This window comes from Thermotoga sp. SG1 (assembly GCF_002865985.1).
GTDB lineage: Bacteria > Thermotogota > Thermotogae > Thermotogales > Thermotogaceae > Thermotoga.
Genome location: NZ_LNDD01000003.1, coordinates 173,015 through 230,685, shown reverse-complemented (window position 1 = coordinate 230,685; position 57,671 = coordinate 173,015). Strand labels below are relative to the sequence as shown.

57 protein-coding genes and 1 pseudogene (2 of these 58 running past the window's edge) are annotated in these 57,671 nt (G+C 43.6%); 29 read left to right on the top strand and 29 right to left on the bottom strand.

Annotation, left to right across the window (positions count from 1 at the left end):
- The 5 genes in view from AS006_RS04000 to AS006_RS03975 are tightly spaced (at most 14 nt apart) and all read right to left on the bottom strand, a layout consistent with a single transcriptional unit that may run on beyond the window.
- Positions 1-1,355, bottom strand: the 5' portion of a protein-coding gene (locus tag AS006_RS04000) for a clostripain-related cysteine peptidase (RefSeq protein ID WP_101513331.1). 43 nt of this gene lie to the left of the window's left edge; 1,355 of the gene's 1,398 nt are visible here — the first part of the coding sequence; it begins with the start codon at positions 1,353-1,355; its stop codon lies beyond the left edge, outside the window.
- A 14-nt stretch (positions 1,356-1,369) separates the two neighbouring features.
- A complete protein-coding gene (locus AS006_RS09505; RefSeq protein WP_233185631.1) occupies positions 1,370-2,791 on the bottom strand; it encodes a hypothetical protein in 1,422 nt (473 codons plus the stop codon).
- Positions 2,792-2,802: 11 nt separating this feature from the next.
- Complete coding sequence (locus AS006_RS03985) at positions 2,803-3,420, bottom strand: HAD family phosphatase (protein WP_199167359.1); 618 nt, start codon at positions 3,418-3,420, stop codon at positions 2,803-2,805.
- Positions 3,410-4,612: a hypothetical protein gene (locus AS006_RS03980; protein ID WP_101513063.1), complete on the bottom strand. Its 1,203-nt coding sequence runs from the start codon at positions 4,610-4,612 to the stop codon at positions 3,410-3,412. Before AS006_RS03980 ends, AS006_RS03985 begins: the two co-directional genes overlap by 11 nt.
- A gap of 1 nt (position 4,613) precedes the next feature.
- Positions 4,614-7,598, bottom strand: a complete 2,985-nt coding sequence (locus tag AS006_RS03975) for an SLBB domain-containing protein (RefSeq protein ID WP_101513062.1) — start codon at positions 7,596-7,598, stop codon at positions 4,614-4,616.
- A gap of 222 nt (positions 7,599-7,820) precedes the next feature.
- Between AS006_RS03975 and AS006_RS03970 the strand changes: the two genes are divergently transcribed.
- The 16 genes from AS006_RS03970 (at position 7,821) to AS006_RS03895 (ending at position 25,399) form a co-directional block, all read left to right on the top strand.
- Complete coding sequence (locus AS006_RS03970) at positions 7,821-8,015, top strand: DUF1659 domain-containing protein (protein ID WP_101513061.1); 195 nt, start codon at positions 7,821-7,823, stop codon at positions 8,013-8,015.
- A gap of 14 nt (positions 8,016-8,029) precedes the next feature.
- Positions 8,030-8,239: a DUF2922 domain-containing protein gene (locus tag AS006_RS03965; protein WP_101513060.1), complete on the top strand. Its 210-nt coding sequence runs from the start codon at positions 8,030-8,032 to the stop codon at positions 8,237-8,239.
- An 18-nt stretch (positions 8,240-8,257) separates the two neighbouring features.
- A complete protein-coding gene (locus AS006_RS03960) occupies positions 8,258-8,491 on the top strand; it encodes a hypothetical protein (protein ID WP_101513059.1) in 234 nt (77 codons plus the stop codon).
- Positions 8,484-8,858, top strand: coding sequence for a sigma factor (locus tag AS006_RS03955; protein ID WP_101513058.1), 375 nt, complete (start codon positions 8,484-8,486; stop codon positions 8,856-8,858). Before AS006_RS03960 ends, AS006_RS03955 begins: the two co-directional genes overlap by 8 nt.
- Before the next feature lie 38 nt (positions 8,859-8,896).
- Positions 8,897-9,307, top strand: a complete 411-nt coding sequence (locus tag AS006_RS03950; protein WP_101513057.1) for a glycoside hydrolase family 73 protein — start codon at positions 8,897-8,899, stop codon at positions 9,305-9,307.
- A gap of 26 nt (positions 9,308-9,333) precedes the next feature.
- On the top strand, positions 9,334-10,560 hold the full coding sequence (locus tag AS006_RS03945) for a sugar transferase (RefSeq protein ID WP_101513056.1): 1,227 nt from the start codon (positions 9,334-9,336) through the stop codon (positions 10,558-10,560).
- Positions 10,539-11,666 carry a glycosyltransferase gene (locus AS006_RS03940; RefSeq protein WP_101513055.1) on the top strand — a complete coding sequence of 376 codons (1,128 nt, stop codon included), beginning with the start codon at positions 10,539-10,541 and terminating at the stop codon, positions 11,664-11,666. Before AS006_RS03945 ends, AS006_RS03940 begins: the two co-directional genes overlap by 22 nt.
- On the top strand, positions 11,666-12,841 hold the full coding sequence (locus AS006_RS03935) for an O-antigen ligase family protein (RefSeq protein WP_145997379.1): 1,176 nt from the start codon (positions 11,666-11,668) through the stop codon (positions 12,839-12,841). Before AS006_RS03940 ends, AS006_RS03935 begins: the two co-directional genes overlap by 1 nt.
- Before the next feature lie 679 nt (positions 12,842-13,520).
- The gene (locus AS006_RS09595) at positions 13,521-13,835 is read left to right on the top strand and encodes a glycosyltransferase (protein WP_233185630.1); all 315 of its coding nucleotides are present in this window, start codon (positions 13,521-13,523) and stop codon (positions 13,833-13,835) included.
- A 253-nt stretch (positions 13,836-14,088) separates the two neighbouring features.
- Entirely contained in the window at positions 14,089-15,384 is a 1,296-nt protein-coding gene (locus tag AS006_RS03925) for a hypothetical protein (protein ID WP_101513053.1), read from the top strand.
- 81 nt (positions 15,385-15,465) lie between these two features.
- Positions 15,466-16,521, top strand: coding sequence for a non-hydrolyzing UDP-N-acetylglucosamine 2-epimerase (wecB, locus tag AS006_RS03920; RefSeq protein ID WP_101513052.1), 1,056 nt, complete (start codon positions 15,466-15,468; stop codon positions 16,519-16,521).
- Positions 16,522-16,551: 30 nt separating this feature from the next.
- Complete coding sequence (locus tag AS006_RS03915; RefSeq protein ID WP_101513051.1) at positions 16,552-17,745, top strand: glycosyltransferase family 4 protein; 1,194 nt, start codon at positions 16,552-16,554, stop codon at positions 17,743-17,745.
- Between the two features lie 85 nt (positions 17,746-17,830).
- The gene (locus AS006_RS03910; protein WP_101513050.1) at positions 17,831-19,567 is read left to right on the top strand and encodes an asparagine synthase; all 1,737 of its coding nucleotides are present in this window, start codon (positions 17,831-17,833) and stop codon (positions 19,565-19,567) included.
- Positions 19,551-20,804 (top strand): oligosaccharide flippase family protein, encoded by a 1,254-nt coding sequence (locus AS006_RS03905; RefSeq protein WP_233185651.1) that lies wholly within the window; start codon positions 19,551-19,553, stop codon positions 20,802-20,804. Before AS006_RS03910 ends, AS006_RS03905 begins: the two co-directional genes overlap by 17 nt.
- Positions 20,805-20,925: 121 nt before the next feature.
- The gene (locus AS006_RS03900; RefSeq protein WP_233185629.1) at positions 20,926-21,321 is read left to right on the top strand and encodes a polysaccharide biosynthesis C-terminal domain-containing protein; all 396 of its coding nucleotides are present in this window, start codon (positions 20,926-20,928) and stop codon (positions 21,319-21,321) included.
- Between the two features lie 136 nt (positions 21,322-21,457).
- Entirely contained in the window at positions 21,458-25,399 is a 3,942-nt protein-coding gene (locus AS006_RS03895; RefSeq protein WP_233185628.1) for a DUF4011 domain-containing protein, read from the top strand.
- Between the two features lie 264 nt (positions 25,400-25,663).
- Here the strand turns inward: AS006_RS03895 and AS006_RS09710 are convergent.
- From AS006_RS09710 to AS006_RS03875, 3 genes and pseudogenes are all read right to left on the bottom strand, one after another.
- Positions 25,664-26,897, bottom strand: a pseudogene (locus AS006_RS09710) (ATP-binding protein).
- A gap of 544 nt (positions 26,898-27,441) precedes the next feature.
- On the bottom strand, positions 27,442-27,846 hold the full coding sequence (locus tag AS006_RS03880) for a putative toxin-antitoxin system toxin component, PIN family (RefSeq protein WP_101513046.1): 405 nt from the start codon (positions 27,844-27,846) through the stop codon (positions 27,442-27,444).
- Positions 27,830-28,108, bottom strand: coding sequence for a hypothetical protein (locus tag AS006_RS03875; RefSeq protein ID WP_101513045.1), 279 nt, complete (start codon positions 28,106-28,108; stop codon positions 27,830-27,832). Before AS006_RS03875 ends, AS006_RS03880 begins: the two co-directional genes overlap by 17 nt.
- 372 nt (positions 28,109-28,480) lie before the next feature.
- On the opposite strand from AS006_RS03875, the gene AS006_RS03870 reads away from it, so the two are divergent.
- Positions 28,481-29,638, top strand: a complete 1,158-nt coding sequence (locus tag AS006_RS03870; protein ID WP_199167357.1) for a P-loop NTPase fold protein — start codon at positions 28,481-28,483, stop codon at positions 29,636-29,638.
- Positions 29,639-29,745: 107 nt separating this feature from the next.
- On the opposite strand, the gene AS006_RS03865 is transcribed toward AS006_RS03870, so the two are convergent.
- The 3 genes from AS006_RS03865 to AS006_RS03855 form a co-directional block, all read right to left on the bottom strand.
- Positions 29,746-30,186 (bottom strand): OsmC family protein, encoded by a 441-nt coding sequence (locus tag AS006_RS03865; protein ID WP_101513044.1) that lies wholly within the window; start codon positions 30,184-30,186, stop codon positions 29,746-29,748.
- An 89-nt stretch (positions 30,187-30,275) separates the two neighbouring features.
- Positions 30,276-30,632 (bottom strand): nucleotidyltransferase family protein, encoded by a 357-nt coding sequence (locus AS006_RS03860; protein ID WP_101513043.1) that lies wholly within the window; start codon positions 30,630-30,632, stop codon positions 30,276-30,278.
- Positions 30,583-30,831, bottom strand: coding sequence for a HEPN domain-containing protein (locus AS006_RS03855; RefSeq protein ID WP_233185625.1), 249 nt, complete (start codon positions 30,829-30,831; stop codon positions 30,583-30,585). Before AS006_RS03855 ends, AS006_RS03860 begins: the two co-directional genes overlap by 50 nt.
- A gap of 187 nt (positions 30,832-31,018) precedes the next feature.
- On the opposite strand from AS006_RS03855, the gene AS006_RS03850 reads away from it, so the two are divergent.
- Positions 31,019-32,338, top strand: coding sequence for an ATP-binding protein (locus AS006_RS03850; protein WP_199167355.1), 1,320 nt, complete (start codon positions 31,019-31,021; stop codon positions 32,336-32,338).
- Positions 32,339-32,345: 7 nt separating this feature from the next.
- On the opposite strand, the gene AS006_RS09580 is transcribed toward AS006_RS03850, so the two are convergent.
- The 3 genes from AS006_RS09580 to AS006_RS03840 form a co-directional block, all read right to left on the bottom strand.
- Positions 32,346-32,525 (bottom strand): hypothetical protein, encoded by a 180-nt coding sequence (locus AS006_RS09580; protein ID WP_233185656.1) that lies wholly within the window; start codon positions 32,523-32,525, stop codon positions 32,346-32,348.
- 109 nt (positions 32,526-32,634) lie between these two features.
- Positions 32,635-32,868: a DUF234 domain-containing protein gene (locus AS006_RS09570; protein ID WP_233185624.1), complete on the bottom strand. Its 234-nt coding sequence runs from the start codon at positions 32,866-32,868 to the stop codon at positions 32,635-32,637.
- A gap of 494 nt (positions 32,869-33,362) precedes the next feature.
- Positions 33,363-34,373, bottom strand: coding sequence for a chromosome partitioning protein ParA (locus tag AS006_RS03840; RefSeq protein WP_101513040.1), 1,011 nt, complete (start codon positions 34,371-34,373; stop codon positions 33,363-33,365).
- Between the two features lie 82 nt (positions 34,374-34,455).
- On the opposite strand from AS006_RS03840, the gene AS006_RS03835 reads away from it, so the two are divergent.
- Positions 34,456-34,839: an HD domain-containing protein gene (locus AS006_RS03835; protein WP_158241070.1), complete on the top strand. Its 384-nt coding sequence runs from the start codon at positions 34,456-34,458 to the stop codon at positions 34,837-34,839.
- On the top strand, positions 34,821-35,693 hold the full coding sequence (locus AS006_RS03830) for an HD-GYP domain-containing protein (RefSeq protein ID WP_101513038.1): 873 nt from the start codon (positions 34,821-34,823) through the stop codon (positions 35,691-35,693). Before AS006_RS03835 ends, AS006_RS03830 begins: the two co-directional genes overlap by 19 nt.
- A gap of 108 nt (positions 35,694-35,801) precedes the next feature.
- Here the strand turns inward: AS006_RS03830 and AS006_RS03825 are convergent, their stop codons facing one another.
- Genes AS006_RS03825 through AS006_RS03815 form a run of 3 tightly spaced genes read right to left on the bottom strand, consistent with a single transcriptional unit; the run spans position 35,802 to position 38,521 of the window.
- The gene (locus AS006_RS03825) at positions 35,802-36,902 is read right to left on the bottom strand and encodes a glycosyltransferase (protein ID WP_199167353.1); all 1,101 of its coding nucleotides are present in this window, start codon (positions 36,900-36,902) and stop codon (positions 35,802-35,804) included.
- 30 nt (positions 36,903-36,932) lie between these two features.
- Positions 36,933-37,646 carry a queuosine precursor transporter gene (locus tag AS006_RS03820; RefSeq protein WP_101513037.1) on the bottom strand — a complete coding sequence of 238 codons (714 nt, stop codon included), beginning with the start codon at positions 37,644-37,646 and terminating at the stop codon, positions 36,933-36,935.
- Complete coding sequence (locus tag AS006_RS03815; RefSeq protein WP_101513036.1) at positions 37,646-38,521, bottom strand: MBL fold metallo-hydrolase; 876 nt, start codon at positions 38,519-38,521, stop codon at positions 37,646-37,648. Before AS006_RS03815 ends, AS006_RS03820 begins: the two co-directional genes overlap by 1 nt.
- 113 nt (positions 38,522-38,634) lie before the next feature.
- Between AS006_RS03815 and AS006_RS03810 the strand changes: the two genes are divergently transcribed.
- Positions 38,635-38,973 carry a DUF1292 domain-containing protein gene (locus AS006_RS03810; RefSeq protein WP_101513035.1) on the top strand — a complete coding sequence of 113 codons (339 nt, stop codon included), beginning with the start codon at positions 38,635-38,637 and terminating at the stop codon, positions 38,971-38,973.
- Between the two features lie 28 nt (positions 38,974-39,001).
- On the opposite strand, the gene rpsR is transcribed toward AS006_RS03810, so the two are convergent.
- The 4 genes from rpsR to AS006_RS03790 form a co-directional block, all read right to left on the bottom strand.
- Positions 39,002-39,229: a 30S ribosomal protein S18 gene (rpsR, locus tag AS006_RS03805; RefSeq protein WP_101513034.1), complete on the bottom strand. Its 228-nt coding sequence runs from the start codon at positions 39,227-39,229 to the stop codon at positions 39,002-39,004.
- A 14-nt stretch (positions 39,230-39,243) separates the two neighbouring features.
- A complete protein-coding gene (locus tag AS006_RS03800; protein ID WP_101513033.1) occupies positions 39,244-39,672 on the bottom strand; it encodes a single-stranded DNA-binding protein in 429 nt (142 codons plus the stop codon).
- Positions 39,672-40,055 carry a 30S ribosomal protein S6 gene (gene rpsF, locus AS006_RS03795; RefSeq protein ID WP_101513032.1) on the bottom strand — a complete coding sequence of 128 codons (384 nt, stop codon included), beginning with the start codon at positions 40,053-40,055 and terminating at the stop codon, positions 39,672-39,674. Before rpsF ends, AS006_RS03800 begins: the two co-directional genes overlap by 1 nt.
- Before the next feature lie 76 nt (positions 40,056-40,131).
- On the bottom strand, positions 40,132-40,587 hold the full coding sequence (locus AS006_RS03790) for a metal-dependent transcriptional regulator (protein WP_101513031.1): 456 nt from the start codon (positions 40,585-40,587) through the stop codon (positions 40,132-40,134).
- Positions 40,588-40,664: 77 nt separating this feature from the next.
- Between AS006_RS03790 and AS006_RS03785 the strand changes: the two genes are divergently transcribed.
- Positions 40,665-40,979, top strand: a complete 315-nt coding sequence (locus tag AS006_RS03785) for a hypothetical protein (RefSeq protein ID WP_233185650.1) — start codon at positions 40,665-40,667, stop codon at positions 40,977-40,979.
- Here AS006_RS03785 and AS006_RS03780 read toward each other — a convergent pair.
- Genes AS006_RS03780 through AS006_RS03765 form a run of 4 tightly spaced genes read right to left on the bottom strand, consistent with a single transcriptional unit; the run spans position 40,967 to position 47,341 of the window.
- Positions 40,967-42,307: an NAD(P)/FAD-dependent oxidoreductase gene (locus AS006_RS03780; RefSeq protein WP_101513030.1), complete on the bottom strand. Its 1,341-nt coding sequence runs from the start codon at positions 42,305-42,307 to the stop codon at positions 40,967-40,969. The two genes, AS006_RS03785 and AS006_RS03780, sit on opposite strands and share 13 nt — an antisense overlap.
- 5 nt (positions 42,308-42,312) lie before the next feature.
- The gene (locus tag AS006_RS03775) at positions 42,313-43,950 is read right to left on the bottom strand and encodes a CehA/McbA family metallohydrolase (RefSeq protein WP_101513029.1); all 1,638 of its coding nucleotides are present in this window, start codon (positions 43,948-43,950) and stop codon (positions 42,313-42,315) included.
- A 13-nt stretch (positions 43,951-43,963) separates the two neighbouring features.
- Positions 43,964-46,069 (bottom strand): ABC transporter permease subunit, encoded by a 2,106-nt coding sequence (locus AS006_RS09500; protein WP_199167351.1) that lies wholly within the window; start codon positions 46,067-46,069, stop codon positions 43,964-43,966.
- A 9-nt stretch (positions 46,070-46,078) separates the two neighbouring features.
- Positions 46,079-47,341 carry a carbohydrate ABC transporter permease gene (locus tag AS006_RS03765; protein ID WP_101513028.1) on the bottom strand — a complete coding sequence of 421 codons (1,263 nt, stop codon included), beginning with the start codon at positions 47,339-47,341 and terminating at the stop codon, positions 46,079-46,081.
- A gap of 96 nt (positions 47,342-47,437) precedes the next feature.
- Here AS006_RS03765 and AS006_RS03760 point away from each other — a divergent pair, with 96 nt between their 5' ends.
- The 5 genes from AS006_RS03760 to AS006_RS03740 all read left to right on the top strand — a co-directional run bounded on the left by AS006_RS03760 (position 47,438) and on the right by AS006_RS03740 (position 52,313).
- On the top strand, positions 47,438-48,697 hold the full coding sequence (locus AS006_RS03760; protein ID WP_101513027.1) for an ABC transporter substrate-binding protein: 1,260 nt from the start codon (positions 47,438-47,440) through the stop codon (positions 48,695-48,697).
- A gap of 124 nt (positions 48,698-48,821) precedes the next feature.
- Complete coding sequence (locus AS006_RS03755; RefSeq protein ID WP_101513026.1) at positions 48,822-50,138, top strand: NCS2 family permease; 1,317 nt, start codon at positions 48,822-48,824, stop codon at positions 50,136-50,138.
- 38 nt (positions 50,139-50,176) lie between these two features.
- A complete protein-coding gene (locus AS006_RS03750; RefSeq protein ID WP_101513025.1) occupies positions 50,177-50,917 on the top strand; it encodes a basic amino acid ABC transporter substrate-binding protein in 741 nt (246 codons plus the stop codon).
- Positions 50,918-50,931: 14 nt separating this feature from the next.
- The gene (locus tag AS006_RS03745) at positions 50,932-51,582 is read left to right on the top strand and encodes an amino acid ABC transporter permease (RefSeq protein ID WP_101513024.1); all 651 of its coding nucleotides are present in this window, start codon (positions 50,932-50,934) and stop codon (positions 51,580-51,582) included.
- Complete coding sequence (locus tag AS006_RS03740; RefSeq protein ID WP_101513023.1) at positions 51,579-52,313, top strand: amino acid ABC transporter ATP-binding protein; 735 nt, start codon at positions 51,579-51,581, stop codon at positions 52,311-52,313. The genes AS006_RS03745 and AS006_RS03740 overlap by 4 nt, the downstream gene beginning before the upstream one ends.
- On the opposite strand, the gene AS006_RS03735 is transcribed toward AS006_RS03740, so the two are convergent.
- From AS006_RS03735 to AS006_RS03720, 4 genes are read right to left on the bottom strand one after another with little or no spacing between them, the layout of a single operon-like run.
- Positions 52,258-53,931, bottom strand: a complete 1,674-nt coding sequence (locus tag AS006_RS03735; protein WP_101513022.1) for a penicillin-binding transpeptidase domain-containing protein — start codon at positions 53,929-53,931, stop codon at positions 52,258-52,260. The two genes, AS006_RS03740 and AS006_RS03735, sit on opposite strands and share 56 nt — an antisense overlap.
- Entirely contained in the window at positions 53,928-54,266 is a 339-nt protein-coding gene (locus tag AS006_RS03730; RefSeq protein WP_101513021.1) for a hypothetical protein, read from the bottom strand. The genes AS006_RS03735 and AS006_RS03730 overlap by 4 nt, the downstream gene beginning before the upstream one ends.
- Positions 54,263-54,886 (bottom strand): hypothetical protein, encoded by a 624-nt coding sequence (locus AS006_RS03725; RefSeq protein WP_101513325.1) that lies wholly within the window; start codon positions 54,884-54,886, stop codon positions 54,263-54,265. Before AS006_RS03725 ends, AS006_RS03730 begins: the two co-directional genes overlap by 4 nt.
- Positions 54,886-55,896 (bottom strand): rod shape-determining protein, encoded by a 1,011-nt coding sequence (locus AS006_RS03720; RefSeq protein ID WP_101513020.1) that lies wholly within the window; start codon positions 55,894-55,896, stop codon positions 54,886-54,888. Before AS006_RS03720 ends, AS006_RS03725 begins: the two co-directional genes overlap by 1 nt.
- A 78-nt stretch (positions 55,897-55,974) precedes the next feature.
- Here AS006_RS03720 and AS006_RS03715 point away from each other — a divergent pair, with 78 nt between their 5' ends.
- Together AS006_RS03715 and AS006_RS03710 are read left to right on the top strand one after the other, a co-directional pair.
- On the top strand, positions 55,975-57,615 hold the full coding sequence (locus AS006_RS03715) for a putative manganese-dependent inorganic diphosphatase (protein ID WP_199167349.1): 1,641 nt from the start codon (positions 55,975-55,977) through the stop codon (positions 57,613-57,615).
- Positions 57,616-57,619: 4 nt separating this feature from the next.
- Positions 57,620-57,671 carry the 5' portion of a DMT family transporter gene (locus AS006_RS03710; RefSeq protein WP_101513018.1) on the top strand. The gene runs 845 nt beyond the window's last position, so only the first 52 of its 897 coding nucleotides appear in the window; the start codon lies at positions 57,620-57,622; its stop codon lies off the right edge, out of view.

Below are 57,671 nucleotides of genomic sequence, written 5' to 3'. Positions count from 1 at the left end.
TCGGTTGAAAAGGAAAGTGTCTGATAATCCGGCTGGTAGTCCAAATAACAATCCATGCTTTCTGGCATGAAGATACTGATGGGAAAAGAAAGTGTTTGACCGGCTATTTCACCGTAAGAATAAACGACAACAGAGCTCAGATCTGGAGTAAGAGTGATTTTTGATGAGACCCATTTATCTATGAAATCTCCAAGATCGATGAGTACAGGACCATTGATATCTTCGTAAACTTTCACAGTATTGGCATAAACCTCATCAACTTTCGTCAGATTATTTTCCAAATCGTAGGTGAATGTATCCAGTTCCTGTACGAATCTTTCCAACTGCGAGGTGTCATACACCGAAAGACTCAATCCAATCTGGCGGTAAGAGTCATACGGAGAATAATACTCCCTGTAACTATCAACTATCATCCTTGCCACGTCCAGTGGTGTGTTACCTGGCGCTATCTCACCAAGAAAGGAGTAGTCCCAACCTTTACCTGGCTCGTTGAAACTCGATGCCACGATGTAATCTGCTGTGTTTCTGAGTTCGTATATCACCTCGAGAGATCCCATGAGGCACGCGTCAAACCCGAGGATGTCGAGTTTTCTTCCAGAAAGGGCGTTTTCAAGGGCTTTTCTCAGGTCTGCTACAGCAATTGCCGTTCCCTGAGATTCATCGACTCCGATCGACTTCGTTGAGATGTAATATGAATCACCGATCCACGCACTCCCGTGATCCCAGATCACAAGAGCGTAATGATCAGCATCAAACTGGTTGAGAATCGTCTCGAGCCAGGCTTCCAGATTTATATATGATCCACTGTTGAAATCTATTCCCACCGTTCCGGCAACAGCCTGCCAGTTTCCACTCTCATCGAGCACCAGTATCCCATCTCCGATTTCTGCCCCATCGTAGACAACGACTACAGAAACGCTTTCACTTGCATTTTGCATTTCAGAGAGATCGTCCGTAGAATAGTAATAAAGATTGTTGTCTGCTGCCATCCACACGATGAAAAGCCATTCTGGTCTCGTGAAATTTACATAGAAAGACCTGCTCACACCACCCACCATCGCTGTGAATGTGTAAGTTTTCTCCATTGGGGAGAAAAAACCTATTTTTGCAACACCGTTTGTGTCGGTGGTTGCTTCTCCAAGGAAAGCACCATTCACATAGAAGGAAACATCTGTGCCTGAGACGGGAAGACTGTACTCGTCAAGCACCTGAACGTCCACAAAAGCGTACCTTCCAGCAATGTGCGTTTCACCACCCGCCACTATTGTGGAAGGTGTGGACGTTTGCGTGTAGATCTCCGGCACACATCCAGAAAGAAAAAGAGCAGACATCACAATCAAAAGAAGATATCTCAATTTTCTCCTTCCCTTCAAAAACCAAATTCAACCCCAAGACCTGCAAGAAATTCATCACCTGAGAAAAAAAGAGAAAAATTTATGTGCCTGACTTTTCCCCTCAAACTTGCCCCGAAAACTGTTTTCGTTTCTCCCTCCTCCATCGTCGGATACTCCGTGTACAGCGTGTTTGGTCCTTTCACAAGGTAGAAAAGATCCGTTTCAAGACAGAAGTTTTCCTTGAAAAGATCAAAAGACACGTTCAAAAGCCTTGAGTCTGGCCCGAAAGCAAAACCGATCGGATAGTCAACGATCGTTCTTGAAGATGGTAGATTTGTAAGATAAACGATCCTGTTGTTGAACTTCAGGTACGGAAGAAACGTGTTGTAGACAAACCTTGTGGCAAGGGCGTACTCCACACCAAAGACACCATTCAAAGGTCCGATGGAAAACGCCTTCCTCAATCCAACGTTGAACGCATAGGCCGTTGGTTTTGACTCATTTTCCGTTGTTCCCACAAGATCGTCGAGTGCGAACTCCCCGTGAAGCTCAAAACCCTTCTCTGGAACCCAGGAGAAATCCAAAGAGGCCATCGAGTTCGTGTAACCTTCGTTGTAGTTGTTGTGCCAGATTGAAAAGGGACTCACAACAAAAAGATCAGGGTATTTTCCACCGATCATCGTGAGCTCTCCCACGCCGAGCCTTAGACTTTCTGCAAGATGAAAGTCCAATCGGTGTGCTGCCAGGGTCTTCACCTTTTCTGTGTAAGGAGAAAGAGGATCCGCGTTGACCGGAACAAAAGTGCTCTGTTTTTCCCACTCGCTCTTTGTCAAAACCGGATTGATCGAGACAAGATGGAATGTGTACTGCATTTTCCCTTTCGTAGAAAACGTAAAATGATTAAAATAAGGACTCACATCCGATATGGCAACGGGAAATTCAGAGCTTCCCCATCTGATCTTCGACCTTCCAGCGATCAGATAAAAAGAGTCACCATCGTACACCCCGTAAGCGGTATAGGGAAAGTTCGAGTCGGGGCTTGCTAATTCCTTCCACAAGGGAGGGATGTTATTCAGAGATTCTGTGTAAAAATAGTTGTAGTTGTTGTTGAAAGGAATCTCGGTGTAGAATGAAAGATCTTCCACGTTTCCTTCCACAAGAACATTCAAAAGTGGTGGGGTGTTCTCGTACAGGTAGAAATTCTCCCAGGGAGGATCGGAGAGAACAAACCAGCCCGTTTTCGTTTTCCCTTCGAAGTCCCCAAAATAAAAAACAGGCGAAATCTCAAGAGAAATTTTGTTTTCTTTCTCACCAGATGGCACAGGAAGAACCCCAGGTAGTGCCTTCCCCTTTTCAAGATACTCGTGGACAAACTGCGGTGACAGCTTTGTGGTGAGGGACTCTGAGAAAAAAAGACAGGAAAGAAAAAGAAGGAAAAAAACGAGACTTTTTTTCATGAGCATCCCCCTCACAGTTCGATGCCGAGCGTTTCAGCTAGAACCTCTTTCAACCTGGATGGCTCTTCAAGATGAACCACTTTGAACCCCAGTCTTCTTGCTGCCTCCACGTTCTCTTTCAAGTCATCTATGAAAAGACTCTCTTTCGGCACGATCCCGTATCTTCTGATCAGTTCAAGATAGATCTCCTTTTCTGGCTTTATAAAACCAACGTGTGAAGAGATCACCATCCCATCGAAAAAGTCGAAGAAATCGTACTTTTTCCTCACCATCTCAAAGTAAATCCGCCCGTAGTTCGAAAGAATGTAAAGCTTGAAGTCTTTTTTCTTCAAAACGGGAACGACTTTCACGTTCTCTTCGATGGGCTTTAGAAGCTGTGGAACCTCTCTTTCTAGTCTTTCAATGTACTCTCTGTACTCAGAAAGTTCTTTCTTTTTCTTCTCCCAGAGCTTGTTCTCTAAAAGAACCCCCCTGTCCATCTTCTTCCAGTCCTCGTGTCTGAAGATCTCCCTTTCGAGGACCTGCGCCACTTCCTCTGGGAAGGACTCCACAAGGTACTCACACGGTCTCCAATCGATCAAAACCCCTCCGAGGTCGAAGACGATGTTTTCTATCTTTTCAGAATGCAACTTCGGCCTTCACCTCCGCTCCGATTCCATTCAAACTGCTCCACCAGATGCTCAAACTCCCACCGAACTCTCCATAGAAAGTACCAAGAGAAGCCTTCAGCGTGTGTTCTTCTGTGAGATCTCCGATGAGCCATTTCGTATCTGGTGGCATCTCTTCTCCATGCCATGGTGTCTCTGGTGTTCTGTCTCCATAGACAAGATAGTGGTACATCACATCGAGCGTGCACCATCCAAGGAACCTTCTCACACCAAGTTTCAGGGAGAATGAGTTCTCACCGTACTTGTATCCGATCATCCTCTCTTCGATCTCTCCCGTGTCAAAATAGGTGTACTCGTAGGGAAGATCCTCTGCCGTCCTTTCGAACGTGTACGCGCTCGCTCCTGAGACTTCCCCATAGAATTTCCATGTACCAGTTCTGTACTCTCCTCCAAGAAGAAGGGCGATCTTGTCCGGATTCAGGTAGCTTCCTGTTCCAAGAAGCCTGTTCAGACTCATGTCGTCTATCAAAGCTTCGAAATAAACCCTTCCTGAGCCGAAGTTGAACTCGACCCATCCTCCCATGAGGGCGTTTGCGTTTTTGCTTTCATCCCTCCAGGGCGCACCTTCCTGGAACTGCCATATCTCCTGTATGGCGATCGTTGGAAGCGGAACGAAAAAGTAGTACGGGTTGAACACCTCGTTCAGATACACCACGGCATCCTCGTAGGCGATCTTCAACAGTCCAAGATCGAACACAACCGTTCTGTAGTTGAAACTCTTCTCATCGTTTATGTTGAGCCAGAGAGATTCCACATACCAGTTGTCCTTCGAGTACTTCAAAGAAACACCGGGAAAGCCGTAAAAGCGTGAGTTATCATCAAGAAAGAGTTTGTCGATCCCTGGGCCTCTTTCTTCGTTGAGGATACCCGCTTTCATCTCAAAAGGCCCGATCTTTCCAGAAATGAACGCTTCTGGAAAGTAGTAGAACTCCACAAACTTTTTGAGTTCGTCTATGATCCCCGTGTGAACGATTCCATAGCCTTTCCCTACACCAACTTCGAAGTTGAAGCGCCAATTTTCATCCAGAAACAGACTCTCCTGTAACTTTCCAGTCCACCTGAACCCGTTCTCGTAGAACAGGTCAAAAGAGACCCTTCCGGCAGCAAGGAAGACCGCCGGAAGGAGAAAAATCAGAAAGAAACTCTTCCTCACATTACCACCCCATCACGTCTTTGACGTTTTTGACTGTGTTGAATATGGTGTTCACTATAGAGAGTGCCTCCGTCACCTGTATGAGTGGGTTGTCTGGAACGAAGACTACGTCACCCGGTGAAACACTCGGGTTCACTCCGCCTCCCTTTCCAGATAGCACCCCGGACAGATCGCAGACTGTCACCTCTCCCTGAGGACCACCTTTGAAGAGAAAGGTCCTGTTTGTCGCCGCCCTGTCTGTGAATCCACCTGCCCTCATCACCACATCGAACACGGTCGAGTACTTGTCCACCTTCACAATACCCGGATTTCTCACGTTTCCAAGAACGTACACGTAATTTGTCTCAACGGGCGGAACGTACACCACGTCACCTGGCTCCACCTTCACGTTCTGAACCTCTTCTATGTTGGTGAAGTCGTAGGTGAACTCTTTTTCTCCCCTTCTCAGGACCACTTTCGTTCTCAGAGCCCAGTTGCTCAGGCCCCCTGCCTGTGCGATCAGTTTCAGAAGGGTTACGTCTCCTTTGAGCTCGTAAGCTCCTGGACGTGCCACCTCTCCGACCACGTAGGCAAAGTTTTCTGTCTCAAGCGGAACAAAGACCACACTGCCGCTTTCAAGGACGGGGCCACCTGTTTCTATCACGTCCTCGTAGTTCACCTCTTTCTTTTCTCCGTCTGGTTTCACAACGACGATTCTCTCAGAGCCTGTGCTCTTCACACCGCCGACTTTTCCAAGAACGCTTCTCAGAGTAGGAGTCTCTTCGTCTTCGAAGGTGACGAGCGTGTTCGTGATCCCTTCACCAAAGACGTACACGTGGGTTTTCTCTCTGTACCTCACAAAGACAAGATCTCCATCTTCGAGTTCGAAGGAGCTTGCCTGCTCTTTTGGAACGGTGATCTCATGGCCGTCTCGCAGAACCGTTATGTTTCCTGCCTCAAAGAGCGCGTCCTCTCTGTATCCTCCTGCCTTCACGATCGCCCTGTCAAGAAGTGGCGCTTCGTCCACCTCGAACATAACCATTTGAGGTGCTCTCACAAAGCCGTCCACGTAGACTCTGATCGACTCTTTCAGATCAATCTCAACGACCGCACCGTCTTCGAGCGGAACATCTACAAGTTCGTCGAACTGTTGAACCCTTCCATCTTCGATCACCTTCAAACCTGAAACGTACTTTCTCTGAACCTTCCCAAACCTTGCAAGTGCCTTCTCCAGTGTGATGTCCTCGTCTTTTGCAAAGTCAACGTAGCCGTACACGTCACCGGTGAAGTAGATCCTCTTTGTCTGAACCGTTCTCACAAGGACCGTGTCGCCCTTTTCGAGGGGAACGTCCTCTGTAAGTATCTTCTTCGGATCGAAGGTCATCTCCTTTCCATTCCTCAAAAGAGAAAGACCCTTTATCAGAGAAAAGTCCTCGATTCCGTACTTTTTAAGGGCGGTCGAGAGCGTGAAGGGCTCTTCCTTCTCAAAACTCATCTTTCCGTTCCTTGAGACGTTGTCTCCCACCATGTAGACGAACCTGTCGGTGTACCTCTCCACGTAGACGAACACGCCATCTTCAAGAGCGATGTCTTCTTTCACGATCTCATCTGTGAAGTATTCCTTTCCTTCCACCTTCACGGACACGACCTGGCTCTCATCGACAAAGCCACCCGCTTTTGCTATGAGGTTTCTCAGGGTGAACGCTTCGCTCTTTCCGAAGGTGTAAAGCCCCGGATTTCTCACGTATCCTAGGATGTAAGCTTTTTTCGGAATGAACTCTTTCACGTTCACAACATCTCCGGGCTTTACAGAAAAGTCCAGTCTGTCCGGAGAGAGTGTGATCACACTGGCCTCTCTTGTCACGACGATGCTTTCGACCTCTTCCAGAGTCCCTTTGATACCCCCTGCCATGGAGAGGAGCTTTTCCAGTGTCACGTTTTCTTTCGGAGAGATCTCATAGACTCCAGGCCTTGAAACATACCCGGAAACGTAGACTTCTGTCTTTTCGAACTTCTTTATCTCAACCACATCGCCGACTTTTATTTCGATGTTTTCGTCCAGAACGTCCGGGTCGTACTCAAGCGTTCTTCCATCTCTTGTGATGAGAACTTTCTCGATGAACCTTTTGTCGATGGAAAGACCCCCGGCCTTTGCCACAAGGTTTTTGAGTGTGAGGGACTCTTCTTTAGAAAACGTGTACATTCCTGGCCTTGCAACTGCTCCCACAATGTAGGCAAACCTTTCATCTAACTTTTGAACGTGCACCGTGTCACCGGGTTTCAGAGGGACGTTTTTCTGATAGATCTCCTTCTCTGAAACCTCAAGCGTTTCTTTTCCAGATAGAACGACGATCCTTCCAGAACTTTCCTGTGTTGTACCGCCGGCCACCGCAAGAAGATCAACAAGGGTCATTCCCTTTTTGAAGGGATAAATCCCGGGTTTTGCTACGGCCCCCACGATCTTCACAAAGTCCGTGTAGGACTTTTCTGGCAGTATGACCTGGTCGTTTTCCTGGAGCACGATGTCCTTCTCCGGTATCTCTCCCCACAGAAGAGAAGAAAGATCGAGCGTGTAGACTTTTCCGTTTCTTACCACCTTCACCGAGGAAAGATCGACAGAAGAAAGATCGACTGTGCTGTTGAGAAGAGAAAGAAGTTTTGAGACGGTGAGATCTTCCATTCCCATGTCCACGGCCCTGTTCACAACACCTGAGATGTAGACGCTTCTCGGTGCGATTTTAAGAAGAGACACGACAACTTTTGGCTCAGAAAAACTGAAAGAGAGTTTCTCTTCCAGAAGCTTCATCACCTCTTCAACATTGAGACCTTCTACCTTCACCCGTCCCACGTAGGGAAAGGTGATCGCACCCTCGATGTCGACGGTGCAGTCTCTTGTGAGGTCTGGATACCCCACAACCTCGACCCTCAAAACATCTCCCTTTCTGATGCTGTAGGAAAGAAGAAGTGCCGCCATCAGAAGGAACGCTGCAAACAGAACCTTCTTCATCGAATTCCCTCCTTCTCTCTTTTCTGAAAAGATTATACTCCAGAACGGACAAAATTGGCACAGATAGATCGTTCGCCATGCTACTTTTATTCACTAATATGTTGAATACATCAAATTGGTTTTTTATTCTAACATTATCGTTACACAGTCTGGGTGGAAAGCACGGACTATAAAATATGGAGGGACTGCGCAGTCCTCAAAAATCTCTCAGGAGGTGTTACCATGGAGAAGGCTCTCAGAATCCTTTGGGCAACAGGAGAAGTGGACGAAAACGGAGATCCTGTGACAAGAAGGCAGACCATCTCCGTGAGTCCAAACGCAACGGCACAGGACCTTGCAAACGCAGTGAACGCCCTCGACTCTCTCACGAACTACACCTACGTCTCCGCTCAACTCGTCACGTACGAAACCATATGAGGAGGTGATGTGGTATGAAGAGGCTCTATCTGGATTTCTACAACGAAACTGAAAACAGAAGAAAAAGGATCATCGTCAACGACCCCGTGGAAGGCCTCACAGCAGAACAGGTTCAATCGGCCATGCAGACACTCCTTGACTCAAAGGTTCTGGAAGGATACGCGATCGACAGAGCAGTTATAGTGGAGACGAACTCAAACGAATTCTTCGATCTCATCCAGTGACGAAGGGAGGGCGTCTGTATGATGGCGATACTTCCAATTTTGAAGGACGTCCTTCCTCTTGCCGTCTCCCTGGTCGAAAGACCGGGGGACGGTGAGGCCAAAAAAGAAGAGGTGAAAGAGATCGTCTTCAGCCTCTTCGACGACTTTGGAATCGATCTTTCCTTCGACGATGACATCTTCGAACACATTCTAGATTATGCGATAGACTTCGTAGTGGACTTCTTCAACGATCGGGTGTGGAATCATGGTTAGAAGAAACCTCAAGAGAACCAGCGACGAGGATCTCTCACTGGAATCTCTCTTTCAAAAGCACGAAAGCGATCTACAAAAGAAGGCAAAATATTTCTTCAGAAAGTACGACTACAAGATTCTTTCCTTCGAAGACCTCTATCAGACGATATGCTATCTGTTCTGCTACGCCTACAGAACATGGAACAAAGACAGGGGAGAATTCGAACCTTACTTCAAGTGCATCATAAACAGAAAGATGAACGACATCATAGCGGGCAAAACTCCTCCCCACTGCTGTGATCTTCCCTTCAGCATACTGAAGCCGGAGTACCTCAAAAAACCACAACATCCAAAGGATCTGGACGATGAAGAGATAATACAGAACTGAAGCGGGGGTCTTCCCCGCTTTTTTCTGGAGGTGACAGTGTGAAAGAAAAGTTTCTCGAAAGATTCGGCGAGACCGCTTTTCTTCTGGAAAGACTCACAGGAATAGACAGAAAGATCCTCCTTGCCCAGTCTGCACTCGAGACAGGATGGGGAAAGCACGTGGTGGGAAACAACCTCTTTGGAATAAAGAAACTTTCCTGGCTAGAAGGCGCTGTCACAGCACAGACGAAAGAATTCGACGGTGTGAAGACGATCGACACGTTTCAATCCTTTGTCAGTCCAGAAAACAGTATGATCGCATACCTGATTCTGATAAAAGAGTGTTATAATAAAGCCTGGGCAAAAAGAAAGAACCCCAGGTTGTATTTTCAACTTCTTCAGGAAATGGGATACGCAACAGATCCGATGTACGCAAAAAAGTGTCTGGATGTTTACACCTGTATTGAATAACTTTGAATTCAGGGGGGGCGAGTGCTTTGTATCAACTGATCGTCTTCGATCTTGTAGTGCTTTTTGCACTCAACCTCCCTTTTTTTAACTGGTACGTGGGAATCCTCCTTTCGCTTTGTATGACCCTTTCTTTCTTTGCCTTCAGGCTCTACGACCTTGAAAATGTTCAAAACTACAACGAACAACTCATAAGAACAACTGTTGGCACCATTTTTTCTTTTATACTGGTTCTTTTCTTCTATCCCCTCTTCGAAAAAGACATCACTCGATACAACTTCTTCTACAACTTTTTGATCTCCGTCGTTTTGATCCCTCCTATAAACACCCTTTTTGGAAAACTCCTCATCAAAAACCAGCCCACGAAAACGTTCCTTGTTGTGGGAAAAAAGGAAGAAATAGAGCCCATTTTGAAAGAGATAGAAGAAAAAACGATGGGAAAGTACCGCTTTGCAGAGTACATAAACCCAACCGTTGAAACCCTGAAAAGAAAAGTTACCCATTACGATGGAGTCCTTCTAGCAGATCCAGAGTTCGAAGATGTTCTGAAAAAGGTGAACATCAACCGTGTTGAGTACCTTCCAAACCTTGTGGAAAGAACACTCAAAAGAATCCCTCTGAAAGTCCTGGAAAAGTTCAGAGAGTACTACGAAGTTGCCTTTGACAACGTAAGCGATGACTCACCGTCAAAGAGAATTCTAGACATCGTCGTTTCCCTTGTGGCACTCGCTGTGTTCTCACCCATCATGCTTGTGGTTGCTATAATTATATATCTGGAAGATGGATTGCCTGTGGCCTTCAGACAAAAGAGAGTGGGGAAAGATGGAAAAGTCTTCACGATGATGAAGTTTCGCAGCATGAGGAACGTACCAAAGGACTCACCGAAATTTGTGGATCAGGAAAAAGACAGAATACTGAAAGTGGGAAGATTCATCAGACCGCTCAGATTCGATGAAGTCCTTCAGTTCATAAACGTTCTTAGAGGAGACATGAGTGTTGTTGGACCAAGGCCTGAACAGGAAGAATTTGTCAGGATCTTCGAAAAGCAAATTCCCTTCTACCACCTGAGGCACAAAGTAAAACCTGGTATCACCGGCTGGGCTCAACTCATGTACAAGTATTCATCCAATCTGGAAGAAGTGAAAAAGAAACTCAGTTACGACCTCTGGTACGTGAAAAACAGAAACATCTTTCTAGACCTCAGGATCATTCTTCAAACAGTGGAGGCTGTGTTATGGAGAAGAGGGGCAAAATAAAGATCTTGCAGTTGATCACACGATCAGACTGGGCAGGCGGCCAAAAAGTACTCTACTCCATAGTCTACGGTTTGAAAAAGTACTACCCAGATCAGTTTGAAGTTGAAGTTGCGTGTGGTCCGGAAAATGGCCAGTTGATAGAAGAGCTGAAGAAGCTGAACATAAAAGTACATGTTATTCCTGATCTGGTGAGAGAAATCTCTCCTCTGAAAGATTTGAAAGCTTATCTACAGATCAGAAAAATTATAAAATCTGGAAAGTACGATGTGGTTCACTGTCATTCTTCAAAGGCTGGATTTCTTGGAAGAATGGCAGCAAAAACATCAGGAGTAAAAAATGTAATTTACACAGTTCACGGATGGTGGGGAGTGGAACAGTACAGAGGCCTAAAAAGAAAGTTCCTTATCCTCGCTGAAAGGTTCGCAGCGAAATTCTGCGATAAGATAGTTTTGTTATGTCACAGAGACCTTCTGAAGGCCAAAGAGTGGAAGATAGGAAAAGATTCACAGTACGTTATCATCCCAAATGCTTTAATTCCTCAGCCACCTGCGCCTAAGGGAAAACTGAGAAAAGAACTTAGCATACCAGAAAACATAAAAATAATAGGAAACGTGGCAAGACTCGATCCACCAAAAAATCCTCTCAGATTTCTCGAAGTGGCAAGATTGGTTCTTAAAGAAAAAGATGATGTTGTCTTTGTATGGATCGGAGGAAGTGTAGTGGATGATATTTACGGAAAACTTGTGCAGGAATGGCTCGATGAACATCCAAATGTGGCAAAGAAGGTGTACTTTCTTCCCTTTAGAAAAGACGCAGTAGAGCTCATGGCTGATTTTGATGTGTTTTTGCTCACTTCCGATTCTGAAGGAATGCCACTTGTGGTACTTGAGGCATTGAACCAAGGTGTTCCTGTTGTGAGTACGGATGTAGGATGTGTGAGTGAATTGACGGACGAGATTTATTCGAAAGAAGAAGAGATTGTGTTGAATCTCTTCAAGATACTTGATGAACTGGATAGAAAAGGTGTCACAAATCACAGTTATGAAGAATTATACGACAGATTCATAAAAAACTATGCATCTACCTATAGGGAAGTGATCGATTGATGAAAAGCTTATCAATTAGGAAAGTCAACACATTCGACATGTTTTCCGCAAAAGTTTATTTCATGTTTATTATACTCTACACATTTTTAAGCGGGTTTGTATTCATAGAACCAAGTCCTGCAGAGATCGTATTTGCTTTATTTGCTCCAATATTGTTGATTGGATTTTCAACTACGTGGAGAACAGTATCAATGTTCTTTCTTTTGTTCATACCTATGCTTGTTTCAACGTATTTTGGTTTAATACAAGGGTTTTTCAATCCTAGATTTTTTATAATAGATATTTACTTATTCCTCTTCTTCTTTGTTCTGGCATCGCTTGGCTATCGAGTCAAAAACATTATAAACAAAAATTATCTGTTCGATTCCCTAATGAAAGCGTGGGCTTTTGCTGGTGCCATTAACATTTTTGCAGGCCTTTTTGCGTATGGTACTGGCAAGTTAAGTTTTTTTGGAATAGAAATAATACGTTTCGGCATTAGGTTGAAGGGATTCTTCAAAGATCCTAATGTTTTAGGACCTTTTTTGGTGCCAGTAGCAATCTACTATCTCTTTCTCTTTTTCTCGAAACAAAGAAAGAGTATTTGGGATCTTATCCTATTTACTTTCTTTAGTGGAGGAGTGTTTCTTACATTTTCAAGAGCCGCATGGTTGAACCTTTTTATATCAATAGTCGCTTTAATGCTCATGTTAATACCATATCGCAAAGCAAGAAGAAAAATAGCAATCTTCTTTATTATCATCGGGCTCTTTTTTGCGATTTTTCTGGAGATTTCCAAAAATATAAATGTACTTGATATAAATCTATATGATTTCTTCACCGGTAGATTAGGATTACAATCCTACGATGCAGAGCGTTTCTCAGCTCAAAAAGAATTCATAGACATCATGAATTATAGTGTCTATAGTTTGTTTTTTGGAATTGGACCAGGAAATTATGAGGAATTCGCAAAAATGGCAACGCATTCTCTATTTGCCAGGTATATAGGAGAGAGAGGAATATTTGGTTTAATAACTTTTGTGGTATTTATCAGTCTTGTTGTATATGCGGTTAGAAAATCTTATTACAGGAAAATTTTCATACCCATTCTTTTGGGTCAATTTGTAAACTCCTTATTTATCGACAGTTTGCATTGGAGACATCTGTGGTTATTGATAGCGATGATATTCCTATGACATATGAAAAAGGGGGATAAATCAAATTGAAAGCAGTAGTAACTTCTCTTAAATTTTCGCCAGGACATTTATCCCATATTGTTGCCTATGCCAAATTATTCCACGAGATCGGATATGACGTGGTTCTCTGGCTGCATAAAGAATACAAAACAATAACAAAAGATACCTACTGGGAACCCGGAAGCTATCTTGTTTATTAACGTCTCCACAATCAATCATAAATGCGCACAGGTTTTAAAAAGCAAAGGTTCAAAAATTATTTACCTTTATCACGAACCATAGGAAAGTTTTAGACAGTATCTAAGGGAAGGTATAAAACAAGCATTGAAATCAACAGCCGCGCACTTTTTCTCGTCAAGATTGCTCAAGCAATCAGATCTTGTAATTGTACCTTCGAATTATGCATTGAACCTATACAAGAATAAAGAAAAGATATCAAATACAATGAAAATGTCATTATGGTTCCACTGTTGTTCGATGATGAACTGGATGAAGGAATAGATATCACAAAGAAACAATATTTCTCCTACATAGGACATGCTGTGAAGGGGCATGCTTTTGATATTTACATTAAATTGATAAAGTATATCTACAAACAGGGAGTAGATGTGAAATTCCAAATAGCGACTTGCACCGATCTAAGCAGACTATTAAAAAAGACAAACTTTTACAGGAAATGGTGAAGAAACAGGTTCTAAGAATTGCCCATGGAAGACCTCTTCCAAATTCTGAAATAAACCGAGCCTATAAAGAAAGTTTTTGCATTTGGAATGTCTATAGAAGGTCAACTCAAAGCGGTGTTTTACCAAAAGCTTACATGTTTGGAACACCTGTTATAGCCAATGACATAGGTAGTTTTTTGGAGTTTGTAAGGCCAGAAGAAACCGGGAAAATAATCTCCTTGTCAGTGGATTTAGATGAGATCTTAAAGAATGTTTTGGAAATAAGAAAAGACATTGATAAACACCCTCAGAAAGCTCATAATTTTTCTTAAAACCTTTTGTTTCAAAACGTATTTATATGTTTTTGAGAAGATTAATATTTAAATAAGTCATCTCCATAAATATGGTGAAAAAAAGATTGGGACTTGTGTGAAATAATTTTCACAGCAAGTTGATGATTATCGCCTTTGTATGGAAATTGAATCCATAAATTTTGAAGTGACCATTTAAATCTAGATAATTCAATCTGAATACTGAACAGATAAGAGAAAACCCTAATAGTGAAAAATATTAGGAGGTGTTGTTATGAGTTTCAATATTATCGTTGTTTGTCCTTATTCACCAAGGTGGTCTAATATAGCATCCATTAGATGGGAAAAACTGTCAAAATATCTTTCTTTAAATCATAAAGTGACATTGATCACAAGTTCTTTTAAAGAACCTATTAGGGAAAGATCTTTCGACATAGGCAAAGCAAAATTAGTCGAAATTCCTTTGAAATACTATCGAAGAAATCCCTTTTTAGACATGAAGACAAATACAGGTGAATTCCTGGAAAACTCAATTCAACATAGAATAAAAGCAGAAGCAAGGGTTTTATTGGAAAGATTTTTTCCTATATCTTCTGGAGGAATGCTTTATCATGATTATAGATCTTACAAAAATGAAATTTCAAAACATCTCTCAACTAATGAAATAAACATACTCATAACAACTTACGATCCGTGGTTTTCAATAAGGCTTGGCAACTGGTTCAAGCAAAAACATAAAAATCTAATCTGGATAGCTGATTTTAGAGATCCATCATTCAATATTCATGAATCAATGATTTCAAGGCTTGGAATTTTTAAATCAACAACAAAGGAAATTCTAAAACCTGCTGATGTTGTAACAGTTGTCACTCATCAGATGAAACAAGATTACGAAAGATTAACTCAAAAAAAGGTTTTGTTTTTACCAAACGGATATGATGGTGATTTGAGTAATTTGTATTCTGATGAATTCTCTATAAAAAAGACAAAAAATTCATTAACAATCTCTTATACTGGTAGTTTACACCCAGAAACTATTGAAATTTCCTACTTCACAGAAGCTTTGAAAGAAGCAAAATTGACTTCTCCAAACACTAAATTTATATTTAATTATGCTGGGTTTCACAGCACCAGAGTAAAAAAAGAATTTTATAAAAGAGGAATAATGAATATTCTCAAAGATTATGGCCTTGTTGAAAGAGATCAAGCTATAAAGCTACAAAGAGAATCAGATATCTTGTTGTTGATTGCATATACGGGGGATGATGAAAAAATCGGTAGATCCATAAGAACTGGAAAAGTTTATGAATACCTTGCTTCAGGAAAACCAATAATTGTACTAGCACCGCATGATTGGGAAATGAGAGATGAGATCGAAAGCGATGGTGTATCAAAGGTTTTCCACAAATCACAAATATCTGAAATGGCAAAATATTTGATCGAACTTTCGCAAAAAGAAGATTTAAAGATAAATATGTCAGCCCGTAGGAAAGTAATTAAGAAATATTTGTATCAAAACCTTGCTGTTAGACTTGAAGAAGCTATTGTAGAAGTGGTTAAAAACATATGAGAAAATACGCTGAAGAACACCTGAGCTGGAAAATCAAAATGAAACCACTTGTTGAAAAGATCATGGAAATGAGGTGACCAAATGAAAGTACTCTCGCTAGTTGGAGCAAGACCTCAGATCATAAAAGAAGCGGTGCTTCACAGAAGGTTCAAAGAAAAGGAGATCAAAGAAGTACTCGTTCACTCCGGACAGCACTACGACTACAACATGTCGGACGTGTTCTTTGAGGTTTTACAGATCAGAAAACCAGACTACAACCTCAACGTAGGATCTGGAACACACGCTGAGATGACCGGAAAGATCATGATAGAGTTCGAGAAGGTCCTTTTGAAGGAAAAACCGGATCTTGTTCTCGTCTACGGTGACACGAACACAACACTTGCCGGGGCTCTCGTTGCTGCAAAACTGAAGATACCCGTTGCCCACGTTGAAGCAGGAATCAGGCAGAAACCAAAGGACATGCCAGAAGAGATAAACAGAGTCGTCACAGACCATGTCTCTCAGATTCTTTTCTGTCCAAGTGAACTTGCCGTGGAAAACCTGAGAAAAGAAGGAATTACAGAGGAAGTTTATTTCGTGGGTGATGTGATGTACGACCTTTTCCTTGAAATGGAAGACAGGTTCAGATACGATGTTTTTGAAGAGTTGAACTTGAAAGAAAACGACTACCTTCTTGTCACACTCCACAGGGATTTCAACGTGGACGACCCCGTGAAACTGGAAAAGATCCTCTCTCATCTGAAAAAAGTCTCCAGAGAAAAAAGAGTCGTCTTTCCGATTCATCCCAGAACGAAAAGAAGGGTGAGAGAATTTGGACTTGAGAGACTTCTTGAAGGGCTCGAAGTGATAGATCCTGTGGACTATCTGAACCTGATGGGCCTTGTGAAGAGATGCTGGAAGGTGGTAACAGACAGCGGTGGTCTTCAGAAAGAAGCGTACTTTGCCAGAAAGCAGGCGGTTGTGGTGATGCTGGACACGGGCTGGAGAGAACTGGTCGAAGCGGGCTGGAACAGACTGGCAGATGAAGAAAATCTCTTTGATGTTGTGATGAAAGATGATAAGACCAACTACCCCAAAAATTTGTATGGAAATGGGGATGCTTGTGAAAAAATCACAGAGATAATTTTACAGTCATAGTTGCTATTAGGAGGTGTTTTGTTCTTAAAAATGCGGTCTTTTATCCTCACCAACCTTTTCCCAACAAAAGAAAACCCAAACTCAGGTATCTTCATAATCAAAAGGCTGAAAGAGTACCAAAAACTCGGTGTTGACTTCACAGTCGTTTCACTGGCGTTCAAAGATAAGGGAAGACTTCTAAGTCTTCTAAGACGCCTTCTACACAAACCTTTTGAAGTACCCCTTGAAGAACTGGAAGGGGTGTCTTTCAAACCTGTTTTTGTGGAAAGAGGGCTTTTTGATGTAGCGCTTCAGAAATTCTCGACAGTGAAAAAAGTACTCGAAAACTTCACAGACCAGTTCGCTGAACAGATTTCTCGGGAGTTTCCAAAACACAATATCATCCATGCACACGGGATGTATCTTCCTGCACCGGCTGGTGTTGTTGCAAAGAAGCTTTCTGAGATCTGGAAGATTCCTTACATTGTGACACTCCATGGGAGTGATATAAATTTAAACATGAAAAGACACGATGTGAGAGATATTTACCTAGAAACTCTTGAAAACGCCTCAAAATGCATCTTTGTAAGCAAAGCACTTCTTGAGAAGGCAAAATCGTTCGGTTACTCTGGACAGAACGCTGTTGTGATACCAAACGGATACGATCCAGATGTGTTCAAACCAATGGATAAAGACACCGTGAGAAAAGAACTTGGAATATACAAAGAAAACACCTACTACGTGGGCTTTGTTGGAAACCTTATCCCCATAAAAAGAGCAGATAAACTTCCTGAGATATTTGGAAAGATAGCAAAAGAACCCCCAAACACAAGATTCATAATCGTTGGAGATGGAACACTGAGAGATAAAATACTGAAAGAGATGAAAGGACTCGATGTTGTTTTTGCCGGAAGAGTGCCACAGACAGAGGTTGCAAAGTATATGAACGCAATGGATGTGATGGTTCTTCCAAGCAGGAATGAGGGATTTGGGGCTGTTTGCATTGAAGCCCAGGCCTGTGGAGCGTGCGTGATTGGAAGTAGCAGTGGAGGAATCCCAGAAGCAATAGGTTTTGATGAATACGTTGTAAAAGAAGGCGAAAACTTCGAAGAGAGATTCGCAAAAAGAGTGGTTGATGTTTTGAAAAAAGGATACGATAGAAACAAATTGATAGAAAGAGCAAAAGGATTTACGTGGGAAGAGATTGTGAAAAGGGAGATAGAAATCTACCATCAGATGGGATAGCAAGGTTCAATCGAAGAGAAGGTTTTGTTTGTTCCTATGTCCAGCATGGAAAATTTGTGAATCATTAGTAGGAGGAGATAAAATTATGCCAGGTTTTTTAGGAGAGATTGGCAAGAATCAGTTGAACAAGTGTTTTGGTAAAGCAAATGATGAGAAGTTAATTACAGAAATTATTGAAGGGCAAAATTACTATATTGAACGAAGAACAATCAGAAAATTTGAAAATGATAAGGTTTTCCATGAAGATGATAGGTATATCGTTTTAACCGAAGGGGTCATACTGAATTCTCTGCAACTTATAGAGAAGTACAGAGTATCTAATTTGAAGGATGCAATAGTGCGAATGTACAAAGAGAATGGCGAAAGTTTTTTTGCCGAGTTCAAGGGTAGTTTCTCAGGATTGTTTTGCGACAAAAAAGCCAATAAGTGGATTGTATATACAAACCACTTTGGGGACAAGCAAATTTTTTATTTGAAACTTGAAGATAGGATCGTGTTTGCTTCAGAAATGCCATGGATAGTTGAGTACATGAGAAACTGCGGGATTGAATATACTATCAACGAAGTGGGAGCATATTTCCTTTTAACGTATGGGTATATGCTTGAGGATTATACAATTATCAAGCAAATAAGAAAACTACCCGCAGGATGTTATATGAAGATAGAAAATGGTAATTTCTCTATTGTCCGGTATTTCGAAGTGGATAACACACCAGATTATACACAAACAGAGGAAGAGATAATAGAGAATATAGACAAGTTGTTCAGAAAAGCAGTTAAACTAGAGTTTGAAAAGGACAGAGAGTACGGATACAAACACATATCCTCACTCAGCGGAGGGCTCGATTCAAGGATGACAGTTTGGGTGGCGCACACGCTTGGTTACACCGACCAGTTAAACGTAACTTTTTCCCAGAGCAACTATATAGACGAAAAAGTTGCAAAGGCAATAACTTCTGATTTAAAGCACAATTGGGTGTTTTTCTCTCTGGACAATGGACTGTATCTTATAGATACCGTAGAAGATATGGTTAGGATAAACTATGGAAACGTGCTTTATTCTGGAGCAGCCCATGTGAATCATGCGGTAAGCAAGATCAATTTTGAGAAGTATGGATTGTATCATACAGGGCAAATTGGAGATGTTATTTTGGGAACCTATTACACTTCTGAAAACCCCAATGAACAATACTTCCCAGGTGCAGGTGCATATTCTAAGAGATTAATTCGAAAAGATGAGCAAAGGTTTTTGAAAAAAAACTATCCAAATGTAGAAGTTTTCTTGTTCTATGGTCGTGCATTTAATGGTATGTTAACTGGCAACTTACCGGTTCAACAATATACAGAGGTGGTCTCGCCTTTCTTGGATCCGGACTTTTTCTCTTACTGTTTACGAATACCACTCAAATATAGGTACGATCATAGAATTTACAAGAAATGGATACTGAAAAAGTATCCCGAAGCCGCAAAATATGTTTGGGAAAAAATACAAGCACGAATAACGGATGTTAGCATCAAAATCTTAGGAAGAAAGCTACCTATAAAAACCTTGCCAAGGAAAATATTCCTCAAGATTTTCAAAGGTGGAGCCATGAACAGTAAGTGGCATATGAACCCATTTGACTATTGGTACAGGACAAACAATGAATTGAAAAGTTTCATGGAAAAGTATTACGAACAAAACGTTCATTTGATCAAGAATGATAAAGTGAAAACCATGTGCGTCGAGTTGTTTGAAAAGGGAAACGCAATAGAAAAAACCCAAGTTTTGACGTTGCTTGCAGCTTGGAGGATGTATTTTGAAAATGAAAAACTTGCTTGAAACGACAACAAATCTGATCAGAAAAGGCCTGCTGCACGTATTTGTAGGTGATTTAAGTTACAAAGTTCTTAGGTTCTTGTCATCAATAGCTGTGGCAAGGTTGGTGGATAAGGATCAATACGGCGTTTGGAACTATGCGTACAATATTTATTCCTTGATACTTCTTTTCGACGGGCTTGGAATAGCTTCTGGTGTCATACAATACTGCGCAAAGGAAAAAGATGAAAAGAGAAGTTTTTTGATCCTTAAATTCGGGAAACGCTTCGGCGGTTATGTGAACTTGTTAATTTCGTTTATCACACTAATGATGGCTCTCTTTGCACCTTTAAAATTCCCTTCGGCTCGTCTTTACCTGATCGGGATAAGTTTTGTCCCCCCAGTAAGAATCTTCTATAACGTTACCATACAATATATTAGAGCCCGGAAGCGTGCGAAGGTATATGGTTATCTGACATTTTCCTACGCCGCCGTATATCTTCTCTTCATTCTTTTGACAATTCCTTTTATGAATGTTTGGGGACTTGTAGTTTCAGAGTACGCCGTGATACTTCTAAGCTTATTGATCTCGAAAAGATTAATTCCTAGGATATCGGAAGAAAAAGTCAGTTTAGATAACGGTTTAAAGAAAGAAATTGTGAAATTTTCAATAGTAGCGAATTTGTCAAATGTTATGTCGCAATTCTTGTATCTGATAGACACATTCTTAGTTGGACAAATATTAGGTAAGGCTGATGTTCTTGCTTCTTACAAGGTGGGTACACTCATACCGTACAATTTGAATTTCATTCCGGCAGCTTTGATAACGTTTTTTTATCCATACTTTGCAACAAAATCAGATGATAAGTTATGGGTTAGGAAAAAGGCATTTCAATTTCTTAAAGCATTAGCTGTTTTAAATTCGTTGATAGTTGTCCTGTTCATATTGTTCGGTGACCACATCACCCATCTTCTATTCGGAAATAAGTATTCCGACAGTGCTATTATCCTGAAGATCCTCATGATTGGCTACTTCTTTGCAGCAACTTTTAGGATACCATTGGGGAATTTTATAGCCTCTCTTGGGAAAGTGAAGATAAATCTGATAAATTCGATAGTAACTGGGTTCAGCAATATTATATTGGACATTTTACTCATTTTGAATTACGGGGTGATAGGTGCAGCGTTCGCAACCGTGTCTGTATTTATCCTATCGTCAACGATAAATTTGTATGCCTTCTTGAGACTAACAAAAAAATGAGTGTCCATACTTCAGCGCTATTCATGCATAAAGCAAGTCAGAGAAACCATTTGTTTTTACAAGAAGTTACAGAGAAGCTTCTTTTGTCGTACCGTTTCTGATCCTCCAGCCTGTCATGTACATGATATCTGAAACTACCGTTCTTGGGATCAACTTCACCAAGAAGACTTACTGGCACATTGTCGTGACAGGTGTTTCCGCCATAGCTAATTTTGTAGGGAACCAGCTTCTTGTGCCGTACTTTGGTGCGAAAGGAGCTGCCATATCAACGGGTCTTTCATATGTCCTTTTCTTCACCCTCAGAACACTCATAGCCGAGAAACTGTATCCGATTGGTTTTAATCTGAAAAAGATCTACACGGGGGTTCTTCTCATCTCCACTGTGGCATTCTTTGGAACCTTTTCGAAAGGGTATTTACCCGTTGTTCTCTCTTTTGTTGGAATCCTCTTTGTATTGTTCCTCTACAGAAAGGAACTGGCAATTGTAAAGGATCTTGTTTCAAAAATAAGGAGATGACACAGTTATTCATACTTTTCAGAAGACCATCACAACCCACTCGGGGTGATACAATTTTAGAAAAAAGATGGGGGGAAAATGGAGTGGGGTAGCACAGGACATCTTCGCTCAAATCCAAAGGTGGAGAGAAAAGCTGTTGGATTTTAGCCTTTCAAATCCTCTTTTGACGATAACGCGAGGTCGAACCTCAAAACTTTTGGTCAAGCATCCAGATGTTACAACCCTCTTCAATATGCTGGTCAAAAAAGGCAAAAGTATGAAACTTCCCGTCATTGTTTACGATTATAATCTCGAGGAATACACCCTAAAAGATCATGGAGAGATTTGTTTTGAAGGAGATATAGAAGAGATCCGAAGAAAAATGAACAGACTGTACACCTTATCAAGACTTTCCATGGAAGAGAAGGGCATTGTAACGTTATTCATGACTTTTGGAATCTTAGAATGGAACGACCCCGATTTTCCTGTTCAACATCTCTCGGCTCCTTTAGTAATGGTACCCTGCGAGTTTGAGAGAAGTAAACATACACATCAAGTGCTCAAAATAAATTTTATCGGAGAGGACGTTTTGTTCAATCCTGCCTTGGAGCTGTTGTTTCGTGAAAAATACAAACTTCCATTACCAGAAATCAGTGAAGTAAAATCCATCGACCTCGAAAGGATTCTTGAACACATGAAAACTTTGAAAACACAATTCACCATCTGGAGAATACTCTCTCAAAGCTGGCTTGTTGTCTTGAACCCAGAAATGTTCATCTTGTACAACGACTTAGGAAACATGTTACAAAACGAAGAAGCATTGAAGCATCCCCTAATAATGGCTCTTTCAAGAGTATTACCGCCTTTCAGAGGTGAAAACAGTGCCGAGACAGAACACACCGTCCCTTTGGTGCCTGTTTTGGAAACTGATTCAAGCCAAAGAGAAATTTTAAAACTGGTGAGAGAAGGAAAAAATCTGGTAGTACACGGTCCCCCTGGAACAGGAAAAAGTCAAACCATTGCCAATATCATAGCAGATGCATTGGCACGTGATAAAACAGTGCTTTTCGTAAGTGCGAAGAAAGCTGCCCTCGATGTTGTCTACAATCGATTAAAAAGCATAGGCTTGGAAAAATTCTGCCTTGAAGTCCATAATACCAAAAAGTCCAAATTAGAGTTAATGGAAGATCTAAGAAAAACAATCGATTTTCTTAAAAATCTCCAGGATGTCGGACAACCCATAGAATTGTTGAATCAATTCAAACATTTGAAAGATCTGCTGAATGATTCATTAAATTCCCTTCATCGAACGGATCGCCCTCTCGGTATATCCGTTTACGATGCAATATCCAAACTAGAAGAATTGAAAGACTACCCATCGGTACACTTTTCTTTGAACGACTCATTAATAGCGAATACTTCTAAAGAGGAACTCGCTAAGTACCTCCAAACCTTGGAAAAACTGGAGCAACTTGCTGATGTTTACGTGAATGAATCTCAACATCCTTGGAAAGGATATAAATTCTTCAAAGACGCACTTACTTATCCCTCGAAGACAATAGAAATGCTAGGATACATAAAGATAAATCTTGAAAAAGTAAAACAACTGCTCGAAAAAGCAGGTTTTTCTGATATAGACGGTTTATGTTTTAACGACTTTCAGAAAATACTCTCTCTTTTAAAATCTTTAAGAAAAGTTGATATTATACCAGCCAAGTGGTTTAAAGTTGACATCAAAACCCTTTCCATGCTCAAGCAACTTTTTGAGCTCTACCGTAAGCAAAAAATATTGATGAAAAAATATTACCAGCACACCGAAAAACCAATCGAGGAGATGATAGAAATCCTCCAACCAATGGAGTACTTCCTCAAGAGTTGGACGAGGGTGTTGAAGCCATCTTACTGGAAATGGATTAAGTTTGTAAACAATAGCCTCAAGTATCCTCATAACTTCGAGAACATCAAACGTCTTTATGACATCGTCAGAAACATAGTGGACGGAGAAGCGAAATTCAATGAACTCAAAGAAAAATTTTCCAATCAAGAGGTCTCGCCTGATGAATACATTATGGATACAAATGTAGAAATAGAATCTCTTTTGGAAAAGTTAAAGATAACGCTGGAGATTAGGGGAAAAGTATCGAGAACAATACTCAAAGGCGATCTGATACTCGATGAAGAATCAAAAGAATTCATTTCTAAAGCCATTGAAATCCTTGAAGACTCCCAATTGAAGAAAATCATGGAGGCCATGAACAAGTTGTGGCCGGAAGGGTTTATGAATGGAATGACCTTCAAAGAGGTTCCCTTGAGAGAACTTCTTCAAAAGATCGATCATTTAATAAATAACGAATCAAAACTATATGAGTGGGTACAACTTCAAGAAGTGATCCAAGATCTAGAAAGTATGGGATTGGGAACTTTCATTCGGAGTGTTGAAAAAGAACATGTGAAGAACATTCGGCGGCTTTTTGAAAAAAGTTTCTACAAACAGTGGATAGATCACACATGTGCTCATGATGAATTTCTCAGTAGATTTCAAAGTAGAGAATACGAAAAGGTCATATCAGTACTGCAAAAAACTGAGGAATCCCTCAGAAAAAGCTGGGTGAATTATATAAAATCCTCGGTTGCACAAAAATTTCAAAGGGTGATGAATAATCCTGAAAATTCAGAGTATACGAAACAAATGCAGATATTGATGAGGGAAATTCAAAAAAGAAGGAGACACAAACCCATAAGAAAATTTTTCTTGGAAGTGTCGGATGTTCTTAGATTAATCAAACCATGTATGCTCATGAGTCCTTTATCTGTTGCTTCTTTTCTTGACTTAGAAAGGTTCATAAACTACTTTGATATTGTGATATTCGATGAGGCTTCCCAATTGAGAACTCCTGAAGCAATACCCGCAGTAGTGCGAGGTAAACAAATAGTTGTTGCAGGGGATCCAAAGCAACTACCTCCAACTAGTTTTTTCAAATCTTACTATGAATCGGATGATGAATCGGATGAAAAAGAACCTCTTGAATCTTTTTTGGATGAATGCATTGCCTTACCTCAAATGTTCAAACAGGGATATTTGAAGTGGCACTACCGCAGTAGGGACGAGCAGTTAATAGCATTCTCAAACCACTACTTCTATAACGACAATCCATTGATAACGTTTCCATCCCCCAAAACTAAAAGTCCCCATCAAGGTGTAAAACTTGTTTACGTCGAGAACGGGGTCTGGGAGCGTTCAGGACGACGAGTTAATTTTATGGAAGCTCAAAGAGTAGTAGACATAGTAATTGAGCATCTCCAAAAGTTTTCCGAGCGTTCTATCGGAGTGGTTACGATGAACATTTCTCAAAGAGATCTGATAGAAGATCTTCTGTACAGACGTTTGGAAGAATTCCCTGAACTCAGAAACATTCTATTTGAAAAGTCCAATGAGCCGTTCTTTGTAAAATCCCTCGAAAATGTTCAAGGCGATGAAAGAGACACAATTGTTATCAGCATTGGTTATGCAAAGACTCCTTCTGGGGATTTGTTTTATAACTTTGGTCCACTAAACCATGAAGCAGGATGGAGAAGATTTAATGTCCTTGTCACGAGGGCTCGCTATCAGATCATATTGGTAACCAGCCTACGCTCCGATGATCTTTCCAGGGTAAATCCTGAAAACCGAGGAGTAATGGCATTGAAGAATTATCTGAGATATGCTGAACAAAACTGTCATCTTGAATTTGATCATTCTATAGAAAAGTTTGAAGACGTACTTCCTTCTGTAATAGCCCAGCGTTTGAGCAACGAAGGTCTGTCGCTAGATACCAACATAGGAATGGGGCTCTGTCAAGTGAGTATCGGCGTAAGAGATTCTGAAAATTCCGAGGGATATGTAATGGGAATCATACACGATGGGAAGAATCATTTTTTGATTCAAGATGCTTTTGATAGAGAAGTACTAAAGTTTAAGGTGCTCCAACGCCTTGGTTGGTCAATAAAAAGAATATGGACAATCGAATGGTACAGAGATCAAGAAAAAGTATTAAAGGATATCACTGAATCTCTCCAATCAACTAAAAAAGAAAGCAAAAAGCTCGCTCATGAACACTAGTTATTTTTAGAACCATCCAGAGTGATCTCTGTTTCTTTTGGCACAAACACTGGTTTTAGGAAAAGAAAAATACAACTTCCCAGAAAAGCCCTGGCAGAAATCTGAAACCTCACTATGCTATCAAACCTAAGCCCGCAATGGGAAATGTTCTTTACAAGCCTGTCTATGTCGTCTCTGATGACAAAATTGCTTGATTAGGATCAGTAAGGAATATACTTCACAAGAATATTTCTCATTTTGTTTTCGCAACGCCGGTGAAAAGCCTCAAGTGGTTTCGATCACAGCCAGAAACAACCAGGTGGGAATTCCCACAATGCCTTCATCTTTGAAGACGCTATCCTCCGTGATGAGAATTCCTCTGCCGAATACTCTTTTCATCCCAGTATAATCGAATCTGCTTATTCTGCTTTGGTATCTCACTTCAACTGGTATCAGCGTTCCTTCATGGTTGTAGACGAAATCGATCTTGTTTCCCCGATCCGAATACCAGAAAAACGGACCATCGTAAAGATTCATGCCGTGATGGAAGAGATCAGAATCTTTCAAAAGATGCCTCAGTGTGAACATTTCTATGAGTTGTGGAAGTTCGATTGTTTTCCCACTTATGTCAGATATTATATCGGCGATCACTTTATCAATTGGGTAAGTCTTTTTTTGCTTTTTGGGTCTGATGGTTTTCTTGGAAATGTCGATGAAGAAGACGTTCATGAGTATAAAACTGTAACCCAGATATTCGAAGTACTTCTGAATCGTATCAACACTTTCCACGGTACCTGTGAAAACGTCAACCAAGGAGTTCCAGGAAAATCTCTGACCAACGATGTCTGGAAGTTTTCTGAATATCTCCAGCAAGTTTGTTCTTGCCCTTAGATATTTTTCTGCGTCTCCGAGAATGAAGTCTTTATACACGTTTGTCGTCTATTACCTTTGGAAAACCTCCTGTGTTCAGATACTTTAAAAAATGCTCCTTCAAGAAGGCGTTTATAAGGCACACCTGTTCGGCTCACTGGTAGAGATCGTGAGAATTTCTTCTATCGTCTTTTTTCAACTGAGAATAACGAGGAAATTGTCGAGCAAACCGATATCTACAAAGTACTTCAGCGATTTCTGCCAGTCTTCAATGGTGGTTATTTCATCAATGAAGATATACCTGATCTCTCCCGGTTTTCCTTCGAACATTTGAAAGAAGGCTCTCACAGTTTCTATCAAATCGAATCTATCACCTATCCCATCACACGTGAAGAAGAATATATTAGATGGTTTCACACCATCCTCGATCAATTTTTTGATGTAGAGCTTAAGAAATGTGGTTTTTCCTATCTGGCGAGGGCCTCTGATGGTATATATACCCGGTTTTTCTTCTAGTATTTCCCTAAAGAATTTTTCCGGATAGTATTTGAATGTGCTCTTTTCAAAAGTCCTGATATTCCTAATCGACATATATTTCTTCTGGAGAGCGCCACCACGGGTTCATGAGATAAAGTTCGTCTATCCGCAATCGGATCACTCCCTGTATCATGATTCTCACTATTTATTATATCAAACCGTTCGAATTTATCGAATACATTCGATAAAAGCGTACGAATTTATCGAATATGTTCGATAAATACCTACACTTTAAAAACGAATCTGTTCACTGAAAGTATCTTCCAAAGTCTGTCAAACCTGTCCGGTTCTTGTCGAGTCTGTCAACGATGTTGAAATGAAACCATGCTTATATTTATACGCCATTTTGAGGAAAAAAAGATTGAACAAGTACCAATTCGGTGTGTATGACAGACAAAAATAAAAAAATCGTCTATATAGGGCACGGAAAACTCAAAGAACGCCTGAGAAGACATTTCAGGAGGTAATGTATTTCCGGTACAAAAAAAACGTCTACGAAGGAGAAAGCGAAAAATAAGGAAAAAAACGTTGTTGAGTAGATTCAGGAAACATCTATTCAAAAAGTGACACTATTCAGCCAACTGGAATAACGAGTTTCCTCTGATGGTGGACAGAAGCTCTTCTCAAGTGAGATATCCTGAATGAGAAAGGTCCTTTCAAAGAGTGTGTCTAATGAACTTCTCAATGAATTCAGAAGGAGTGTATATTTCTATTCCCTTCACGTTTTCGAAATGTTTTTTGTTTCCTGTTACGATAGGTACTTTTGCTGAAAAAGCAACTTCCAAAAAGGGAAGATCGAACTCGTCGAGTGGATCCACTCCGAGGGGTGATGGAATTACAAAAACAGACTTTCTTTTTACAAAATCCAAGAGCGTTCTCACATGTTCCCTAGGAAAAGAAAACTTTGGACTTAGAAGAACCCTTTCATACTCACTGTATATTCTGGAATCAATACAAAGTATTAGCTTTTCATCCAGAACAAGATTAAGAATATGGGCAGGTTTACCATATGGATTTATAATTCCAGATACCAAAACATTTGCGTCAACGACTACTTTCATTTCTATTTTTTGCCTCTCTTATTATCTCTTCAATTTCATCTTCTGATAGCTTGTTCAATCCTTTTTCCAGTGAAAACATACGTAATTTCTCAACAGCCATTTGAACTCTTATCTTTTCTATGAAATCCAGAATTTCCTTTGGATCTCCATCGATTTTCATGACGATAGCCTTTGGCTTTCCATTAACTGTGATAACTGTTTCGTTGTCTTTCCAGAGCACGGCCGGATTGTTCCTGATATCTCTACTTGAAACAAAGCGCATATTATCACCTCCGCTAATATCATACGATATGTCCTACAATATGTCAAATAAAACGTTTGTTCTGAGATGACTGGTTCCTTAAGTAGAAGCCTATTAGAGAGGCCGTGGATTGAATTTGACTCATGGACAAGTCAAAAAGCCACTGCCTACCTGTTTGTACGATTTTGTCTATTTCATTCGATAAAATCGTACGAATTTATCGATTACGATTGATAAATACCCACGCGTTAAAACCTACTTGCTCTCTGAAAGTGTCTTCTGAAGTTTGTCGAACCTCTCCAGTGTTTGTCGAGTTTGTCGACGATGTCGAGATAGTAATAGGAGTTTGTAGTATAATCTAAATAAAACAGAAAATAACGCAGGGGTGATTCTGTGAAGCAAGCAGTGGCCGATCTTTTGAGTGTTCTTGTGGACAGACCGCTCAGAGAAGGTGAATCAGAATATCTGGTGAACAGAAGCAGGGAAATAAACTATCTGAACTCAATAGCACTTCATCAACCTTTTGGGATAGTGGGTGTTTCTGGGGAAACGGGCATCGGGAAAACGACGGTGCTCAACTTTGTGAATCCAGAAGGGGTTTTCACGATCAGAGTAAACATTTCTCTCAGAGACTCCATGGAGAGCGTACTCTACGATCTTTTGCACAGTCTGGCGTTTGTCCTGGAAAAGATAGAGGGAGTGTCAGATCTTGCAAAAAAGGTTAGAAGGTGGATAACGGACGAAGTTTCAACCATAAAGGGCTTTTCCCTTGGCGTTTCTTTCGGCATGAGCGCCAGTCTAACACACGAAAAATCGATCAGGCCGAGGTTCAACTTCTTCGAAGCCAGAGAAAAACTCGGAGAACTGATAAAACATACGGTTCAGAAGAAAGGAAAATTCCTTCTGATCATAGACGAACTGGACAAGGAGAAGAAGGAAGACGTTCTCAGGGTGATAGATTCGATAAAGAACTTCATCATCATGGAGGACTTCGTCGTCATACTTTCTCTTCCCTTTTCGATATATCGAGAATACGCAGCCGACAGACTGAGATGGAACGAAGCAGGAAATCTAGAAAACATATTCAAAGACATCGTTTTTGTTGAACCTCTGAAGAAACTTGAGATCAAAGAGTTGATCATCAAAAGACTTGGATCCTACATTGAACTTCTCGAAGACGGAGTACTCGATATAGTGGCGGAGTTTTCCGATGGAAACCCAAGAGATGGCCTGTGGATACTGACCAAAGCGATTTACGACAACATTCACAAGGAAAGATTGAGTAAAGAGGATCTGATCAACACGATCAACAGGACGATAGCGGAGTACACCGGGCTGACTTTGAACCTGACAGAAAACCAGAAAAAAGCCATTCGAATCCTGAGAGGATCTGTCTACACCAGAGAAAAGATCATAGAAACGCTACAGAAGGAAGGTATCAAGAGAACAACGGCGTACTCAGTCATGGATCAACTCCTTCAAAAGCGGATACTCCTTGTTGAAAAGGAAGGTTACAGAATCTCCGGAAAGTTCAGGTACATTGAGATCTGACGATCTGTCTAACCTGTTCGGTGTCTGTCGAGCCTGTCGAGGATGTCGAGATTCCAGGAAACAGATTTAACAGAACAGGGCGGTTCTACACCGCCCCAATGTTGTGTTTATGACTTCTCAACCTTTATTTCCACAGGAACAGGGCTTTTCAAAGTGTCTTCTACAGGGCATCTTTCCTCTATGGATTCGAGCCACCTTTTTATGGTGTCTTCGTTGGCATCGGTTTCGGGTTTCAGGATAACGTTGATCTGTTTATAGCCCGGCCTCTCATCTGTCTTTTTTCCAAAAAGTTTGTCCGGATTCAAAACTCCTGAAACCTCAATGGAAAGACCTTTCAGGTTCATCCCCATCTCCTTTGCCACCATGTGGGCAACCACGTTCAAACATCCAGCAAAAGCAGCAAGAACATATTCAACCGGATTGGGACCCTCGTCGGTGCCACCGAGTTTTTCTGGCTCATCGACGATCACTGTGAAGTTTCTGACTCTGACGGATGTCTTCGTCGGACTTTCAGAAATTGCAGACACTTTGAATTCAATATCAGGCATTTCAACACCTCCCTGAATGGATTAATTACCAACACCTAATTTTAGGATAACACAGGACATTTTTCTCACATAAAAACATGCTGTTACAATCAACTCACATTTCTTTTATAAACAACTACTCCGCCCTCGACCATCTTCGAGATGATCTTTTCCATCTGTTTGTATTCGTTCAGAGAGTAAACATGGGGTTCAAGCCCCTTCAATTTGATGGTCTTTTTCACGATTTTGTAAGCGTCTTCCCTGAACGGGTCTTCGTACACGACAAGAAGATCGACATCACTGAAGGCGGTGAAGTTCCCCTTCGCATAAGAGCCAAAGAATACCACAAGTCTCACAGGAAGTTCCTTCAGAAGTTGTGGGAGGGATTTTCTGATGATCTCCAGGATCTTTTCTTTGTTATATTCTGGATAGAAGATCTTCGCAGAACCGGATGATCTTTTCGGCATAGTTCACCAGCCTTTCGGCTTCAATTCTAGAATACCTGCTTCTGGGAGAGCCGGAAGGAAGGGCATCCGGATACCTTGTGGGGATATAGGCCTTGTCCAGTTCGAGGGCATAGTCCATGATTTCTTCAGGGATTTCAAAATGTCTGGAGAGCTCTTCGAGTGGATCTGCTATGGAACGTCCCCATACCTGCGTTCCCATTCTCTGAAACACAGCTTTTACAGCCTTTTCTGCTGCCTGTTGAGAAGAAAAGTAAGTAGAGATCTTCTCGTGATTATTATAACCCCACCAGTTTGGAGATTTTGATCTACAAGTAGGTCAAAATTCGGAATATTTGACCTTCTGGTAGGTCAATATGTTACAATAAACGAGAAAGGGGATGTTTAAATTGACACGTGAAGAAATACTGACGGTCCTTCTAAGATGGAATCCGTGGGGAAGAATAAGAAGGGATAGGACAATTCCAAGAGAATGCATTGAAAAGGTGAAACCCTTTAAAGATTTTCGCGGCGTTGTTGTCATAAAAGGGCCACGCAGGGCTGGGAAATCAACCCTACTGTATCAGCTCATGGAGGAGTTTTCAAAAGAGACCGATCCAAAAAGCCTCCTGTATGTGAATTTTGAAGACTATGCCTTTTCTTCAGAAAGACTCACACCTGAAACGCTTGAAACCATTCTTGGTGTTTATAGGGAGGAAGTGTATCAGGGAGAAAGTTCCTTGCTGTTTCTAGACGAAGTTCAAAATGTCGAAGACTGGCACAGATGGGTTCGAACAGTTATAGACACCGGTGTGGTGAAGACCATTTTTGTGACGGGATTGTCTTCAAAACTTCTTTCCGGGGAACTTGCATCGCTGCTATCTGGAAGACATGTTGATTTTGAACTGTTTCCTTTTTCCTTCAAAGAGTATGTAATTGCAAAAGGTTACAGTTTTTCAGACAAGCTCGATTTAATCTCCAGAAAGAACGTTTATCTTTTCCTCTTGAAGGATTATCTTACATACGGTGGATTTCCCGAAGTGGTTATGAGCGCAAATGAAGAAGAGGTTTTCAACAAAATTCTATCTCAATACGCAGAAGATATTGTTTTTAAAGATGTTGCAGCAAGATACGGTCTGGAAAATTTAAAACTCCTGAAAGCGTTGACGAAATTCATCGCCCAAAATGTGGGTAACAGGTTTTCAATCAGAAAAATGCAGAGGTACTTCGAAGATATCTTCGATAAAAAATCGTCCACAAGTACGATATCCACCTACATTTCCTACCTGGAATCAGTCTATTTCTGCTTCGAAGTTCCAAAGTTCGAACATTCGTTCAAAAGAACCATAAAAAGTCCTGTGAAGTACTACCTGATAGATACAGGATTGAGAAATGTGATATACCCCTCTTTCAGCCCCGATCGTGGAAGACTTCTGGAAAATGCGGTTTACCTGAAACTGAGAAGTATGTACGAGGAAATATACTACTGGGAAGAAAAAAACGAAGTCGACTTTGTGTGTAGAAAAGGAAATGATCTGATGCTCTACAATGTTTCGTACGTTTCAAGGGAATCTGAGATAAAAGAAAGAGAACTGAGAGGTCTTGTGGAGTTTCCATATCCTGCGCCCGAAAGATATCTCATAACCTGGGATCTGTACACCGAACTCTCCCTGGATGGTGTGAAAATAAAAGTTCTGCCTGCCTATCTCTTTTTGCTCGACGCGGTTTGAAGTTTTTTCAATATCCTTCAAAAAGGAGTACGTTTTTTTCTTTTGCTTTGCGAACAAAATTTTTTGTAAAGCCGTTGAGAGAAAAGAAGATGTACAGCGGTCTTTCAATTACGTACAATTTTCTGGATTTTTCAACCAGTTTGTAGTAAAGGTCAACATCGCGGTCTGCGAGCCTGTGTATTTGCATTCTCCAAGAAGAACCACTCTGTTTTCCATGTCAACTCCAACGATGTCTATTTCATCTTTACAACTTTTTCTCCGCGGATATCTTCATAAACAAAACTCACGTGTCTTTCTTAGAAGGTCTTCTTTACCATATCGATGACAAAATCTGTCTGACCTATCTCTATGTAACTCCTGTAAGGATAGACGTATTTGAACCAGAAGTCCAGAAAGTAATCCTTTATTCTGTACAATCCGCTTTTACTCTTCTCTGGGGAACGTTCCGCTACTGGAACTTCCCTTTCCAGAAGATCTATGTCCACCAGCCTGCTCAGATAATAACTGAGTTTGTGTTGTGCCACTTCCATGATGGTGGCTCTTTCTGAGTTTTCTGTTTCCCATGGAAAAGGAACTGATGTTAAAGAAATTGCGTTCAGTGGTCTCGTAGATGTCTTTTTCTACAGAAAGAAACTCCATGTATTTGGGTACTCCTCCGACCAGTGAGCAGAGTTCCACAGGATTCAGTGCTGATTCACTGTAAACCTTTTTGAAATCTTCAAAACTGATGGGTTTCATCTTGATCTGACCGGTGCGCCTTCCATAAAGTGGGCTCGAGTAAGAAAGTACTTCTTTCTCCATAAGACTCAAAGAAGAACCGCGGAGAATGAGAAAGCGTTTACCAGGAAATACACACTGTTTTTGTCTCTCATGAATTCCCTGATGAGTCTGGTTTTTCCTATTCTTTTTCAACCATAAATCACAATGAAGGAGGATCCTTCTGTTTTGTATAATCCTTGGCACAACTCATGTGATTGCAACACTAATTCTTTTCTTTATTGTTTTTGTCTTCAAGTGTTCTAATTCATTCTTCTCCCACAACTGTGCTGATATCTTCTATTACTTTCTGACCTTCAAGGCTGATGGCTTCAAGGCTGGAGAAATCCTCTTTCAGAACCCTGAGGATGTCGTTGAGGGATTTGAGTATTGATAGTACCTTCTTCAATTTTTCCCGAAGTTTTTCAGATTCTGCCTGTGCTTTTTCAACTTCCTTGGTTAGAATTTCTGAAAGGATCTTCAGCTGTTTATCTTTTTCCTTCAGAGTCTCTTGAAGGGCGGTCAAAGAACTCTCATAGGTCTCTAGCAGGGTTTTCAGTTGATCCATCCGTTCCAGTTGGGCTTCAGCCTGGAAGAGCTGCTCATCTTTTCTTTGAATTTCTTCCTCCAGAGCAGTTATGGAGGCTTCTGCGAGCTCCAGGCGTTTTTTCAGTTCCTCGTTTTCTCTGAAAATCTCCGTTATCGTAGCCGGTGCACTTGCAAGTGAAGCAAGAATGGTGATCTCTTCGTTTTTCGTATCGAGCAGGTCGTTGAGTTTACTGATCTGATCTTTCAAGTTTGAAATATGTTGATCCTTGAGTAGAATGTACTGTTCAAGTTTTGCTATTTTTCGATCTTTCTCTTCTAGCAGTCCTCCTAGGAAAGACACAGTCGCAGTGAGGGTTGTGATCTGATCTTTCAGGTTAGATTCACGCTTTTGAAGGTCTTCTATGGTCTGTTCTTTGTTTGAAAGTTGGTCTTTAAGATCTTCAATCTGGTCTGTGAGTTCAGATTTCTGGCGTTCCAGGTCACTTATTCTCTGTCTCAGACTTCTAACATAGCTTTCGTTTCGCTGAATCACAGACCTCAACTGTTCAAACTCACTTCTCGGGATATCCACATAGTTATCGTGTCCTACCCACGTGTGAAGTTCTGAGTCGAGCATGTAGTGGATTTCATAGTACCTATTCGCTGAAAAATCCAGAACGGAAAATGTTCCCCTTGCAAAAAGTATCAAAGAGATCAGTGAAAAAAGCATGCCGGACACTTTCACCTTCATGTTGATCCCCCCTGAACTCGATATCATCATTATATAATTTTATAGTTGTCCTGGAAACTTCTCTACAGTGAGGTGAAAAATGTTGAATTTGACGGTTCAGGTTCCTCTCGAATCTTTCGTGAAAATATTCAATCAATTTGGAATCCTCGTGTACAGAAATTTTGTCAAGCACTCTATCCAGGTTGCAAAAATTACGAGGGAGATGGTAAAAAAACTCTCACTTCCAGTGGATCTGGATTTTGCCTATCTCTCCGGGCTGGTTCACGACACCGGGCTTGTTCTTGTTGCATCGACGAAGAACCACAAAAGGTTCAGAGACCTGTTCAGAGGAGTTGCGGACCTGGAAAAACTCGTACTTGTCTTCGATGAAAAAAACAGACACGCTCGAGTTTCTTATACACTCGTTTCCTCTGCGGATTTTCTACCCCCAGAATGTAGTATCATCATATGCCATACCACGAACTGAAAGAACTCGATGAAGCAACCGCTTTACTTACAAACTGCATAAACGCCGCTGACAGGATTTCCCAGATCCACCTGAAACACCACACCGAGGAGTTGAGTGTGGACTTTCTGAAGGAAGCAACCGAGAGAATAGAGAAAGATCCGGAGATAACTTCACCGGTGAAGCATGTGGCACTGGAAATTCTCTATGATCACTGCATTGTATACCTTCTGGATGAAAATCCTAGGTTTCACTCTTCAAGGCTTTTGTCTCTCAGTGGGTTTGAACCTCTCGCTAAGATCCTGGTTTTTCTGCTTGATGTGAGAAGTATCTACACAAGACAGCATTCCCTCATAGTTGCCGAGGTTTCCAAAATCCTTGCTGAAGAGATGCTGAGTGAAGAAGATGCCAGGCTCGTTTACATTGCTGCTCTGCTTCACGACGTGGGAAAGATCAGTGTGCCACTTGAGATACTTCACAAACCCGGCAAATTGAACGAGGTTGAGATGTTCATCATGAGAAATTATGTGGTGGATACTTATAGAATTCTGGAGGAAGCGGGCCTTGACTATATAACAAAGATAGCGGCAGCGCATCATGAAAGATGCGATGGATCGGGATACCCTCTTGGACTAACCTCACAGCATCTCACCGTGCACCAGAAGATACTTCAGGTGGCGGATGTGTTCTCAGCACTCATCGAAAACAGACCGTACAGAAAGGCGCTCTCTGCTTCTGAAGCACTGAAGATCCTGGAAAAAGAAGCCTCTCAGGGAAAACTGGATCGAAAAGTCGTTGAGACACTGAAGATCCTTGTAGAAAAGAAAGACATTGTTTCTCGGTTGAAAGAACTGGACTTTTCGCTCCCTCTGTGATTTTCTCCTTTTCAGGTTCTCCTCAGTCAAGATGGGCAAGAACGATCACGATTTCTCCGGTTATTTCACCGTGTGTTCTTGATGGATCCTATGTGGAACGTCGCTTCTTCATGAAACTACCTCGATTATTTTCTTCAGAAATTCTTCTTCTTTCCTCTCGTCCCAGATGAATAGATCCTGATGTTTTTTGATGTTTTCCAGTAGTTCCTCATATCTTTGACAAGCGCTTTCTATTTTCCTCAAGCTGTCTTCTGTATTTGAAGGATCGATGACAACTCCTATTTTCAACTCTTTAACTATCTTCGCCATCGATACGAAAGATTCCTTAACAACAACAGGAGTACCAGCGGCTATAGAATCATAGAATTTGTGTGGCAAAGCGTACAGATAGTTTTTGTAATCCTTCCCGATCGTACTGTAAGACACAAGTGAGAACATTCCTCTTGAGATTTCTTCCATCATTCTCTCATATGGTAGAAAAGATGTGTATGTGTGAGATACGTCAGAGAAAACTTTTGAATCCATTCCTATTATTCTGAAAGAAAATCCTCTCTCAATCAGCGCTTTTATGAGCCTTTTTTCATGGGTAAAACCTCTTGGGGTTTTTCCCACCATGACGATTTCCCTTCTTTTTCTGCCTGGATCAGGTTCTATCTTCAACGAGGCATAATTTGGGACAATGAAGGTTTTCTCTGGATTCAGTCCAGCCTTTGCCACAACATCATTTCGAGTCTCTTCAGAAACGAAGATACAAAGATCAGCCAATTTGAGTTGTTTTCTAAATATCCTCCACATTACAAACTCTTTCAGATCGTACAAAGGACTGGGAAGAGTATTGAGAAAATTCTGTGGATGGTACTCGTGAACATCGTAGACAATCTTCTTTCCACGTTTCTTAGCGATAAGAAAAGGCTTCAAAGGACTTGTAGCAGGAAAATGATGCATATAAATAATATCGTAGTCTTCGGTTTTTATAAGACGACATATTTCTTCATCGAAGGATTTTCTTTCAACTGCTTTCTGTAGAACACTTCCTTTATTCAAACATCTTACAGAAACGTATTTGATGTTATTCTCCTTGAAAGAAGTTTCTTCTTCTTCCGTTCTGTACTGGTAAATGACTTCATATTTCTTGGACAATGCCTGCACCGTTCTGAAGACCCTTTTGTCATCCCGAGAATGCATGTATCCAATGACAAGAACTTTCACAACAATCACTCCCAAAAAAAGAGATCATCTTTAATTTTTCGTGGTCATAGCTTCTTCATAAAAACCTGTTATCCACCTCACGCCCTTCACCACGACCCAGGTGTCCAGATAATCGAAGAGCCACTCAAAGAGTGTGGTCCAGATAAGAAAAACGGTGATCGTTCTCAGGGAGAAGTACCCGGTAAGGGCACCGTAGAAGAAGATCACGTTGTCTACAAGTTGAGCAAGTTTCGTCGCTGCGTTGTCACGAAGCCACAGGTGTTTTCCAAAAATACCCCTCGTCTTCTTCAGAAAATCCTGAAAGCGCGCTTTGAAAACACCTGATACAACGAAGGCAATCCAGCTGAAGATCGTAGTCCTCCACACCGGTAGAAAGAGCGCTTTCATGTGTTCGTGAACCCAGTCCTCGTTCGACGGAACGTATCCGAGAGCAAGGATCATTCCCACAAGGAACACAACCTGTGCGAAGAAGCCAACGGCAACCAGTTTCTGCGCCTCCCTGTATCCGTAGACCTCTGTCACGATGGCAACAAGTGTGATGAAGAATGGTCCAAGAAAAACTCCAGCGTACATTTGAACACCAGGGAGCAGATCGTACGCCTTCAGCACAGCCACGTTCATGTAGAGAACCAGTATTGCCCCAAGGGCGTATATTCCCTTCAATCCAAAGAAACGAACGGTGATGAAAACAAGCAAAACTCCAAGAAAGTACTCAAGGGAAAGAAACAGCCAGTTCACAACCATCATACTCTCCTCCACAAAAGTGTGTTTTCTTTGAATTCTCTCTCTATCTCTCCTCTATCCAGAAGAAAACTCAGATAAGCTTGGACGGTTGATCTGTACAGTACGTACTGAGTGAGATTTTCAATGGTGATACTGAATCTGTCGAAGAGTTTTTTCATCAGCTCCTCCAGGGTAAAGGGAGTTTTCAGGATCTCGAGAATCTCGTTTATGACGTTTTCCACGACGTTTCTGTTTTTCCTTGCAAGATCAACGATATTCTGTGTCACCTCTCCATGGGAAGGCACGTAGTAGTCGTAGTTCGTCTTTTCTAGAAAATCGAGGGTTTCAAGGAAGTCTGTTACGTTGTAGACGACAAAGATTCTGTGTTTTTCGATCGCCTCTTCAGAAAAGACCGAATCGGCACAAAAAAGAACGTTCTCCACTGCAACTCCGATCTGGTTTGGAGAGTGGCCGGGAAGAAAAACGATCTCAAGTTTCACTCCATCGAGGGTGAGAGTACCTTCTTTCAACGTTTCGTCGACTTTTGAAGGTTTTGCCATGAGAAACTTGTTTCTGAGTTCTTCTGGAGGAAAGGCACCGTAGAGGTAAAATGGCTCAAGTATAGTGTTTTCTATGATCTCTTTTTCCAGTTCTGGAGCAAACACACGGGTGGAAAAGCGCTTTTTCAGGAACGTGTTTCCACCACAGTGATCGGCATGCGAGTGGGTGTTTATGAGAAAAAGAGGAGGCTTTTCCAGAAGACGTGAAACCTTTCTTGGAACGCTTTCGTCTATACCACTGTCTATGAGAACACTGGACTTTTCCGCACGCACAACTCCTATGTTCACAGGGTTTGGAACGTAGGCAACCTTTTCTGTGAGATGTTTTATCTCCATGGCCTAACCTCCTGAAGGTCCGATCTCTAGAAGATTATACCAGAGACTTGATTTTCTTTCTCACAAATGGTAGTATTTCTCAGAGCACAGTTTCTTTCAAGGAGGTTTTTACTATGAGTATGCACGAGCATGAACATGAACACGAACATGAACATCAGACGGAGGTCTTCAGCCTGTTCGACCAGGATGGGAACGAGGTGTTCTTCCACAAACTGGGAGAAGTTGAAGACGAAGGGAATCTCTTTTGGGTCTGCGAAGAGGTTTTTCTGAACGACGCAAGGGACATGATAGAAGACCTCGGTGAAGTTTACATCTTCAAAGCAGACGAGACTCCCGAAGGCATCATGCTGGAAGGAGTAGAATACGAAACGGCGAAAAAGGTCTTCGAGAAGTGGCAGCAAAGTATCCCCGATATCGAAGAGATGTTTTTTGAAGAAGAGGATGAGGAATGAAAAAAGGGCGCCGAGGCGCCCTTTTGTTTTATATCTTCAGGTAAGGAAGTAGTCCCATCTGTCTTGCCCTCTTGATGGCCACCTTCACCATTCTCTGATGCTTGGCGCACGTTCCGGTGAGTCTTTTTGGGATGATCTTTGCCTTGTCTGTGAGGAACTCACTGAGGAGCTTTGTGTCTTTATAGTCAACGTAATCCAATTTCATTTCACAGAGTCTGCACTTTTTGACCTTCTTTCTCCTTCTTCTGTAAGCCACAGCACACACCTCCCTCAAAATGGTGGTTCGTCTTCACTGAAGGTATCATCGGTGAAATCTTCCTCTGGAATCTCCAGTTTTTCTTCCATGTCCTCGCTGGGCATCTCGACAGGCTTTCTGTCCATGAACCTCACGACGTTCGCAACCACTTCTGGAGAGACCCTCTTTTCTCCGGTCTGAGTTTCCCATCTTCTCATTCTCATTTCGCCTTCAACGAGGATGAGCCTTCCCTTGGTGAGGTACGTTCTTGCGAACTCCGCAAGCCTTCCAAAGGTCACCACCCTGAAAAAGTCCGTTGTCTGGGTGTCGTCGGGTGCGTTCTTTCTCGGGGTTCTGTCCACCGCTATCGTGAAGGTGGTGACGGGTGTTCCACTCAGGGTGTATCTTTCTTCAGGGTCTCTTACGAGTCTTCCAATGAGGATGATCCTGTTGAAAAAAGACATCAGGCTTCGGTTCCTCCTTTACCCTCGGAGGTCTCAGATGCTACCTTTTCCCTCTGAGCCTTCCTCTCTTTCTTTTCCAGGTCGAACCTTCTGAAGGTCTGCCATCTGATGATCTCAGGAATTACTCTGTAGAAGTTCTCCAACTCTTGAAGGTTCTGTCCGTCACACCTGAAGTAGATCACCGTGTAGTCTCCTTCGCTGAACTTTTTGATCTCGTAGGCGAACTTCCTCATGCCCATTCTTTCGACCTTGTCGATCTTTCCCTTGACTCTCTCTTCGATGATTCCCTTGACTCTTTCGACGAGTTTTTCTCTCTCTTCTTCTGGTACGTTTGGAGCGATGATGAACATGCTTTCGTAGATCCTCTCCTTCACGTAAGCCACAAAAACTCACCTCCCTCGGACATCTGGCCCCACCTCCGGTTCGGTGGAGCGGGATTTCACTCTCACGATTATACCATCACCTTTTGAGTCTGCAAAGGGTTGGAAACTCTCCTGTTTCCAGATATTCTTTGAAGCCCTTTATACAGATGGGCGTTATGTGAGGACAGTGTGTGAGGAAGTTCATGAAATCGACGACCCTGTCTGCTATCTTCTCTTCGAGGTTGAAGAAGATCTCCCAGGCACCCTTTTCTGCCTCTTCCTCGTTGAGGAACAGGATCTTCTTCAGAAACTCCTTCAGGTTGTTGAAACGCTCCAGTTCTTTCTGGGCAAGTTCTGTACCCTTTTTTGTGAGGGAAATGGGGCCCCTTCTCACGTAGTTTATCAGTTTTTTCGATGCGAGTTCTTCGAGGATCTGCTTTGCCGATGGCATTTTCACTTTGAGAAAATCCGAAACTTTCTTCAGTCTTGTGCTTCCCTCATCCAGCGTCAAGAGGACCGCAAGAAGATATCGCTTCTCGGTTGGTGATAACATATTTCTACCTCCCTTTAAGTTAATTCTAACACAGATGTTGGGATGGTAGAATATCGTTGAACGCAGACGAAGGGGTGATGAGTTTGAAGTTCTTCGGAATGGTTCTGATACTCCTTGGAGTACTCATTCTTCTTTCTGTCTTCAACGTCTTCGATGTTTCCTTTGGAAAGTTTCTAGGTTTTGTCTTTGCGGCGCTCTTTGGTTACGCGGGAGTGAACGCCCTCGTGAGGAAGGGTTTTCCTAACGGGCTTGTTTCTTGTGCAATAGCCCTCGTTCTTGTACTTCATATCTTCGGCGTGCACAGGTTCACCTTCTGGGAAGGGTTCGTTGTTTTCTTCTCTGTTCTTCTCATAGAGTGGGGGTTCTTTGCTATCCTCTCTCACAGGGTCTGAATCTTCATCCCCATCGCTCTCATGTAGCCCATCGATGTGGCGTACTGGATGGACCTTGTCCAGCCTGAACAGTCTCCGATGACGTGAAGGTTTTCCACCACGTCGTTAAGAAACTTGTTGGTGTAGAATTTCACCTCGACCGCGTAGAGCAGGTTGTCGAAGTAGGCAGCCCCCGGTATCACCCTGTCGAGGTTTTCAACGAAGTCCACAAGAGACTCTCTTATCTTCGAAGGGAACACGAGGTTTGCATCTCCGAGGATGTAACTTTCTGGGTCCAAGGTGGGACGGACCCTTCCGAGTCTTTTGGTTCTTCTGAACTCTTTGAAATCACCGTAGGTTTGAAGGATCACTTTTTCTCTGTCTCCTGCGAGGATGTTCGCGAGTTTTGCAAGATTCACTCCGTAACCCGTGGGATCTTTGAACGGCTCCGTAAAGCGCGTGGTGACCAGGATGGCAAAGTTCGTGTTCTCCGTCTTGTGAAGACTGTCCGAGTATCCGTTCACCGTGGTGAAGTCCTCGTACTTTTCCAGTGTCACCTTCCCGGCTGGATTCTGACAGAAGATCCTACAGATGTAACCCGTTTTTGTTCTGTAGCGGATCTTCACCTCGTACATGTCGGAGAAAGGATCCATCACGTGGTTTGGAAGTTCGTATCTGATTCCGATGTCGACGAACTGGTTCGGTTTTACAAGCTGTGGGTACTTCTCCTTGAGACGTTCCATGAGTCTGTGCCCACTTCTTCCAACGGCGATCACGAGTTCGTCGAACTCGAAGTCTCCCTTTTCGGTGTGCACCCTGTGGGGTGGTCCGAAATCCACGTCTTCTGCGGTGACTCCGAAGAGAAATTCGACGTTTTCGAACGAAGAAAAGTGCCTGTATATGTTCTCGTTCGTCTCTTTGAGGATGTCCGTTCCCAGATGGAAAAAGTACGACTTCACCGGCTCAAAACCGTGGTGGTAGAAGAGTTTGTAGACCTTCTCGCTCGAAAAGGACTCTCCAAATTCGATCTTTTTTCCGTCTCTTTCGAAGGATCTCAGATAGTTCACAAGGCCCTCTCTTCTGTCAACGGTTGGTCTGTAGCCAGAAAACTTCAGGTAAAACTCCACCGTCTTTGCCTGGATTTCGAGGGGGATGTAGATCTCGCCTCCCATGCCGTGGGAGATGAAGATCTTTCCGTCCATCCTCACGCCGGAGATGGTGTTGTGGGCGTAATCTTTTCCCCTCTCAAGGATGGTGATCCTGTAGTTGTTTATCTTTCCACTCTCTATGAGGCCGTGGATGAAACCGATCGCACTCGCACCAAAGCCGATGATTCCGAGTCTCTTCAACCGAATCACTCCCCAAGCAACTTCTTCAACTCCTCGATCGTGACAACTTCACCTTTTATCTGTTCCAGATAGATCTTTCTGTACTCTTCGTCACCACCCGGCACGATGTATATTTTACCTCTGAAGTTTTTGATGGCCTCCAGCTCTTTTTGAGAGAGTTTCTTTGCAAAACTCAGCCCACCCACCTTTGGTGTCGATATGATGAGTATGTCAACACCGGAAAGGTCTTTCAGCATCACCTTTGGATACTTCACAAGATAGCCTTTCTTTTCCAGCTCTTCCGCAAGGACTTTTAGCTTTTCCAGGTGGTCGTTTTCGTGGAGGGTGTCTATCATGATCACACCTTTGAGTTTTTCTCTGACAAAGAAACTCACAGACTGAACGATCTTTCCATCAACGAGGAAGGAAACCCAGTGGTATCCTTTCTTCAGCGCTTCTGTGGGAACGACGAACCTTTTAACCTGATACGGGGAGAAATTCTGTGAAACCTCCCTGAGCGCTTCACCGTCCAGAAGGATTGAAAGCGTCACCCTCTTTTCCTCATCTGTTACGTTGTAGATCTCGAAGTAGATCTTTGCGGTCTCACCATCGTGGATCTCCTCTGGAGACACTCTCACGCTGTTCACGTAAACAGAAGATGGTATCTGAAACCAGATCGGTGAGGTGACGATCTCGTCACCGTCCATCTGTTTCATGTAGACGAAGTACCATTCGTAACCGTCAGAAGGTGTGACTGAAAGTGTCAGGTTCAGTCTTTCTGTGCTTGGTCTGAGCTCTAGGACGGTTCCGCTCTGAGAGATGACGGCAAGATATAGGAGTTTTTCTGTGTCCTGATACTCGATGGTCAGGGTCTTTGGTGAAAAGTCGTCCACGAAAACAACGTCTCCCATGAGGTGCTGGCCACTTTTTAGAAGGGCTCGAACGTTTCTGTCTTCACTTCCGAAGGTGTGTCTCTTCCAGAGGGCATCCATGATGGAATCGTACGTCAACTCATCTGCTACTATTCCTGTTCTTGCCTCGTTCGCGCTTCCCCAGTTCGGTTTGTGGTTGTCCTGTCCAACGGTGGCTCCAAGATGCCATCCCCTGTTGAGGGCGAGGATGTAGTTTCCGTACATCTCGGGATTTATCACATCCCCCGAAGACCAGTTCCCGTTTCCCACCTCGATCAGGTTCACGTATTTGTCTGCTTCCGGAAAGTACCTGAACGAGTCGAAAGTACCGAAGGTGCTTATGGGATGGTTGAACTGGGCAAGTTTTTTGTGTTCAACGAGCCACCTGTAGAAACCTTCAAGGGAACTTTCATGGTTTCTGTCGATCCACTCGAGGGACTCGTACACGTTTATGTGGCCAATTCCCGATGTCCACTCGAATCCCTGAAGGGCAACGAACTTTCCATCTTCTGTGTATCTTTCTGCAGCGAGTTTCGTCAGGTACGGTTTGGTCTTTCCGTCTATCTTTTGAGCAAAATAGTAGGCATGGTCCGTCACCGCAAGAACGTCCAGGTATTTTCTGGCATACTCGTAAGCCTGGTCAGGCGTTCCAGAGCCGTCAGAGAAAGACGTGTGAGAATGCAGGTTTCCGTAATACACCCCTCCGAAGACGACACAAGAGAGAACAAGAAGGAAAACCGTGAGTTTCTTCATTCTATCTCCTCCTTCATTTCAATCCGGTTCTTGCGATTCCCTGTATGAAGTACTTCTGTGTGAAGATGAACAGGATCACCACAGGAAGAATGGAGAACGTTGCTGCCGCCATGAGGAGGTTGTACTGTGTTCCCACATCGGAACTGAACGCCTGAAGCCCCACGGGAAGTGTTCTGTAGTTTTCGCTGTTTGTCACGATCAGAACCCACAAAAAAGCGTTCCAGCTTCCAACGAACTTCAAAAGCGCCGATGTGATCACGGCGGGTCTGCTCAGCGGCACAACTATCTGCCAGAGAAACCTCCAGTGAGAACAGCCATCTATCTTCGCAGCATCGAAAAGTTCCTTTGGAATGGTCAGAAAGTGCTGTCTTAAGAGAAATATGGCGAAAACACTGACGATCCAAGGAACGATCAGAGCGTAGTAGGTGTCGATCCAACCAAGTTTTGATATAGTGATGAAGTTGGGAACAAGAAGGACTTCCCCTGGGATCATCATCGTGGCAAGAAAGAGTCCGAAGATGAAATCCCTTCCTGGAAAGACCATCCAGGAAAAGGCATATGCGGCAAGGGAAGCGGTGATCACTTCAAGGATGGTCGTTGAAGAGGCAACGAAGAAGGTGTTGAAGTAGTACCTCGGAAAAGGAGCAGCGTTCCAGGCATCCACGTAGTTCTGAAAGATGTTCGCCAAAACTTCACGGAAGGAAAACCTGAGTTTCACAGAGTTCACGGACTCGTCGCTCAAAAATATTGCGGGAACACTATCAAGAAGAATCTCTACGACTTCGCCGTTTTTCACCCGAACTTCTTTCACGAAATCTGGAGCTTCCACGATCTTCCAGGAACTCATCGCATCCTCGTAGGCTTTTCTGAGAAGGGCAACATCTTTGAGATATTGTGCAACCGCGTTGAGCAAATCTTCGCTCAGGTTGAGCTGAGAGAGCTTTGATTTCAAGATCTTGTAGGTGCTGCTTTCGGAGAGTCTGGTGTTCATTTCTTCAAGCATCTGAGAGAAACTCTCCGCTTCAATGCCGCTTTCTTGGGCGAGCGTGATGAGAGAAGAAACAACGGGTTTCACTGAAGCGATAGTGAGAAGATCCACGTTGTATTTTTTTGAGATTTCCTGTTCCTTCAAAGCCACGTACTCTTCCACTGGATTTTTCGATTCTTCAAGGAGTTTTTCGACGAGTTCCTTGTCGGAGAAGTTTTCTATCTTCTTCAAAAAGAGCTCTTTTCTTTCTTTTTCACTCATCGCCCTTGCAACGATGTTTTTTTCGACCGTGAGGTTCTGTGCGTTCTGGAAGAACTCACTGACTTCAAGGTAGTAGGAGATGTTCTCTTTTATCTCTTCAATGGGAAAGGCTACCCTCTTTTCGTACACGGAAACGAGGGGGTTGCTTCCAGAATACTCGAGGCTTACACCTTTCAGTAATGCATGGAGATCTCTTATTTCGTCGTCGGAGAGAACGAGTGTGCTTCCTGCTTTCATCTTCTCTACGTTCTCTCGGAGTGTGGAGAGTTCTTTCTTTTTGGTTTCAAGAAATAGATGGAACCTTTCTCTTTCTGCGTCGTCTTTTATTCTCAGTTCTGTGAACCTTTCAAGTTGAGAGATCGTTCTCAGCGAACTCTCTATCGCAGCCGAAATCTCGTTTATCAAAGTTGCCCTCTGAAAGTAAGGACTTGCACCACTTTTGTAGTGAATGAAGAACTGCTCGAAGAACTCCTCCGGTGTGTTCCATGAGAACTCAACAGGAGATTTCGAGGCAATCTCTCTAACCTTCTCGTCGTTCACCTTCGTTGTGTATCTTGCTCCCTTCAGAGGGATCGTCACCGTTCCTCTGTAGAACGGATCGTCGTTCACGACGATGGCAAGGAGGTTTTCCTCCCCCATTCTCAACGAGTAGGCTTCCCTCAGACTGACTCCCCTGGGCACCCTCTGAACACCCGGTTTCATAATCACCTTCACATTGCGGGAGAATGAGAAGTTCTTGGTGTAGAACTTCGGAGGCCACTGCTGGACCTCAGAGGGTGCCTTAAAGGAAGTGAGCACCATCCAGACAAATGGTCCAAGCATCACCACGGCTCCAAATATGAGAAGAAGATAAACGATCAGTTTCTTCACACTACCACCTCACGATACGTACTCGACCGCTCTTCTTCCAACCCTGTACTGTATGAAGGTGAAGATGAGGATGATGGCAAAAAGGATGTACGCCGCCGCTGAAGCGATTCCCATCCTCTGTTGTCTGTAGAACAGATCGAACACGTAGTACACGAGGGTCATTCCACTGTTGTTGTACGGCCCTGGAAGTCCATCGTAGAGTATGTAAATCTCTGCAAAGACCTTGAAGGCACCTATTAGGGAGACGATGAGCAGAAAGAACGTCGTCGGAGACAGAAGGGGCCAGGTGATGTAGAAGAACTTCTGAAGGGAATTTGCACCGTCGACCTCTGCCGCTTCGTAGTAGGACCTGTCAATGTTTTGAAGACCTGCAAGAAATATCACCGCATCGTACCCAACGGTTTTCCAAACAGACACTATAGCGATCGTGGGAATCGTCCACCTTTCATCCTTCAGCCAGGAGATGGGATCTATGTTGAACAGTGAAAGGATGTAGTTCAGAAGACCGAACTCGTCGTTGAATATCCACTTCCAGACGAGAGATATGGCAACAACGGAGGTGACGAAAGGAATGAAGTAGGCCGTTCTGAAGAAGACCCTGAACCTGACGTTGCTGTTCAGAAGAAGGGCTATCACAAGAGACAGAAAGATCTGAGAGGGAACACTGAGTATCACGTAGTAGAGGGTGTTCGTGAGGGCTTTGAGAAAGAGATTTTTGTCCTTTGCGTCTAGTAGGAAGTTCACCATCCCGGGAAGAGATGAACGAAGTTCCACAAAAGTGAAGACCACAAGAAACAGAATGAACCAAAGCCAGGTGTTTTTCATCTCCACTTTCTTGAAATCGTACACGAGCCACGACCAGGAGATGGCCGCTGCAAAAAAGGAAAGGATGGGATTTTTCAGGCTGAAGAGATTCAAAGCAATGTATAGTAGCACAATCATGGCGTTAGGAAGAACACCGGAGAGTGATCTCTTCCTCAGCAGATGAACCACAAGGAGCACAACAGCACCGGCAACAGCAAGATGAAAGAAGCTGTTCAGAACGGTGAAAATGAAAGAGTACTTTGGAGGATAGTCGAATCGAAAGATCTCGATGTAGTTGTCGAGCCCTGTGAAGTAGGGATTCTTCATGTTTCTGAAGTCCCACTTGAAGAAACTCAGAACGAAGGAAAAACCAACTGGCCAGAAGACGAACATACCAAGGACCGCAAGCGAGGGAAGCAGAAAAAGATACGCAAGAACCGTCTCTTTGAGTTTTTTCGATGCCTTCATCTTCAGCCCTCACTTCCTTGTGTTTTCTTCACATTCAAATTATAACCTATGCGGTATAATTCAGTGTGGTGAAATTCCAAAAAGGGAGGGATTTTTGTGAAGAAGGTTCTTGTTCTTTTGATGGTAGCTTTGAGTGTTCTGGCCCTTTCGAAGGTGAAGGTCACGTTCTGGCACGCCATGGGTGGTGGGCACGGAAAGACCCTTCAGGAGATAGTGAACACCTTCAACGAACTCCATCCCGATATCGAGGTGGAAGCGGTCTACGTTGGAAACTATGGAGCTCTTTCCCAGAAACTCCTCGCCGCCGCACAGGCAGGAGAGCTTCCCACCATCGCACAGGCGTACTCTAACTGGACGGCAAAACTCATACAGAGTGGAGTCGTGCAGCCTCTGAACGAGTTCGTGAACGATCCAAAGATAGGCCTCACGAAAGAAGAGTGGGAAGACATCTTCAAACCTTTGAGAGATAACTGTATGTGGGGAGACACCATATACGCTGTTCCGTTCAACAAGAGCCTCTACATACTCTACTACAACGCAGATGCCTTCGCAATGTACGGTGTCGATGTTCCCAAAACGATCGATGAGCTTTACGAGGCAGCACGTATCATGACAGAAGATCTGGACGGAGACGGAAAGATCGACCAGTATGGATATGGATTCAGAACGACCGTTGACTTCTTCCAGATTCTTCTCACACTGCGCGGTGGATCCATCCTGAAAAAGGTCGATGGAAAGTGGGTATCCAACATCGACAGCCAGGAAACAAGAGACGTTCTTTCCTTCGTAAAGAAAATGGTCGACGATGGGATCGCGTACTTCCAGGGAGGATATCTCGACGGGATTTTTGGTCAGGGAAAGATCATGATGTACATAAGCACGATAGCAGGAAGACCCTACGTTGAGCAGTCCACGAAGGGTAAGTTCACCTGGAGCTGGGCACCCGTTCCCACCTGGGTGACGAACAAGGTGCCGTTTGCAGGAACGGACATCATCATGTTCAACACGGCAAGTGAAGAGGAAAAAAGAGCAGCCTGGGAGTTCATGAAGTACCTCATCTCCCCTGAGGTGACCGCCTACTGGGCGATAAACACGGGTTACATCCCTGTGAGAAGAAGTGCTCTTGAGACCTCCATCTGGAAGGAGGCAGCAAAGTCCGATCCTCTGCTTGAAATACCCCTTTCTCAGATAGACAACGCTGTGTTCGATCCACAGATCGGCGTCTGGTACGAGATCAGAACGGTGGTTGGCAACATGTTTTCCGACTTCATAAACGGAAAAGTCGATATGGAAACAGCGATAAAGACGGCTGATCAAAAGATAAAAGAGTACCTCAAGGAAGAGTACGGTGAGTGAGCGGGAGGGTGTTCCTCCCGCTTTTCTTTTGTTTAAAGTGCTCTTAAAGAAAACATGAGAGAATCAAAACAAAGCTCGGGATCTTTCGATCCCCTTTAAATTTTTTATACCGGAGGTGAGGTGTGTGTTTCATCTCAAAGAGAACGGAACGAACGTGAAGACAGAGATCTTTGCCGGTATTGCGACCTTCCTCACCATGGCTTACATCGTCTTCGTGAACCCCTCCATCCTCGTTCAGGCGGTTGGAGTGGATGCGGGAAGTCCCCTGTATCAACAGTTCTTCGGAGCCTTCATGGTCGCGACGATCCTGGGGTCTGCCACAGCGACACTCGTGATGGCTTTCTTTGCCAACTACCCCTTCGCACTCGCCCCCGGTATGGGACTGAACGCGTACTTCACCTACACTGTGTGCCTTGGGATGGGAATCGACTGGAGGGTGGCACTCGCAGCAGTCTTCATAGAAGGGCTCATCTTCATAGGTCTGACTCTCGTTGGGTTTAGAAAGTTCGTGGCCGGTATCATCCCTGAATCCATAAAGATCGCAATCTCGGCTGGGATCGGATTCTTCATCGCGTTCATAGGACTTAGAAGCGCGGAAATCGTCGTGTCAAATCCCGCTACTTCCGTTTCTCTAGGAGATCTTACAAATCCCGGGGTTCTAGTGACGGTTGTCGGGCTTCTTGTGATCGTAGCGCTCTACCACAGAAAGGTCCCGGGTGCTGTGATGATCGGAATTCTTGTGGCGACTCTTGTTGGTGCCATTCCAGGGATAGGTGTCACAAAGTACCAGGGAATAGTTGGACCTATCCCAAACATCTCCCCGACGTTCATGAAACTCGATTTTTCTGGATTTTTGAGCCTTGATTTCTGGATCGTCGTTCTCACCTTCTTCTTCGTTGACTTCTTCGACACGCTCGGCACCATCACAGGACTTGCGCAGAGTGCCGGTTTCATGAAGAATGGAGAACTTCCAAGGGCAAACAGGGCGTTTCTTTCAGACGCCATAGGAACTTCCGTGGGAGCACTCTTTGGAACTTCCACGGTGACCACCTACATAGAGAGCGGTGCAGGGATCGCAGAGGGTGGAAGAACGGGGCTCACCGCTCTCGTTGTGGCACTCTGTATGCTTGCCATGCTCTTCTTTGCTCCGCTTGCTCAGACAGTTCCCGGATATGCCACCGCCCCCGCATTGATCTTCGTTGGGGCCCTCATGATAGGAAACCTCGGAAAGGTTAGATGGGACGATATAACAGAGGCAATCCCCGCGTTCATCACAGTCATAACGATGCCTCTCACGTACTCCATAGCAAACGGTATTGCTCTTGGTATCATCTCTTACGCTCTGGTGAAGCTCTTTTCTGGAAAAACCAAAGAAGTGCATTGGTTCACATGGATCCTGGCGCTTGCCTTCGCACTGTGGCTTCTCTTCATAAAGCATTGATATGCAAAAAAGTGGTATAATGAATCAGGGGTGATAGAATGAAGAAACTGGTTGTCATAGGATTTCTCGTCGTCTCACTGGTGATCTTCGCAGGTGCGATTGGCGAGATCAAAAGCAGAGGTTACCTTCTTGTTGGACTCTCTGCGGACTTTCCACCCTTTGAGTTCGTCGATGAAAACGGAAACATCGTGGGATTCGATGTAGATCTTGCAAAAGAGATAGCAAGAAAGCTAGGTGTGGAACTCAGAATCGTCGACATGACTTTCGATGGGCTCATTCCGAGTCTTCTGACGAAAAAGATCGATGTGATCATCTCTGGTATGACGATCACAGAAGAGAGAAAGAAAGTGGTGGCTTTCTCCGACCCGTACTTCGATGCGGGGCAGGTCATCGTGGTGAGAAAAGACAGCAACTTTCAACCAAAGACCTACGAGGATCTTGTGGGAAAGACCGTGGCGGTTCAGATAGGAACCACGGGAGATATAGAGGTTTCGAAATACGATGGGATCAACGTCGTCAGGTTCGACAAGTTCACCGATGCCTTCCTGGAACTGAAGAGAGGAAGAGCGGACGCTGTGGTGCTGGACTCTGCGACCGCGAAGGCTTTCGTTGCGAAAAATCCTGACCTTTTCATTTCGAGCGATGTTCTCTCCAGCGAGCAGTACGGCATCGCCGTGAGGAAAGAGGATACGGATCTACTCGAGTTCATCAACGGTGTTTTGAGGGAGCTGAAAAAGAGCCCCTACGACGTGCTCATAGAAAAATGGTTCTCAGAGTGATGGAGGAATGAAGAATGCCAGAATGGTTGAAAGTGATCGTAGACAATCTGCCTCTTCTTCTGAAGGGTGCCCTGCGCACCCTTCAGCTTACTTCTCTTTCGGTTTCGATGGGACTTGCCATAGGGATCTTCGTCGGTATGGGAAGGCTTTCGAAGTACCGGATCATAAGGTACCCATCCTCCGTTTACGTGGAGTTCATCAGAGGAACTCCGTTGATGGTTCAGCTCTTTTTGGTGTACTTCGGGCTTCCCGAACTTGGTCTTGAGTTCGACAGGTTCACGGCTGCTGTCGTTGCCCTCGGGATAAACAGCGGAGCGTACGTTGCAGAAATTGTCAGAGCGGGGATACAGTCCGTTCCAAAGGGACAGTACGAGGCGGCAAGATCCCTTGGGATGTCACACTTTCAGGCTATGGTCCATGTGATTCTTCCACAGGCGTTCAGGCACATTCTTCCAGCACTCGGAAACGAGTTCATCGCCCTCGCAAAGGACAGTTCCCTTGCGATGGTGATAGGAACAGTCGAGCTCATGAGGAGTGCCCAGTACATCGTCAGCAGAACCTTCATGAGTTTTCCCATATACGGTGGGGTGGCACTGATTTATTTCGCCATTACTTTTTCTGTTTCCAGACTGGTGAAGTTCGTGGAAGGCAGGTTGAAAATATGAGAGACGTCGTATTGAAGATCGAGGGACTCCACAAGTTCTTTGGAAAACTTCACGTGCTCAAAGGTATCGACCTCGAAGTGAAAAAGGCTGAAGTGATATCGATAATAGGTCCGAGTGGAAGTGGAAAGAGCACCCTCCTTCGCTGTATAAACCTGCTTGAGGAGTACCAGGAGGGAAGGATCTATTTCAGAGGAGAACTCATAACCCACAGAAACATAAACCGGATAAGAAGTTCTATTGGAATGGTCTTTCAACAGTTCAACCTCTTTCCACACCTTTCCGTTCTGGACAACCTCATACTGGCACCGGTGAAAGTGAAGAACATGTCGAAGGAAGAAGCCATTGAGAAAGCAAGAAAACTGCTTGAGAGGGTTGACCTCATCGACAAGATAAACGAAAGGCCGGGGAACCTCTCCGGTGGTCAGCAGCAGAGGGTGGCGATAGCAAGGGCCCTCATGATGGACCCCGAGCTCATGCTCTTCGACGAGCCCACCTCCGCCCTCGATCCAGAGCTCGTTAAAGAAGTTCTCGACGTCATAAAGGATCTTGCACAAACAGGCATAACCATGCTGATCGTAACACACGAGATGAGGTTCGCACGGGACGTTTCCGACAGAGTGATATTCATGGACGAAGGAAAGATCGTTGAAAGCGGTACACCCGAGAAGATCTTCTCTAATCCGGAGAACGAGAGGACGAGGGAGTTTCTTGGGCACTTTCTTTCAGTTTGAAGTACTCAGAAAGGACCTCTTTTGCAATCTGAGAAGCTGCACCAGAACCGTAGCCTCCGTGTTCTACCATCACAACGATCGCAACTTCAGGATTCTCGGCAGGAGAAAAACCTATAAACCACGAGTGTGGTTCACCGTTTGAGGTTTCTGCCGTTCCCGTTTTTCCAGCCACTCTGTAAGGAAAATCTCTGAAAACGTGGTACGCGGTTCCGGGATCTTCTTTTTCATTTCCCCGAAAGGATGTCACATCGACCATGGCATCTTTGAGGAAGGACCAAACTTTTTCGTCGATCTGAACCTGTGTTTCGATCTCCGGTTTCACCACTTTTGATCCGATCTTTTTAACCACGTGCGGCTTGTAGAACACACCTTTATTTGCCACAAGTGAGACGAGTCTCAAAAGCTCTATGGGAGTAATTTCGAGGTATCCCTGACCGATGGACATCAAGATGGTATCACCGGGATACCAGGGCTCTCCGATCTTTGTAATCTTCCACTCGGGCGATGGAAGAAGGCCTTCTTTTTCTCCGGGAAGGTCTATTCCTGTCTTTTCGAAAATTCCAAACTTTCTTGCAATTTCTGTCATCTTTTCAACACCGAGTTTCAATCCAAGCTGGTAGAAGTAGATGTTACAGGAAACCCTGATCGCCTTTGCAAGATCCGTTGGCCCGTGTCCTTCTTTTTTCCAGTCTCTGTATTTTGCAACGACTTCTCCTTTACTGTTTCTGTACTCGAACACACCGTGGCAGTTGATCTTCTCATTTGGATCGATGCCGCTCAAAAGAGCAGCCAAAGTCCAGAGTATTTTGATGGCAGAGCCGGGGTTGTAAGTGGAAGAGATCATCCTGTTGATGAGAGGAGAAGGTGATTCCCTCAGAAGTCTTTCCCACTCTCTTTTTGTGAACCCTTCATAGAAATCCTGGGGGTTGTACTCGGGGAAAGAAGCCAGGGCAAGGATTTCTCCCGTCTTCACACTGGAGAGAATCACAGCGCCTGGCTTTCCAACTTCTTCCATGGATTTTTCCGCAACTTTCTGTATTCTGGAGTCGATGGTGAGCGTTATGTCCTCTCCCGGTTTTGGAGGGCTTTTCATAACCTCCGAGGTGACTTTCCCGGAAGACTCTACGAACACCATCTTTACTCCCTCGACTCCCGTCAGAAACTCATCGTAAACACGTTCAACACCGTACATGCCTTCTCTATCCACGTTCACGTACCCCACAACGTGAGGAGCAATAGGAACGTATCTTCTCCTGTAATCCAGACTGATACGTGCTCCTTTTTTTGAGAGGACGTCCGCTCGGGCTTTGTCGAGAACGATCTTTTCACCCCTGATAAGACGAAGAACCTCTTCTGAAGTGAGAAGGCCAGTTTTTTTCAGTTCGTCGATGTTGTTCAACCACGGATCGAGAATGTACACCTCTTCATCTCTGGCAAGGACCTTCCCATCACTGGTGAGAATCTTCCCTCTTGGAGCAAGCAACTTCACGATCCTTGTTTGAAGAAGTTCCAGGTACCTTTTGTGTTCCTCGTGTTCGAGGATCTGAATCTGAAAGGCCTTGATGATGATCAAAACGAACGAAAGCGCCATGAAAAGCAGAATCAATCTGTTCTTCACCGCCGCCTCACCCACAGAAGTAGGAATACCCCAAAAAGGGCAGACAAAGCAAAAGAAACAAAACCAGAAGGAACGCATCCTATAACGATCAAAACAGAAGCAGGCAGGATCATCGAGGAAAAGTGACTTCTCAGCACGTCAAGAATCAAAAACGCAAAGAGGATGATTATGTACCAGTAGTTGGGCATGGCAAGAAACCTGATCAGAAGAACAAGAAAAAAAAGAACGGTTTTCCTCCTGTAGAGAGCCAGTCCAAGAAAGGCGGGGAAAAACATCAGAACGTCTTTGAAGACAAAATCCCAAAGAACGCTCAGGACGGCAAAAATGTAAATCATTCTACCACCCCAACCACGGCCACCCTGTCGGGAAGGTCCTTTTCTGCGTTCAAAAGAAAGTACCCTCCATCGTACCCTGCCACGGTTCCAACGAAAAGAAAGTCTTTCAGAGCTAAGTTCCACTTTTCATCTTCCAGAAACACCTTCCATCCCGTCACATCCATATCCTCGAGTATGGAAACTTTCGGAACGTCTCCTCCCTTCAGCACTCCCACAACTGAATTGTTTACGCTTTCTATTCGTACTCTATCAACGAAATTCTCAGAAAATACGGTCTCCACTTTCGAGAGTGGACCTTTTTCCACAACGATTCCAAGAAACCTTCTTTTGAAGGGATCGAGTACAAGAGACCCTTCTTTCACCTCTCCGAGAATGTAGAAGTACCCATTTCCCCTTCCCGTAACGAAAAAAAGACTTCCAACACTTTTTGAACCCACGTAGATGTCTCCGGGATAGATTTTGTTTTTCAGTTTCAGGATGACGTCTTCGATTGACGCCCTCAGTTTCAGGAAGGGAAACGATGCTCTGTAGAAAAAAGGATGAAGTTTGCCAGAGACGTCGAACGTTTCGTTCAGAAAGAAGATGGTTAAAAACAAAAGAAAAACGATCGCTCTTTTCATCATCCAGCACCCTGAAGTTTCTTCAGGATGTTCACCTTCTCAAGAACCATCCCCGCTCCCTTCGCAACGGCCGTGAGGGGCTCTTCTGCTCTGATCACGTTGATGCCTGTTTCTTTCTGAAGAAGCGTGTCCAGACCTCTCAAAAGGGATCCTCCACCGGTGAGAAAGATCCCCCGCTCTATGATGTCAGAGACGAGTTCAGGAGGAGTCTTTTCCAGAGTTGCCCTTACGCTCTCCACGATTGTGACCACAACACTTTTGAGGGCTTCTCTCACCTCTCCACCTTTCAGCGTGAGCTTTCTTGGAAGGCCTGTGGAAAGATCTATCCCTGAAACGGTCGTTTCGAGTTCATCGTTTTCCTTGGATGGGAAAACGTTCCCTATTTCTATCTTCACTCTCTCTGCTGTTCTTTCACCGATCGCCACGCGGTAGGTTTCCCTCACGTACTGCATGATGGCTTCGTCCATCTCGTCTCCCGCTATGCGCACCGACTCCCATGTAACGATACTGCCAAGAGAGATCACCGCGACCTCCGTTGTTCCACCGCCGATGTCCACCACCATGTTTCCAGAAGGCTCTTCAACGTTGAGGTTGGAACCTATCGCTGCTGCCATGGGCTCTTCTATCAGAAAGACCTTGCTCGCTCCGGCCTCGAGTCCTGCATCCAGGATGGCCCTTCTTTCTACATCGGTGATGCCGATGGGAACACCTATCACCACGCGTGGTTTGAGAAGGTTGAATCCGTTCTTTGCTTTGTTTATGAAGTATCTCAACATCACAAGGGCTACGGTGTAATCGGCTATGACACCATCCTTCATGGGTCTTATAGCCTTTATGGTTGCGGGAGTTTTCCCCAGCATATTTTTCGCCTCAAGACCAACTTTCAGTATTTCACCTGTGCTGGAATCTATCGCTATAACGGAGGGCTCGTTCACAACAATGCCCTTTCCCTTAAGGAAAACGAGCGTATTTGCCGTTCCAAGGTCGATTCCTATGTCTTTTCTTAGCACCTTCTTCCCCCTCTCAACAATCTCTTGCTGTTAAGGATTATACCATCTGATAGAATTTCTAGTACGGAGGTGAAAACTTTGGAGAGAGTGTACGTGATGGGGCACAGAAATCCAGACACGGACAGTGTGTGCTCTGCAATAGGGTACGCCCATTACAAAGGTGTAGTAGAGAAGAAAAAACTATTCATCCCGGCACGATGCGGGGAATTGACGAGTGAAGCCCTTTTTGTTCTCGATTATTTCAAAGTGAAGCCTCCAGTTCTTCTTGAAACACTGGAACCCATCGTTGAAGACCTCGAGTTGAAAGATCCGATCTTCGTCTCTCCGGACACACCCGTTTACGATGTCGCCATGTTGATGGAAGGAAAAGGAATAAAGAACGTTCCTGTGGTGTCCAAAGGGAAGATGATAGGAGTGGTCACAGAAAGCAATCTTGCGCGGGTTTACGTGAGAAGACTGAAGATAGAGCCACTCGTCATACATCCCGTTCCTCTTGAACAGCTTGTCAGGGTGTTGAAGGCAGAAGTTGTGTGTGATCACCTGAAAGAAAAAACGATATCTGGAAAAGTTCATATCGCCGTTGACGCACTCCACGTGCTCCTTGGAAAAATCGAAATAGGTGACGTGGTCATAGTTGGTGACAACGAACCCGCTCAGATTGCCCTTCTTGAAAAGGGAGCAAAACTCATGATAGTCGTAAATAATGCACCCGTTTCCGGCAGGGTTTTGGAGATCGCAAAGGAGAAAAACGCAGCTGTTCTGAGAGTGAAGTTCGACGCCTTCGGTGCGGCAAAGCTCATAAACCTTGCTCTTCCCGTGACTCTGGTGATGAGTAAGAAGTTTCCAACGGTTACGAAGAAGGACACACTCGAAGATGTTAGGAACATCGTATTCACATCCAAACTGAGGGCAGCGTTCGTGGAAGACGAGAAAGAAAAGCTTCTTGGTGTGATAACGAGAACAGACTTGATGAAAGATGTGAGAAAAAAAGTCATCCTGGTGGATCACAACGAGATCACACAGGCACCGGAAGGTGTGGAAAAGGCAGAGATCCTTGAAATCATCGATCATCACAGACTCGGTGGTCTGAGCACCTTGAACCCGATCTTCTTTTACAACGAACCCGTGGGTAGTACTTCAACGATCGTCACAGAGTTCTTCCTCAGGGACGATGTGAAGATAGAAAGAGAGATCGCCGGCGTTCTTCTTGCAGGGATCATATCTGATACTCTTTTCTTCAAGCTTTCCACAACGACAGAGAAAGACAGAGCGATGGCAAGTTTCCTTGCCAAAATCACAAAGCTCGATCTGGAAAACTTCGCAAGAAGGTTGTTGAGGGAAGGAATGAAGATCCCGAAGAATGTCGATCCCTTTGAGCTACTGAAGAGAGACGTGAAGGTGTACGAAATGGGTGAAGAGTCCTTTGCGGTCTCTCAGATCATGACTTCGGATTTTTCTGTCTTGCTGAAGGAAAAAGAAAAATTCATCAGTGCCCTGAAAAATCTCAGGGGAGAGCTTGGCGTAACACACTGCTTTGTTCTATTCACCAATCCGATAGAAGAGACAAGCCTTGTGATGGTGGAAGGAGACCAGAAGATACTTGAGAAAGCTTTCGATGGTGCGGAAAAGAAAGATGGTCTTTTCCTATTGAAGGGTGTCATGTCCAGAAAGAAGGATTTTGTCCCAAGAATCGGAGAGGTTCTGAGAAGGGAGAGATGAACCCTTGGAAAGATTTTTCGCATGGTTTGTGATAGTACTCTGGGGTGTTTCTTTTC

Coding starts and splice junctions, on each gene's coding strand:
- AS006_RS03965 (WP_101513060.1), top strand. CDS start 8,030: ATGAAGAGGCTCTATCTGGATTTCTACAACGAAACTGAAAACAGAAGA.
- AS006_RS03925 (WP_101513053.1), top strand. CDS start 14,089: ATGAGTTTCAATATTATCGTTGTTTGTCCTTATTCACCAAGGTGGTCT.
- AS006_RS03915 (WP_101513051.1), top strand. CDS start 16,552: ATGCGGTCTTTTATCCTCACCAACCTTTTCCCAACAAAAGAAAACCCA.
- AS006_RS03900 (WP_233185629.1), top strand. CDS start 20,926: ATGATATCTGAAACTACCGTTCTTGGGATCAACTTCACCAAGAAGACT.
- AS006_RS03960 (WP_101513059.1), top strand. CDS start 8,258: ATGATGGCGATACTTCCAATTTTGAAGGACGTCCTTCCTCTTGCCGTC.
- AS006_RS03725 (WP_101513325.1), bottom strand. CDS start 54,886: ATGAAAAGAGCGATCGTTTTTCTTTTGTTTTTAACCATCTTCTTTCTG.
- AS006_RS03975 (WP_101513062.1), bottom strand. CDS start 7,598: ATGAAGAAGGTTCTGTTTGCAGCGTTCCTTCTGATGGCGGCACTTCTT.
- AS006_RS09570 (WP_233185624.1), bottom strand. CDS start 32,868: ATGGAAGTGGCACAACACAAACTCAGTTATTATCTGAGCAGGCTGGTG.
- AS006_RS03785 (WP_233185650.1), top strand. CDS start 40,665: ATGAGTTTGAAGTTCTTCGGAATGGTTCTGATACTCCTTGGAGTACTC.
- AS006_RS03740 (WP_101513023.1), top strand. CDS start 51,579: ATGAGAGACGTCGTATTGAAGATCGAGGGACTCCACAAGTTCTTTGGA.
- AS006_RS03815 (WP_101513036.1), bottom strand. CDS start 38,521: ATGGAGATAAAACATCTCACAGAAAAGGTTGCCTACGTTCCAAACCCT.
- AS006_RS03910 (WP_101513050.1), top strand. CDS start 17,831: ATGCCAGGTTTTTTAGGAGAGATTGGCAAGAATCAGTTGAACAAGTGT.
- AS006_RS03935 (WP_145997379.1), top strand. CDS start 11,666: ATGAAAAGCTTATCAATTAGGAAAGTCAACACATTCGACATGTTTTCC.
- AS006_RS03970 (WP_101513061.1), top strand. CDS start 7,821: ATGGAGAAGGCTCTCAGAATCCTTTGGGCAACAGGAGAAGTGGACGAA.
- AS006_RS03830 (WP_101513038.1), top strand. CDS start 34,821: ATGCCATACCACGAACTGAAAGAACTCGATGAAGCAACCGCTTTACTT.
- AS006_RS03765 (WP_101513028.1), bottom strand. CDS start 47,341: ATGAAGGCATCGAAAAAACTCAAAGAGACGGTTCTTGCGTATCTTTTT.
- AS006_RS03820 (WP_101513037.1), bottom strand. CDS start 37,646: ATGGTTGTGAACTGGCTGTTTCTTTCCCTTGAGTACTTTCTTGGAGTT.
- AS006_RS03940 (WP_101513055.1), top strand. CDS start 10,539: ATGGAGAAGAGGGGCAAAATAAAGATCTTGCAGTTGATCACACGATCA.
- AS006_RS03730 (WP_101513021.1), bottom strand. CDS start 54,266: ATGATTTACATTTTTGCCGTCCTGAGCGTTCTTTGGGATTTTGTCTTC.
- AS006_RS03880 (WP_101513046.1), bottom strand. CDS start 27,846: ATGAAAGTAGTCGTTGACGCAAATGTTTTGGTATCTGGAATTATAAAT.
- AS006_RS03840 (WP_101513040.1), bottom strand. CDS start 34,373: ATGAAGGTGAAAGTGTCCGGCATGCTTTTTTCACTGATCTCTTTGATA.
- AS006_RS03750 (WP_101513025.1), top strand. CDS start 50,177: ATGAAGAAACTGGTTGTCATAGGATTTCTCGTCGTCTCACTGGTGATC.
- AS006_RS03905 (WP_233185651.1), top strand. CDS start 19,551: ATGAAAAACTTGCTTGAAACGACAACAAATCTGATCAGAAAAGGCCTG.
- AS006_RS03745 (WP_101513024.1), top strand. CDS start 50,932: ATGCCAGAATGGTTGAAAGTGATCGTAGACAATCTGCCTCTTCTTCTG.
- AS006_RS03865 (WP_101513044.1), bottom strand. CDS start 30,186: ATGCCTGATATTGAATTCAAAGTGTCTGCAATTTCTGAAAGTCCGACG.
- AS006_RS03955 (WP_101513058.1), top strand. CDS start 8,484: ATGGTTAGAAGAAACCTCAAGAGAACCAGCGACGAGGATCTCTCACTG.
- AS006_RS03800 (WP_101513033.1), bottom strand. CDS start 39,672: ATGTCTTTTTTCAACAGGATCATCCTCATTGGAAGACTCGTAAGAGAC.
- wecB (WP_101513052.1), top strand. CDS start 15,466: ATGAAAGTACTCTCGCTAGTTGGAGCAAGACCTCAGATCATAAAAGAA.
- AS006_RS03855 (WP_233185625.1), bottom strand. CDS start 30,831: ATGGGAACGCAGGTATGGGGACGTTCCATAGCAGATCCACTCGAAGAG.
- AS006_RS03810 (WP_101513035.1), top strand. CDS start 38,635: ATGAGTATGCACGAGCATGAACATGAACACGAACATGAACATCAGACG.
- AS006_RS03790 (WP_101513031.1), bottom strand. CDS start 40,587: ATGTTATCACCAACCGAGAAGCGATATCTTCTTGCGGTCCTCTTGACG.
- AS006_RS03860 (WP_101513043.1), bottom strand. CDS start 30,632: ATGCCGAAAAGATCATCCGGTTCTGCGAAGATCTTCTATCCAGAATAT.
- AS006_RS09580 (WP_233185656.1), bottom strand. CDS start 32,525: ATGCAAATACACAGGCTCGCAGACCGCGATGTTGACCTTTACTACAAA.
- AS006_RS09505 (WP_233185631.1), bottom strand. CDS start 2,791: ATGAAAAAAAGTCTCGTTTTTTTCCTTCTTTTTCTTTCCTGTCTTTTT.
- AS006_RS03875 (WP_101513045.1), bottom strand. CDS start 28,108: ATGCGCTTTGTTTCAAGTAGAGATATCAGGAACAATCCGGCCGTGCTC.
- AS006_RS03775 (WP_101513029.1), bottom strand. CDS start 43,950: ATGAAGAAACTCACGGTTTTCCTTCTTGTTCTCTCTTGTGTCGTCTTC.